Below are 56,951 nucleotides of genomic sequence, written 5' to 3' on the forward strand. Positions count from 1 at the left end.
CCCGGCGCCCTGGAGTGGTTCAAGCGGACCCGTCCCGAGGCGCGGACGGTCGGGCTCGCCGGGGTCGACCTCGGCGCGCAGAACGCCGCCATCAAGGCCGACCTGACGAAGAAGTTCGCCGCCGCCGGCCTGACCTTCAACGGCCTGTGGGAGACCGTCGCACCGACCTCCCAGGACTTCGCGAGCATGATCTCCAAGATCAAGAAGAACCCGCCGGACCTGCTCTGGGTGGCCTTCAGCGGCGCGTCGCCCGGCGCCTTCGCCGCCCAGGCCAAGAGCGCCGGCCTCAAGAGCCGGCTCGTCGGCATCGAGTTCACGCAGGAGGCCGTCAAGGCGTCCAAGGGCGTGCTCGACTCCGACGGCTTCACGTTCGCCATGGACTACTTCGACGCGTCGGCGCCGGCCAACCCGCTGGCCAGGCTCTTCGCCGACTCCTACCGGAAGGCCTACGGGCAGCCGGCGGACTTCTACGCCGCCAACGCCTACGAGGAGACGCTGATGGTCTGGGACCTCATCCGCCGCGTCAAGGCGGCCGGCGGCGACCCCGCCGACAGCGCCCAGCTCAAGGCCGCGCTGGAGAAGGAGCCGGTGTTCGCCTCCGTCTACGGCGGCGACGCCGCCACCGTCGGCACCCTCAAGATCGACCTCGCGACGCACGGCGTCGCGAGCCGCCCCATGGGGGTGTTCCAGTACAAGGACGGCAGGGTCGAGACGCTCGCCACCTACAACGTCGGCGGCCAGGAGTTCCGCCTCGCCGACTGACCGCCGCCTCCCGGGGACGGCCCGCGACGGGCCGTCCCCGGCCCTCGATCCGGGGAGGATCCATGCACGACCTTCTGGGCGGCGAACTCTGGCAGCTGACCGTCAACGGTCTCGTCCGGGGCGCCTTCTACGCCGCGCTCGGCGCCGGGCTCGCGCTCGTCATCGGGGTCACCGCCCGCTTCCACTTCGCCTACGCGCTCACCTACACCGTCGCCCCCTACGCCGCCTTCTGGGTGATGGACGGCCTCGGCGCGCCGTTCTGGCCGTCGGCGCTCGCCGGGCTCGCGGCGGCGGTCGCCGTCAGCGTGCTGCTCGAAGCCGGCGTCTACGAGCCCGTCGCCCGCCGCGCCGCCGACCGCGCCATGCTCGCCGTGCTGGTGACCTCCATCGGCGTCAGCACCGCCGGCATCGCGCTCCTGCAGTTGAGGTTCGGGACCAGCAGCCTGCCCTTCTACGGGCCGGACGTTGTGCAGCACCGGTTCGGGCCGGTGCGGATCTCCGACTTCGAGCTGGAGCAGACGGCCACCTGCCTGGTCCTCGTCGCGGGGCTCGCCGCCTTCCTGGCGTTCACCCCGATCGGCCGCTCGGTCAAGGCCGTCCGCAGCAACCCGGGCCTCGCGGCCGTGCTGGGGATCGGGGTCCGCCGCGTCAACCTCGTCTGCTTCGCCGTCGCCGGGCTCATCTCGGGCGCCTGCGCCCTCTGGTACGGCCTCCTCTACACGGTGCAGCCGAGCATGGGCGACTCGACCGTCGTCTACGGCTTCGTGGTCGCCTTCCTCGCGGGCACCCGCTCGTCCCCGCTGCGCGCCCTGCCCGTCGGCGTCGGGCTCGGCCTGCTGGAGCAGTGGGCGTCGAACTGGCTGCCGCTGCAGTGGACGCAGACCGCCGTCTTCATCGTCCTCACCGCCTACCTCGCGTTCCTGGCGGTGAAGGGCCGGCTTCCCCGCCCGCGCCTCGCCCGTCCCGCGCCGCTGAGGAAGGCCTGACGCCATGTGGATCAACTATCTGGACCAGGCGCTGCTGCTCGCGGCGCTCGCCGTCTGCGTCAACCTGCTCGTCGGCTACGCCGGGCAGGTCTCCGTCGCGCACGCCGCCTTCGCGGGCGTCGGCGGGTACACCGTCTGCTTCCTCGCCGGCGCGCACGGCTGGCCCTACCTCGCCTCCCTCGCCGCCGCCGTGCTGGTCGCCACCGCGCTCGGCGTGGTGATCGGGCTGATCGCGCTCGGTCTCGCCGAGGAGTTCCTCATCCTGATGACGCTGGCGTTCTCGCTCGGGCTCATCGGCGTCCTCGCCACCTTCGACTCCCTCGGCGGCGTCACCGGCATCACCGGCGTCGAGGGCCTGCGGCTGTTCGGGCTGGACCTGCGGACGCCGGAGGACTGGCTGGTCCCGTCGGCGGTGCTGCTCGTGCTGGTCTTCGCCGTCTGCCGGCGCATCGGCGAATCGCCCTACGGGCTGGTGCTCAAGGGCGTTCGCGAGGACGCCGTGGCGACCCGCGCGCTCGGCAAGAACACCTTCGGCTACAAGATCGGCATCTTCGCGATCACCAGCGGGCTGACCGGGCTGGTCGGCGGCCTCTACTCGGGCTGGCTGGGCCAGGCGACCCCGTCGGCGTTCGGGTTCCCGCTCGCCATGGCCGTGTTCGCGATGGTCGTCGTCGGCGGCAACGCCAACCTCGCGGGCTCGATCGCGGCCGCCGTCGCGCTGACGATGATCGAGCCGGTGCTGCGCGAGGTGCTCGGGGTGCAGAGCACCCAGGCCGCGCTGGTGCAGGTGGTGCTGTACGGCGCCCTGCTGCTGCTCGTCATGCTCGTCCGGCCTCAGGGCCTGTTCCCCGAACGCTCCCGGCGGGCCGCCGCGTCCGCCGTGCCGGAGGCGGCCGCCGCGTCGCCCGCGCCGCCGGTGAAGGCCGCGCTCAGGCCGGTCGACCCGGCCGCCCGCGCCGCGGCCGACGTCGTGCTGCGGGCGGAGGGCCTGTCCAAGCGGTTCGGCGGCATCGTCGCCGCCAAGGACATCGGCCTCGAACTGCGGCGCGGCACGATCACGGCGCTCGTCGGCCCGAACGGGGCCGGGAAGACGACGGCGTTCAACCTGCTCACCGGCACGGTCGTCCCCGACACCGGCTCGGTGACGCTGAACGGCGCGGAACTGGTCGGGATGCGCCCCGACCTGGTCGTCCGCGCCGGGCTCGCGAGGACCTTCCAGGACGTCCGGTTGCTGAACCGGCTGACCTGCCTGGAGAACGTCATGCTCGCCGTCCCCGGCCAGCCCGGGGAGCGGATCGGCCGCCTGTTCGCGCCCGGCCGCGGCGTCTCCCGGGCGGACCGCGAGGTCGCCGCGCAGGCGATGCGGTGGCTGGAGTTCGTCGGCATGGCCGACCAGGCGGCGACGCCGGCCGACGCGCTGTCCTACGGCCAGTCGAAGCTGGTCTCGCTGGCGCGGGCGCTGGCGACCCGGGCCGACGTGCTGCTGCTCGACGAGCCGGCCTCCGGCGTCGACGCGGCATGGGTGGAGACCATGCTCGCCATGGTCGCGGCCGTCCGGGACGAGGGCCGCACCGTCTGCCTGGTCGAGCACAACCTCGACGTGGTCCGGCAACTGGCCGACCACACCTGCTTCATGGAACTCGGCGAGATCACCGCGTCCGGCACGCTCGACGAGCTGACCGGCTCGGCCCGGCTGGCCGAGGCCTACTTCGGCGCCCAGTGACGGGCGCGCCCAGGGAGGACGGATGAGTCAGGACAGCGCGGTGCGGGACGCGCCGCTGCTCGACGTGAGCGGCCTGGTCGCCGGCTACGGCCGCAAGGAGGTGCTGCACGGGGTCGGCCTCCGCGTCGGGGCGGGGGAGATCGTGACCCTGATGGGGCACAACGGCGCGGGCAAGACGACCACGATCCGGTCCGTGCTCGGCGCGGTCCGCCCGCGCGCCGGGACCGTCCGGATCGCCGGCCGGGACACCGCGCGCCGGCCCGTCCGCAGGGCCGTCGCCGCGGGCGCCGCGATGATCCCGTCGGAGCGGTTCGTGTTCCCCGACCTGTCGGTGCACGACAACCTGCTGCTCGGCGCCGCGAACGCGCCGTCCGGGACGAGCACGGCGGAGCGCCTCGCGACCGTCGGGGAGCTGTTCCCGATCCTCGGCGAGCGCGCGAGGCAGGCGGCGGGCTCGATGTCCGGCGGCCAGCAGCGGATGGTCAGCCTCGGCATGGCGCTGATGGCCCGGCCCCGGTTGCTGCTGCTGGACGAGCCGTCGCTCGGCCTCGCCCCCTCGGTCGTGGAGGCCATCTTCGAACGCCTGCGGCGCCTCGCCGACGACGAGGGCCTCGGCATCCTGTTGCTGGAACAGAACGTCCGGCAGGCACTGAAGATCGCCGACCGCGCCTACGTCATGCGCTCGGGCCGCGTGATCCTGGAGGAGACCGCCGGGCGGATGCGCGACCGCGGCGACTTCTGGGACCTCTTCTGACGGGCTTGTTCTGACGGGCTTGGCCGGAGCGCCGGAAAGGCCTCTTCCGCGGTGACCGGTTCCTGTCAGGTGACTGTCGGGTTCCGGATCTCGCGTGGATGATGATCAAAAGCAGGGGAAGCCCGTGGTCATCGGAGGCAGGAATGCTCGCCAGGCGGTTCGGCTACGCGGTCTCTCCCGCGCCGGCGGCGATCGTCACCCCGTCCGTCCTCGGCCAGCTCGACAAGGCCGCACGCATGAACCGCGTGCTTTCGATCATCTTCTCGGTGTGCGGTGCGGCGGGGTCGGTCGCCATGATCTTGACGCTCGGGGACGAACTGTCCCTCTCCGGCCTTGTGGGCGGGGTGCTCGCAGGGTGGGTGGTCCTGCTGGTCGTATGGCTGTTCGCGAGGAGCCAGGAGCGGGTGCGCGGCCCCTACGGCGAGGGCCTGTCGGGGCCGGAGGCGCACCGGCTCAGACGAGTTCTGACCGAGCAGCCATGGCAGGTCTGGCCATGCCGGGTGGAGCTCGTCCGCGACTTTGTTAACCCCGCGGCGCTGGTTCACGTGTTCCTTCTGGATCCAGACCAGAACGTGGCGGGGGTGATGAAGACCCGCCTCCAGCGCGGCACCTGGAACTCCATCACCGACGGCTACGGGGTGCTGTGGTTCGCCGGAGATCTGAGGTTCGGTGGCGCGCTCGCCCATCCGGCGGATCCCGCCGACCCGACGGTGTCGTACGCCGACGCCGTCCCGCAGCGATCCGCCAGTGCGTCACCTGGCGATTCCGTCCTCGTCGAGGAACTCCAGCGGCAGGCGATCGGCTGGACGTTCGGCCAGCTCTGACTCCGCCACCCGGCGAAGCGGTCCCGGTGGATCCGGCCGCGGTACCGACCGGAGCCCCGGCCCTTGTGGGGCCGGGGCTCTCGTGTGCGGCTCACTGGAAGGTGTGCTCCATCTCGCCGATTCCCTCGACCCAGGTGCGCAGGGTTTCCCCGGGGCGCAGGAAGCGCTGCGGGGTGCGGCCGAGGCCGACGCCGTCGGGGGTGCCGGTGAAGATCACGTCGCCGGGGCGCAGGGTGACGACCCGCGACAGGTCCGCGATCGTGCGGGGGATCGAGAAGATCAGCTTGGACGTGCGGCCGTCCTGGACGGTCTCGCCGTCGATCGAGCAGCCGAGCGCGAGGTCGTCGCGGTCGGGGATCTCGTCGAGGGTCACCAGCCAGGGGCCGATCGGCGCGAAGCCCGGATGGGACTTGGCGAGGCCGAACTGCGGGGCCTCGCCAGTGAACTGGAGGATCCGCTCCGAGAGGTCCTGGCCGACCGACAGGCCGGCGACGTGATCCCACGCCTCGTCGGCCGCGACGCGGTGGGCCGCCCGGCCGATGACCGCGACGACCTCGACCTCCCAGTCCGTGTGGCCGCCCTCGGGCAGGGCGATCTGCCCGTACGGGCCGGTGAGGGACGAGGCGAACTTGGTGAAGACCGGCGGCAGGTCCTTCGGCGGCTCGAAGCCGGTCTCCGCGGCGTGGTCGGCGTAGTTCAGCCCGATCGCGATCACCTGGGACGGCGCCGGCGACGGCGGGCCGAGACGGGCCGCGTCGATCTCGACGTCCGGGACGGGAGCGGCGGTGGCCGCCCAGGCCGTGAAGGCGTCCCAGCGGTCGTAGAGGCTCTGCGGGTCGGGGCCGAAGCGGCCGTCCGAGGCGGTCGCGACGTCCGCTGCCTTGCCGTCGGCGACGACCAGCACCGCTCGGCCCGCGTGGTTGGCGATGCGCATGCGCGTCTCCTCAGAGGTGGCCGTCGACGAGGCCCGTCAGGAGCCGCTCGAAGGTCCGGGGGTGCTCGATCTGGGTCCAGTGGCCGCACCGCCCGAGGACGTACAGGTGCGCGTTCGGGATCGCGGCGGCGAAGTACCTGCTCGCCTCGACGGGGATGATCCGGTCGTCGCGGCCGTGGACGCACAGCACCTCGTGGGTGAGGGTCGCGAGTTCCTCGGGGGTGAAGAAGCGGCGGGCGCCGTCCGGGTCGAAGGACGCCTCGTGCGAGCGCCGGACGTCCTCGCGGTTCACGTAGGCCATCCGCTCGGCCACGACCCGGTCGACGGTGTCGCGCATGGGTTCGAGGTCGTACACGAACTCGCCGAGCAGCTCCTTGAGGGACTCCGCGCTCGGGTTCGCGTAGAACTCGCGCAGGTGCCGCAGACCGGGGCTGACCGGCATGTCCGGCGCGCCGCCGCTGCCCATCAGGAGGATCCTGCCGATCAGGTGCGGCCGGGCCAGCGTCATCAGGAGGGCGAGCTGGCCGCCCATGGAGTTGCCGACGAGGTGGACCTTGCCCAGGCCGAGGGCGTCGACGAGCGCCAGCAGCGCCTCGGCCCGCAGTTCGTTGAACGGGCCCATGCCGCGCGGCGCGTCGGCGGGATGCGAGGAGTCGCCGAACCCGATCTGGTCGGGCGCCAGGCACCAGTACCGGTGCCCGAGGTCGGTGATGATCCGCTCCCAGTTCGACAGCCCGGTCGCGCCGGGCCCCGAGCCGTGCAGGAACAGCACGGCCTCCGGGCCGCGCTCCCCGGTCTCGTGCAGCCGGAACGTCAGGTCGCCGCCGCGGACCTGGACGGCGACGTCGGACGAGGTGATCACAGGTGGACCTCCGCGGGCTTCGCCGCGCCGAGGTGCCGGCCGCCCCACGCCTTGGCCAGCGGATCGCCGAACAGGAAGGCGTGGCCGCCGGCGGCCATGGCGTCCTGGAACCTGGTCTGGAGCGGGTGGTCGACGAAGGCGGAACGGCCCGACGAGACCCGCATCAGCGCCTGGACGGTGTCGACCGCCGCGTTCGCCGACCGGGCGACGTCCCAGCGCCAGAAGGCGCGCTGCTCCAGGGAGGGGACCTCCTCGCGCTCGGCGTGCTCCATCAGCTCCTCGGCCGCGCGCCTGACCTTCAGGACGGCGGCGTCGAGCTGCCAGGCCGCTTCGGCTAGGTGGTGCTGCACGACCGGCTCCTCGCGCAGCGACTGGCCGTAGTTGGTGCGCCGGGCGCGGGTCTCGGCGACCCACCGGTCGTAGAAGCCGAGGCAGGCGCCGAGGGCCCCGGCGGCGATGATCAGGTTGAAGGTGACCGCCCACGGCGTCCGGTACAGCGGCCCGTCGTTGAGCTCCTGGCCGGGCAGCGGGGTGCCGAGGCCGTGCGTGTAGTACACGTGCGACTGGCCGCGGTGCTCGGGGACGAACACGCCGTCCACGACGATGTCGTCGGAGCCGGTGCCGCGCAGGCCCGCGACGTTCCAGGTCTGCTCGATCCGGTAGTCGGCGGCGTCGAGGATGACGGAGGTGAAGTCGGGGTGCTCGACGCCGTTCACCTCGCGGCGTCCGGCGATCCCGCCGAGGATGACGCCGTCGCAGATGCCGCTGCCGGAGGAGAAGCTCCACCGTCCCGACACCCGGTAGCCGCCGGGGACCTTCTCGATCTTCCCGGTCGGCGTGTAGGACGAGGCGATCCTGCGGGCCGGGTCGGCGCCCCAGATCTCCTTCTGCGTCTCCTCGGGGAACAGGGCGATCTGCCACGGGTGGACGCCGACGACGGAGGCCACCCAGCCGGCGGACGCCGAGGCGCGGCCGATCTCGACCACCGTCTCGGCGTACTCGGCGAGGTGGGCCTCGCCGCCGCCCCAGCGCGCGGGCTGCAGCGCCCGCAGGACGCCCGTCGATTCGAGCGCCGCGACGGCCTCCGCGGTGAGCCTGCCCTGCTCCGCGCTCGGGGCGTCGGCCGCGGCGAGCGCCGGCGCGGCCGCCCGCGCCTTCTCGATCATGCTCATGGTCATCGCGTCCCCGTTCCGACGAAGGTCCGCACGATCGCCTGGAATCGCGCGGCCTGCTCGATCTGCGTCCAGTGGCCGCACCCGCCGATGACGTAGAGGTCCGCCTGCGGCAGGTGTTCGGCGAGGTAGTAGCCGCACTCCAGCGGCACGATGGAGTCCTGGCGGCCGTGCACGACCAGGGCCGGGATGTCGATCTTCGCGAGGTCGTCGGGCCCGAAGCTGAGCATCTCGGGCGCGAACATGGCCCGGTGCCCCGCCTCGATCCAGGGGCGCCGCACGATCGGCATCCGCTCCGCCGCGACCGCCTCGACGGTGTCGCCGAAGGCTTTCTTGTCGTGCACGAACCTCATCAGCAGGTCCGCCATCGCCTCGACGGTCGGATCGTCGAAGTAGGTGATGAGCTTGATCAGGTCCGGGGTCGGCTCCAGGCCCGGCATGCCGCCCGAGCCCATCAGCACGATCCGGTCGACGAGGTCCGGCCGCAACTGGGCCATGCGCAGCGAGTACATCCCGCCCATGGAGTTGCCGACGAGGACGACCTTCTCCAGGCCGAGCGCGTCCACGAGGGCGAACAGCGCGTCGATGCGGACCTCGGCCTGCGCCGCGAAGCCCTGCGGCTGCGGGTCCGGGTGGCTGGAGTCGCCGAAGCCGAGGATGTCGGGGGCGACGCAGTGGTAGGTGTCGCCGAGCCCCTCGATCACCGCTCGCCAGTTGGACGCGGCGGTCACGCCGGGCCCGGAGCCGTGCAGGAAGAGCAGGGCGGGCGCGCCCGGGGCGCCGGTCTGGTTGACGCGCAGGTGGCGGCCGCCGCCGATCGCGACGTCCTCGGTGCGGATCGCGGCGGTCATCCGGCGGCCTCCTCGCCGCCCGCGGGGCGGAAGATGCCGGGAGGCCCGTCCAGGTACGCCTGGGAGCGGTGGTGGCCCCAGATCGACGGCAGGTCGTGGTTGCCCGCCACCCAGGTGAGGTCGTCGACGCTGATCCCGCCGTGCCCGTACTCGATCTGCATCGAGGACGGGGTCTGCACGTAGATCGAGGTCATCAGGTCGTTGGTGTGCCGGCCGAGGGACAGCAGGATCTCCCGCTCCGGGTCGGCCGTGAACAGGTCGATCGCGGTGCCGAGGTCGTCGAAGGACTCGACCTCCAGCATCAGGTGGTTGATCCCGGTCATGCCGGGGATCTCCGCGACGGCCAGCGAGTGGTGGCGGCCGTTGCAGTGGTAGAAGCGCAGGTTGAAGACGTCGCTCTTCACCCGGTCCGACAGCCGGAAGCCCAGCGTCTCGGCGTAGAAGGCGTTGGCGCGGTCGAGGTCCGGCACGATCAGCACCACGTGGCCGAGGCCGAGGTCGCCGGTGACGAAGCGGCCGCGCATGGGGCGTCCGGGGAAGAACGAGTTCGGCTGGGAGAACTGCCCCCAGACGATCTCGTGGCGGTTGCCGAACGGGTCGGTGAACCAGTACAGCTCGGCGACCTGGCGCTCCTTCAGCTCCTCGGCGCCGCCGGCGTGCACCTCGACGCCCTTGCCGCGCAGCTCGGCCGCGTAGGACCGCAGGTCGGTCTCGTTGCCGCAGTCCCACCCGACGTACCGGAGCTCGTCCTGCTCCGCCGGGTGGACGGCGACCCGGTAGCCCTTGTCGTCGACCTTCACCCGGACGGCGCCGTCCGGGCCGTCGCCGGCGATGGTCGCGCCGAGCAGGCGGGGGGCGTAGTCGCGCCACTCCGCGGAGTTCGGGGACGCGATGCCGAGGTAGGCGAGTTGCGTGATCACAGCATGACCTCCGGGGCGGAAGAGTCGAGGAGGGCGGCGCCGTAGTACTGGCCGACGCCGTCGGAGACGAGGAACGCGTGGCCGAGTTCGGCGATGACGTCCTGGTAGAGGCGGTGCAGCGGGTGGTCGACGAAGACGGTGCGGCCGGAGGCGGCCCGCATCAGGTCGTTGATCGCGAAGCCGGTCCGCTGGCAGGCGCGGGTGATGTTCCACCGCAGCCGGGCCCGCTGCCGCTTGTCCAGGAACACCCCGGCCTCGGCGGCCTCGGTGATCGTGTCGATCGCGTCGTACATCTTCATGACGGCGGCGTCGTGGACCCATTCGGCCTCGGCCAGGCGCATCTGCATCAGCGGGTCGTCGGCGTAGGTGCCGCCCCAGTTCGCCCTGCGGACGCGGGTGTCGGCCGTCCAGTCGTCGATGAGGCGGCGGGCGAGCCCGAGCATCGGCGCGACCAGGACGAGGTTGAACATGACCGCCCACGGCAGCTTGTAGAGGGCGCTCGGGTTGGTCTCCATGCCGGGCGCGGGGCGTTCCGGGTTGTACTCGTAGAGCGGGCTGGACAGGAAGCGCCGGGCCGGGATGAAGGCGTCCTCGACGACGATGTCCTTGCTGCCCGTGCCGCGGGAGCCGCGGACGTGCCAGGTGTCCTCGATGGAGTACTGGTCGCGGTGCAGTAGCGCGGACCCGTAGTTCGGCACCTCGACGCCGGGCGCCACCTCGACCTTCCCGGCGAAGCCGCCGAGGATCACGCCCTGGGCGTGGTCGCAGCCGGAGGAGAACGACCAGCGGCCGTGCACGCGGTAGCCGCCGTCGACCGGTTCGATCTTCCCGGTCGGGGCGTAGGAGGAGGAGGCGTTCCAGTCCGGGTCGGACGCCCAGATCTCGGCCTGCGTCTCCTCGGGGAACAGGGCCAGCTGCCAGGGGTGCGAGCCCATGACGCCGGCGACCCAGCCCGCGGACGGGGCGATCCGCCCGAGTTCGTAGACGCCGGTGAGGTGCTCGCGCAGCGACAGCTCGGCGCCGCCCCAGCGCTTGGGCTGGAGGCCGCGCATCAGCCCGGTCTCCTGCATGCGCGTGAAGGCCCGGCCGGTCAGCATGCGCTGGTCGGCCGAAAGGTCCTCCTCGGCGCGAAACTCCGGCTCCAGCCGGCGGATCTCGTCCAGGACGGTCATCGGTGACGTTCCTTCGGGTCGCGGAGAACGGGAGAGCGTGACCGGCATCTCTGTAGCAGTCACTACATGGACCGTAGAGCGATCGCTCCGGGGAAGGCAAGAGGTGGCCGCAGAATTCTGTGACTGCGACCACAGGTGCAGGGCGCTGGGACGAGCTCTCGTACATGGCTGATGTGCTGCGACAACTCGCGATGTCGACTCTGGTGGAGGGAGTCTGCGGGAAGGTGGGCCGGAACCGCGAGGGTTGCGCCGACCTGGTGACTGCTGTCACGGTAAGTGTCTGTAGTAATCGCTCCATGGAGGAGTTGACGTGCCCCACACCCCGCCCTGGGAGCCGGGCCTGCTCGCATCGCTGACCGGTGTCGGCCCCGGCCCGACCGCCCGCGACAAGCGGCTGGAGCTGCGCGCCGCGCTGGCCGCCGCCACGGCCGCGCCGGGCGCGCCGGTCGAGCCGCTGGTGCTGCCCGGCGCGACCGACGCGCTCGGCGCCCGGCTCGTCGAGGAGGCCGGCTTCGCCGCCGTCTACGCCACCGGCGCCGGGCTCGCCAACGCCGGCTTCGGGCTTCCCGACATCGGGCTGATCTCCCAGGCCGAGGTCGTCGACCACGCCGGACGGCTCGCCGAGGCGACCCGCGTGCCGCTGGTCTGCGACGCCGACACCGGCTACGGCGGACCGCTGGCGGCGATGCGCACGGTCCGCCTGCTGGAGCGCGCCGGTGTGGCCGGCCTCCAGCTGGAGGACCAGGAGATGCCGAAGCGGTGCGGCCACTTCGACTCGCACGCGCTGATCCCGTCCGGCCACATGCAGACCAAGATCGCGGCGGCGTGCGAGGCGCGCGCCGACGACGCGCTGGTGATCATCGCGCGGACGGACGCCCGGTCCGTGCACGGGATCGAGGAGGCGGTCGAACGCGGCCGCGCCTACGCCGAGGCCGGCGCCGACGCGCTGTTCGTCGAGGCGCCGCGGACGGTCGACGAACTCGCGCTGGTCGGGCGCGAGCTGGCGGGCGTGCCGCTGATCGTCAACGTCGTCGAAGGAGGCAGGACTCCGCAGCTGGACGTCGCGCGCTACGCCGAGCTGGGCTTCGGGGTCGTGCTGTTCGCCAACTACCTGATGCGCTCGATGCAGCTCGCCGGCCGCGAGGCGCTGGCGCACCTGCGCGAGCACGGCGAGACCGCGTCCCGCGCCGGCCGGATGGCGGACTGGGAGGAGCGGCAGAGCCTGTTCAACCTGCCGCGGTTCAGCGCCGCCGAGACCGCCCTGGACCGCGAGTTCGGGAGCCTCTCGTGAGCGCCCTGCCCGGCCTGCCGGTCGAGACCGACCTGCCCGGGCGCGTCGGCGTCCTGGTCCTCGGGGCCGGCCTCGCCGGATGCGCCGCGCTGCTCGCGGCGGCCGAGGCGGGACGGTACGCGCTGCTGCTGGAGAAGACCGGCGAGATCGGCGGGTCCACCGTGAAGTCGGCCGGGCTGTCCGCCTTCGCGGGTACCGACGAGCAGGCCGAGCAGGGGATCGCCGACTCCGTCGAGCTGCTCCGCGAGGACCTCGTCGAGGTCGGGCGGGGGCGCGGCGACCCGGCGCTCATCGACCTGTACTGCGAGCACCAGCTGGCGGCGTACCGCTGGCTGAAGGAGCACGGCGTCCGCTACGGCGAGATCCACGCCGCCTCGGGCCAGTCGGCGCCGCGCAGCCACCCCGCCGACACCACCCGCATGCTGCACCTGCTGCTCGCGGCGGCCGGCGCTCGCGGCGCCCGGGTCGTGCTCGGCGCCCCGGCGCACCGGCTGCTGCACGACGGCGCCCGCGTGACCGGCGTCCGGCTCGCCGACGGCCGCGAGGTGCTCGCGGACGCGGTCGTGCTCGCCACCGGCGGCTTCTCGATGAACCCGGAGCTGCTCGCCGCGTTCGCGCCGCAGATGGAGAACGCGCTCCGCCAGGGCGGCGCCGGGAACCAGGGCGACGGCCTCAAGATGGCCATGGCGCTCGGGGCGGGCCTGCGCGACACCCCCTACATCAAGGGCACGTACGGGCACTACCACGTCGAGCACCCCGACGAGGACGGCACCGGCATCCTCGCCGTCTACAAGGGCGCGATCGCGGTGAACCGCGAAGGCCGCCGCTTCGTGGACGAGTCGCGGAACTACAAGGAGATCGGGGACGCCGCGCTCGCCCAGCCCGGCGTGACGACCTGGCAGGTCTTCGACGCCCGCACGATGGCCCTGGCCAACGACGAGGTCCCGATCTACGAGTTCGCCGGGCGCGAGCGGGCCGGGATGCTGCTCAGCTCCGGGACGGTCGCCGGCCTGGAGGCCGCGATCGGCCTGCCGGGCGGCTCCCTGCAGCGCACCGTCGCCGAGTACAACGCCGCGCTCCGGGACGGGCGGGCCGACGCGTTCGGGCGGGCCCACCTGTCCGGCGGCGTCGGGGACCCCACGCCGATCGACCGCCCGCCGTTCTACGCCCACCCCTCGGGAACCGTCGTGCTCGCGACGTACTGCGGGCTCACCGTCGACACCCGGATGCGGGTCCTCGACTGGTGGGGCGAGCCGATCGGGCGCCTCTACGCCGCCGGCGAGATCACCGGCGGATTCCACGGGGCCGGCTACATGACCGGCACCTCCATCGGCAAGTCCGGCGTGTTCGGCCGGCTCGCCGGACGGAACGCCGCGGACGAGGAGAGCGAGCTCCAGTGGTGAACCCCGCGTTCGACCTGACCGGCCAGGTCGCCCTGGTGGTCGGCGCCGCCGCCGGCGGCCTCGGCGAGATCGCGGCGCGGGCGCTGGCGGGCGCCGGCGCGCGGGTCGCCGTCGCCGACCTGCCGTCGCGCGCCGCCGACCTCGCCGCCACGGCCCGCGACCCGGCCGCCGCGCAGGGCCGCGGCGCCAGCGCGCACGAGGTCGACGTGACCGACGAGGCGTCCGTCGCCGCGCTTCTCGGCAACGTCATCGCCGAGCACGGGCGGCTCGACGTCGTGGTGAACGCCGCGGGCGTCATGCTCCGCAAGCCCTACGACGAGACCTCGGTCGAGGAGTTCGAGCGGGTCGTGCGGGTCAACCTCACCGGCACCTGGCTGGTCGGCCGCGAGGCCGGGAAGGCGCTGACCCGGCAGGGCTCGGGCGGCCGCATCGTCAACCTCACCACCGTCTACGCCGAACGCGTCGGTCCCGTCCCCGAGTCGGCGTACTACTCGTCCAAGGCCGGCGTCGTGAACGTGACCCGGGCGCTGGCCGCCGAGCTCGGCCCGCACGGCGTCAACGTCAACTGCCTGGCGCCCGGCGTCTTCTACCCCACCCAGATGACGGCCGCGCTCGGCGCGGACCCCGACCGGCTCAGGTGGTTCGGCGAGCGCACCATGCTCGGCCGGCTCGGCGACCCGGCCACCGACTTCGCCGGCCCCCTCCTGCTGCTCGCCGGACCCGCCGCCTCGTACATGACCGGCCAGGTCGTGTACGTCGACGGCGGCTGGTCCGCCTGGTAGCCCGACCCCTCCGAGGAGACTCCGAATGACCAGCACCAAGGCCCTGCTCATGCTCGACTACCAGGTCGCGCTCTGCGAGGAGGGCCCGCACCTGCGCATGCCGCCGCTCGCCGCGCAGATCGCCGAACGCGGCGTCCTCGCGACGGCCGGGCGCGTCCTGGACGCCGCCCGCGCCGCCGGAACGCTCGTCGTCCACGTCCGGCTCGCCTTCGACCCGTCCTACCGCCTCCGCACCAACCGGCTGCCCCGCTTCGCCCCCTACGAGGAGCAGCGCGCGATGCTCGCCGACTCCCCGGAGGCGCGGATCGTCGAGGCGCTGGCGCCGGTCGCGGGGGAGCCCGTCGTCGACAAGGGCTGCGTCGACCCGTTCGTCGGGACCCCGCTGCGGGACGTCCTCGCCGCCGAGGGCGTCACCGAGGTCGTGCTCGGCGGCGTCGCGACCAACCTGGTCGTCGAGTCCGCGGCCCGGCACGCCTCCGACTCCGGCCTCCAGGTCACCGTGGTCGAGGACATGTGCGCCTCCTTCCGCCCGGACTTCCACGAGTTCTCCGTGACGAACATGCTGCCGCTGTTCGGGTCAGTGATCGGCTCCGCCGAGCTCGCCTTCTGAGAGGAACGCCGTCATGACCGAACAGACGCACCGCTACGACGTCGTGGTGGTCGGGGGCGGGGTCGCGGGCCTGTCGGCCGCAGTCTCGGCGGCCGAGAACGGCGCCCGCGTCGCGCTCCTGGAACGCTCCCCGGAGGCCGAGACCGGCGGGAACACCCGCTACACCGAGGCCTTCCTGCGCATGAAGTCGCTCGACGAGGTCGCGGACGGCTTCGAGGACGCCCTCGTCGACGACTTCATGGGGCACCCCGACCCGTCCATCGTCAACGACGCGGCCCTCCCGCCGCGGCGGCAGGGCGCCCTGTACCGCGCCACCCACACCGTCGACCCGGACTACGTCGCCGCGCTGGCCGAGAACGCGCCGCCGACCCTGCGCTGGATGACCCGCCACGGCGTCCGGTTCGACTTCGTGCCGACCCCGTTCCTCACCCGGTCGACCACCCGGATGGCGCCGGTCGGCGGCGGCCTGGCCATCGTCGAGACGATGGGGGAGGCCGCGCGCGGGCTCGGCGTGGAGTTCCACTTCGCGACCACGGCCCGCCGCCTCGTCCCCTCCGGCCGCGGCGTCGGCGGCGTGGTCGCGCACACCCCGGACGGCCCCGCCGTGTTCGAGGGCGCGGTCGTCCTCGCCAGCGGCGGCTACCAGGGCAACTTCGAGCTGATGGCCCGCTACCACGGCGACCGGGCGCTGACCTGCCGGCCCGTCGCCAAGGGCGGCAACTACAACAAGGGAGAAGGCCTGGAGATGGCGCTCGCGCTCGGCGCCGCCACCGCCGGGAACTTCGCCCTGTTCCACGCCGAGCCGGTCGACCCGCGCAGCGGCGAGCCGGAGGCCGCGATCTTCTGCTTCCCCTACGGCGTCCTGATCAACAAGGAGGGGCGGCGGTTCGTCGACGAGGCCCGCGGCACCGTCGACGCCTGGTACGAGCGGACGACCCGCGCCGTCCAGGCCCAGACCGGCGGCGTCGCCTGGGTCGTCCTCGACCAGCGGAGCCTCGCGGTGCCGAACCTGATGGCGGGCGTCCGCACCGATGTCCCGCCGGTGACGGCCGACACCGTCGGTGACCTCGCGCGGCGGCTGGACCTGCCCGCCGCGGCCGTCGAGGCGACCATCGACGCCTACAACGCGGCCTGCCCTCCCTCCGACGGCTTCGACCACGCCCGGCCCGACGGACTCGCGACGGCGGGGCTGGACGTCCCGAAGTCGAACTGGAGCCGGCCCGTCGCCGAGGGGCCGTTCGCCGCCTACCCGATCATGGCGGCGAACGTCTTCAGCTTCGGCGGCCTCAAGACCACCTCCGCCGCCGAGGTCGTCGACCGCGACGGCCGCCCCATGGACGGCCTCTACGCGGCGGGCGAGCTGACCGGGCTGTACTACTCGAACTACACCGGCTCGACATCGGTGCTGCGGGGCGCGACGTTCGGCCGGATCGCCGGGGCGAACGCCGCCGCCCGCGCCGCGGCGGTGGTGTGAACATGCGGATCTGGCACCAGTCCTTCACCGTCCTCGACGACGTCCCGCACTACCGCGACGCGCTGGCCCGCCACCTGCGGTCGCAGGCGGCGCCCGGCACCGAGATCGACCTCCACGGCATGAGGCCCGGCACCTACCCCTCCGACTATCCCGGGACGCACATCGGCTACGCCTACCTCGCCGGCCTGCACAGGGAGCAGTTCGTGCACGCGGCGCTGCGCGCCCAGGACGAGGGTTACGACGCCTTCCTGATCGCGACCATCCCGGACACCGCGTACGAGGAGGTCCGCACGGTCGTCGACATCCCCGTGGTCGCCTTCGGCCAGACCTCGGTGCTGATGGCGGCGGCGCTCGGGGACCGCGTCGGGATCGTCAACTTCATCGCCGCCCTGGAACCGCAGCTCCGGCGCAACCTGCGCAACTACCGGCTGGACGGGCTCGTCGGCCCGATCGTGCAGGTCGAGGCGGAGTTCACCGACGTCATGGCGGCGTACGCCGACCCGGAGCCGCTGCTGGACGCGTTCGTCCGCGCCGCGCGCGAGGCGATCGAAGCCGGCGCGAACGTCGTCGTCCCGGGGGAGGGGCCGCTGAACGTGTTCCTCGCCGACCAGGGCCTGTCCCGCGTGGACGAGGTCCCGGTCCTCGACTCCCTCGGCACCTGCGTCCGCGTCGCGGAGCTGCGCGCCGCGCAGTACCGCGCCACCGGACTGGCCCCGGCGCGGACCGGCTTCTACGGCGCGCGCCCGCCGCGCCCGCTGATCGACGCCGCGCGCCGCTTCTACGGCACGGACGGGACCCTCGCGTGACCTGGGACATCGAGGTGGACGTCGCCGTCGTCGGCGGCGGGGCCTGCGGCGTGATGACCGCCCTGCGCGCCGCCGGCGACCCCGGCCTCGTCGTCGCCGTCTTCTAGAGGTCCGCCCGCGAGGGGTGCAACGCCGCCATCTCGTCCGGTTCCCTCGCCGCGGGAGGCACCCGCTTCCAGGCGGCCGCGGGCATCGACGACTCGCCGCGACGGCACGCCGAGGACATCCTGCGCGCCAGCGGGGACGAGGAGTGGCGCCCGGTGGTCGAGGCCCTTTGCGCCGCCGCCCCGCGGATCGTGGAGTGGCTCGCCGACACGGGCTACCCGATCGAGATCGGCACCGACATGCCCCGCGCCGGGATGACCGCCCCGCGCCTGCACACCGACACCGGGCGCCTCGGCGGCGCCCGGCTCATGCGGCACCTGCGCGCCCTGCTCGCGGCCCGCGACAACGCCGCCTTCGTCGACGAGGCCCGCGCCGTCGACCTCGTCTCGCGGGACGGCGAGGTCACCGGCGTCGTCGTCGCCCAGAACGGCGCCCTGCAACGCGTCCGGGCCGGTGCCGTCGTCCTCGCCGCCGACGGCTTCGCGGCCGACGAGGCCCTGGTCGAGCAGCATCTGCCGCACCTCGGCACGCCCTTCTACGGCGGTGTCTCCACCTCCACCGGCGACGCCCTGCCCTGGGCCCTGCGGCTGGGCGCCCGGCTGCGGAACATGGGCGCCGGCCTGCGGTCCGGGCTCGTCGTCGTCGACCACGGCACCCGCGTGTCGCCGGCCCTGCCGTTCAACGGCGCCGTTCTGGTCAACCTCGACGGCGAGCGCTTCGTCGACGAGGAGTCCAAGGGCTACTCGTCCATGGCGGGCGTCCTGCGGCGGCAGCCCGGCGAACGAGCCGCGATGATCTGGGACGCCGCCGCGATGGCCGCCACCCGCGAGTCGGAGATGATGCGCGAGTGCCTCGCCGCCGGCGCCGTCCAGGACCGCGCCACCCTCGGCGACCTCGCCGCCTCCCTGCACCTGACGACCGGCCAGGCCGATCGCGCCCTGGCCCCGCTGCCCGGCCGGCGGCGGCTCACCGCCCCGTACCATCTCGCCTGGGTGACCCACGGCCTGCTCGCCACCCAGGGCGGGCTGGTCATCGACCCGTCCGGGCGCGTCCTGGACGAGGCGGGCGCGCCGATCCCCGGCCTGTACGCGGGCGGCGGCACCGCCTGCGGCCTGGCGGGCCCCCACTCCGACGGCTACCTGTCCGGGAACGGGCTGCTCTCCGCCTTCGGCATGGGCTGGATCATCGGGAACCACCTCGCCGAGAGGACCACACGGGCACAGGTGCAGTGAACGAGCCACCCCGGAGCGGCCAAAGACGATGCGGGGTGACCAGGAAGTGACCGGGGCGATAGCGCCCTGGGGGAGCGTGGCAGCGTCTGGATCGAACCCGAATCACGACGGAGACCATGATGCGCAGAGCCAACCGTGACCTCACCGCACGCTCCGAGCTCGTCACCAGTTCCCCCGCCCGCGGTGCAGGAAGCCGCCGGTACACCGCTCCGGCGGCCCTGGCCGGGGCCGTGCTGGTCCTGGCGGCCGTCCCGGCAGGCGCGACGACCGCCGCCGGCCCGCCCAGCCGCACACCCGCCCGCGTGACCGCCGCAACGGCCGGAGCAGCGGATCCCTGCATCAGGACGGTCCGCGTGTACCGAGACGATGAGGGCTTCTGGCACGGGGTCGGCTACAACTGCTCCCTGTACGGGGGAAATCGCTCTCTACGGTATGCCGACGGCATGAACTACAGCCAGTGCGCCTTCGTGGAAGGAAAGTCCTTCCACGACTGGATCATTCCTGACTGGGCGGCCCAAGGCCCGATCACGATGGTCTCTTACTGCGTCTAGCGTGAATTCACAGCCCAAGGGGGTTGCCTGATCTCACCACCACAGGTCAGTACAGTCGGCAACCCCGTCACCGGGTGTTCAGTCCGAGTTGGGCCACACCAGCACCCCGGGGCCGTCCGGGGTGATGACCGGGACCCACGCCTCGTCGACCTCGCGCATCCGGCTCTCGTCCAACCTCAGGCCGTGCGGCTGCTCGGTGTTGCCGTCGCAGGCCCAGTAGCGGACGGCCTCGATGATCTCCTCCAGCCTGCCTCGCGCATCGGCTGGCCAGGCGTGGTTCCAGGTGCCGGCACCGCGGAAGTCCTTCTCGAACAGCGTGCGCAGTGCGCTCAGTCCGTCACGGCTCGCCAGCGGCACCAGGAAGCCCTCCACCTGCCCCTGCCGGTTCACGTTGCCGCCGTACTGCTGCTGGTAGACCACTCCGGTCCCGGCCTCCACCACCACGTACAGCCAGCCGCCGCCGATGGTGCCGTCAGGGTCGAGGCAGACGAAGCGCGGAGCGTCCATGGCGGCCATCTTCCGCGCCGTCGATCATGTGGTCAACGGCGTGCCGCGAGACGGCCGTCGCGTCGACCCTGCGCTGGAAGGACGAGGTCGCCCGCCCGCTGCCGCACGGCCGTTGTGGCGATTTGCTGGGAACGGTGTCGGACGACCCATTTCGGGGCGGTCCGCCGTCATAGGATCGGGGGACGGGGCGGACGGGGAGAGGGTCGTTCTTTGGGGCTGGGCGGCGTTACCGGGGATGCCGGTGACTTTCCGGTGGCATTGCGGGAGAGATTCCGGCCGATCCGGATCGAGGCGGTCGGCGCCGAGTCGGTCGTCCATCTGGCGGAGCCGCTCCACGGCGGGTGCGGGGGCGCCGACCTGGTCGTCGTCAAAGTGCACCGGGACTCCCGGCTGGAGACCGACCAGCTCGTTGTGCTGGGGCGGCTGGAGGCCACCAGGCACGTCCCCCGGATCCACGATTACGGGAATCTCGTCGTGGAGGGCGCCGAGGTCGGCTGGATGGCGCAGGAGTACTGCGCGCACGGTTCGCTGGAGGCGCTGATCGGCGACGCCCTTCCGCTCGGCGACGCGGAACTGAGGGCGATCGTCGCCGAACTCGCCGAATGCCTCAACTTCTGGCTGGGCGCGATGGGGTTGACGCACACGGACGTGAAACCGGCCAACATCCTGGTGCGGTCCCGGAATCCCTACGAACTGCTGATCGGTGACTTCGGGGGAATAGCCCGCAACGTCAGGGTCCATGGGCGGGATCCGGGCGGGCTGCTGACCACCTGGGCCTACGCCGCGCCCGAGACCGCGCGGGGCCGCCGCGGCGCTCCGGCCGCCTGGTGGGCTCTCGGGATCATCGCCTACCAGCTCCTCCTCGGGCGGACGCCCTACGAGGGGACGCCGTCCGCGCGGGTGCGGGAGCTGCTGCGCGCCGGGCGGCGGCCCGCGCTGGACGCCGTGACCGACCCGGAGTGGCGGCGGCTCATCGACGGGCTGCTCGTCGTCGACCCGGCGCGGCGCTGGACGTACGAGCACGTGGTGGCGTGGGTCGCGGACGAGCACCGGCCGCCGCGGTTCAACGGCCGCACCTACCGGGACGTCCGCGGCCTCGCCGACGACCTGGAGCGGAACTGGCGGGACGGCGCCGCCTGGCTGGCCGGCAACGGCGGGCGGCTGGCCGACTGGCTCGTCCGGCAGGGCGCCGACCCCGCCGACGTGCGGTACCTGCGCGGGCTGGGCGGCGACCGGGCACGGCGGGCGCTGATCAGGCTGACCGCGCAGGTCATCCCGGACGTGACGCCGCGCTACGAGGGCCGTCCGATCGATGCGCCGGGGCTGCTCGGACTCGCCCGGGGCGGGCCCGCCGACCGGGAGCTGCTGCGGGAGGTCGTGGACGGCGGCGTGCTGGCCGACGCGGCCCGGCACCGCTGCGGGCATCCCGGCTGCCGGGGGCGCTGCGCCGTCCTGGACCGGGTGCACGCGGACGTCCCGGAGATCGTCGCGCGGGCGGAGGGGAAGCTGAGCTGGCTGCGCGGCCGGGTGGTGCGCGGCCGTCCCGGCCGGCCGCCGGCGGAGCTGCCGTCCGAGCGGGAGTGGCCGATGCTGTGGGCGTGGGCGGCGGAGCTCACGCTGCTCGCCGACGCCGCGGAGCGGGTTCGCGCTCTCGCCGCGGCCGTGCCGCGCGAGGTCCCGTGGTGGCCGGACCGGCTGCGGCTCGCGGAGGCGGCCGACCCCGCCACCGTGGAGGGACGCGCCGACCTCGTGGTGGCGCAGCTCCTGGCGCCGCACGCCTGGCGCGCCGCGAGCGGGCCCGGCCCGCACCGGCGCTGACCGCCCCCGGCGGGCGCCGGGGCGGCTCACAGGTACTGGCCTGGCTCCTCGGTGTCGATCCGGGGGACCAGCCCGGTGGCGCTGAAAAGCGACAGCAGCGGGCGCAGCACCCGGGTCGGGCGGAAGTTGCGGTGGGGGAACACGCCCTCCTCCGTGATCGGCGGCACGCCCGACGCCGACGCGAAGTGGAGCGTGGTGGGCGAGCCGGAGTGGAACGGCGCCAGCCACAGTTCGGCGCCGTGCCGGTCCAGGAACGCGTAGGCGGCCTCGTTCTCGTCCTCGACGGTGCGCAGGTCGCCGAGCACCGTCTCGTCGTCCCGCGCGAGCCAGTGCGCGACGGTGCCGTCGACTCCGGCCAGCATGTCGGACTTGGCGACGACGATGGCGCCGGGCGGCAGCAGGCCGTCGCGGGACTGCCGGGTGTGCAGGAGCTGGGTGATCGCGTGAGTGAAGCCGGGGTCGGGCACCCACGGGTTCCAGTCGTCGCCGGTGCGGAGCTGCTGGCCGTCCGCGACGTAGAGGATCGCGTCGGCGAGGCTGAGGAACGGGGTGTCCTCGTACTCGTACCGGTGGTAGTGCTCGCCGGGGACGTCGAAGAACCCGACCGCGTGGGTGCGCCCGGTGTACTCGCTGGACACGCGCAGCGCGTACACGAACTCGGCCCGCGCGGTGCGGCGGGTGGCGGGCAGGACGCGGCGCTGCTCCAGGAACGGCCGGATCCGCTCCTCGTAGAACCGCTGCCGCAGGTGCCCGTCGAGCGGCTCGATGCGCAGCTCCGGCGCGAGCATGGCCTTGCGCCGTTCGAGCTGGGCGATCATCGCGGTGAGCAGGTGGGTCTTGCCGGCCGCGCTGGCGCCGACCAGCCCGATGATGAGCGGGTCCAGGTCGCCGTAGTCGGCCGGGAGGGCGTGCGGGTCGCCGTCGCCGTGGCACTGCCGCATCGCGCCGAGCGTCCGGTGCCGCCAGCGGACCTCCGGCTCGTCCGGCGCCCGCGTCAGCACCTCCGGCCCGTCCGGGGTGTTCTTGACGAGCGGGACCTCGCCGTAGTCGGACCAGTCGATGTGGTTCAGGCAGTACGGGCAGAGCGTGCGGGCGCGCGGCTCCGGGCCGGGGTACGCGGCGGGGCCGGGCTGCCAGGGCGGGGCGATCATGTCACAACACCACCAGGAGAATTAGGACGACCAGGACGAACACCACGGGCCACACCAGCAGGGGGTGCGGTCTGCGCCTGCCGTCGTCGCCGACGCGGAACGGGAAGTCGCGGGGCAGCGAGGGGACGCCGACCCCCGGAGGCGCGCCCGGCCGTCCGGTTCCCGGTCCCGTGCCAGGTGCCCGATGGAAGGACGGCGCCGACCCGCTGGACGCGTGCGCGGGCGCGCCGTTCCTCCGCTGGCCCAGCCACTGCTTCTCCCTCCGGTAGTTCTCGATGGCGCGCGCGCCGGCGTCCGTCGCCGGGGGCGCCGGCGGAGGCGGCGGCTTCGGTTCGGCCCGCTCCGGCGGCCCGGCCTGCGCGGTGCGCCTCGTCTGCCCGGGCCGCGCGGGACGGGCGCCGGGGTGGATCTCCACAGTCCGCGTGTCGTCGTCCTCGGGGGCGTCCTGCTCGGTGGGGGAGTCGTGCCCGGCGGGCACGTCCCGCTCCGTCGTGTCGCCGGAGGGCGGCCATCCCTCCATGCGGGCCAGCACCTCCGCGGCCGTCGGGACCTCCTCGTCGAAGACGGGCCGGAGCACCATGCCGAGGTCGGGGTGGTGCCGGATCAGCCAGCGCAGCTCGCCCTCGTCGGCGGGCCCCGCGCCGTCCGGCCCGAACGACGACTCCTCGCCCGACGCGAGCCAGAACAGCAGCCCGGCCGCCGCGCGCACGTCCCGCGCCGCCCGCAGGTCGTCCGGCTGGCCGACCGCGTTGCCCAGGTCGGCGATCTGCAGCCCCCTGCCGTCCCACAGGAGCATCCCGGGGGACAGCTCGCCCAGCGCGTAGGCGTTGTCCGCGAGCACCCGGAGCGCGGTGAACAGGTCGTGGGCCGGCCGCCGCAGCCGCTCGGAGGGAAGGGGAGACGTCCCGGCGAGCGGACGGCCGCGCCGCGTCTGCACCAGCCGGGCCGGGGCGTCGGGGGAGTCGACGTCGAAGCCGAGCAGCGTCCCGAACTGGTCGGCGCGCACGTCCTCCATGCGGAGGCCGCCCCAGACGGCCACCTCGTTGCTGAGCACGCGCTTCCCCATGGCGCCGGTGGCGACCTTGTAGACGCACTCGACCTCGGCGCCGCCGCCGGCGGGCCGGACCGTGCCGTAGTGGCTCTTGTAGCGGGCGCCGACGCGGCTCCCCTGGTCGAGGGTCAGCGCGAACTCCGCGCGCCCCCCGCCGGACGGCGTTTCGAGCAGTGCGATTTCGGTGGTCACCCCGTCACGTCCCTGTGTCGATCAGTTCTGGTAGAAGAAGACGACGAGCTGGACGGAGCCGTCGCCCTCCCCGCCCGTCCACGCGGCCCGGTAGATCGCCTCGCGGAACCGGGGGTTGCCGGACCTGACGGCCTTGGCGGCGTTCTTGCCGAGGGCGACTCCGCTGCCGGTGTCGTTCCGCGCCCCGTAGGCCAGGAAGAAGCCGACCTGGAGCTTCTGTTCGAGCTGCCGGAGGCAGGCGCGGCGGGCGTCCTCGCGCCGCATCTCGTCGCCGTACAGCCAGGACGGGTGCTCGCCGCGCAGCGCCTCGTCGACCTTCTTCAGCAGGTCGGCGCGGGCCCCGCCGGAGCCGGACAGGAGCCCTTCGGCCTGCACCGGGATCAGGAAGTCGCAGAAGTCCTGGCCGAGGACGCGCGGCCCGGACGGCCGCGGCTTCTTCTGCTCCGGCAGGCCGGTGGTGAGCTCCGCGCGGGGCTGCACCGCCATGGCGACGAGGAACAGCACGAGCATCAGGTCGGCGAACAGCCAGCCGGCGAGGTGCACCGCGCCGAACCGGGAGGTCCGCCGTCCCCGCCGGGACGCGCGCCCCCGCGCGGGCCCCGTCACCGGTGCGCACCGCCGTCGTGCCGCACGTAGGCGACGAACTCGCGGGTGTCGTCGACGAGGTACTCCAGCTGTTCGAGCGCCTTCGACAGCCGGTCGGTGCCGGCGGAGAGGCGGGCGACCGCGTCGGCGAGCACCGCGTTGCCGGCGTCCTGGTAGTGCTGTGCGGCCTCGGCGTGGTCGGTGGTCGCGAGCGTCGCCCGCTCCACCTGCGTCACCATGGCGGCCAGTTCGGCGCGCAGCTCGCGCTGCCCGGCCGCGATGTCGTCCTGCAGCTTCCGGAAGCGCTCCAGCGTCTCGGCGGGGGCCTGCATGGCCGCGATCGCCCGTTCCAGCGACTCGGCCTTGTCGATCCAGGTCTGGACGGCGTCCTCGATCCGCTTGCCCGTGCTGCCCTCCAGGGCCGCGCGGACGTCCTCGGCGGTGCCCGCGAGGCGGCCGATGAGCCCGCCCACGCTGGTCTCCATCCGCTGCACCAGGGACTGCAGGTCCCGGTAGGTGACCTGGCCGTCCCGGGAGCCGGACAGCAGGTGCGAGGCGAGCGCGACGTCCTGCGCGATCTGCACGCGCTCGGCCTCGTAGCGCGGACGGTCGAGGAGGTTCTCGCAGGTGGTCACGAGGGCGGTGAACGCGATGACGACGAGGACGGTGAGGACGACCCACCACGCGGTCTCCGACAGCGGCGCGAAGTCCTGGACGCCGCGCCGGATGTGGTCGGGGTCGAACGAGCCGGCCTGCCAGCCGAGCAGGAACGAGCCCTCGCTGTGGGCCCGCCCGTAGGCGTTCAGGGCGTCGTGCAGCTTCCACCAGGTGACGACGATCGGCGCGAAGACGAGCACGTTCTGGAAGAACCGGCCCCAGAACAGCGTGGTCTCCAGCCACCGGCGCGGCGCCGGGTCGGGCAGCAGCGCGTCCGCCGGGTAGGCGGCGACGAGGTCGACGCCGGTCGGCGGCGGCCCGCCCGCCGGGTCGAGGTCGTCGGCGAGGCGCTTCAGCAGGGCCGGGCCGCTGGCGGCCTCCCCGGGGGAGTCCCGCAGCGCCCGGTCGGCGTACCGGTGGAACCGCGCGCTGATGCCGCTCAGGATGTCGTCGGAGGTGAGGGGTTCGGTGGGGCTGATCGTCGCTCCAGGCGCCATCAGGGGGTCTTTTCTGTCGTCGGTTGCGGGGACCGGCCGTCGCCGGACGGCGTCCCGCCCTCGCCGGACGGCTTCTCGGGGCCGGTCGTCCGGGCGGCCGTCGGGGCGGCGGACGGCGCGACGGTGACGGTCACGGTCGGGGCGGCCGGCCGCGGCGGCGGGGTCTCGTCCGAGCCGCCGAACAGCAGGAGGCAGAGCAGGACGACGATCCCGAGGCCGGCCACCGCGATCGCCCACTCCTGGACGGTGCGGTCGGCGATCCAGGCGACGATCGGGTGCCGGTCGTCGTACGGCGCCTCCTGCTCCGGGCCGGACGCGAAATGGTCCGGGGGCGCGGGCGGCGGGTCGAACGAGAAGTGCTGCGGCGGGATCGGCGGCTCGGGGAGCGGGGGCGCGGTGCGGGCCGGGCCGTCCCCGACCGGCCGCGTCGGGTGCGGGTGCTGCGCGTGCCCCGCCTGCGGCCCGCCGGCGGGCGCCGGCGGGGCGGACGTCCTCCTCGCGGTCCGCGTCTCGGCGGCCCGGTGCGGCCCCCGCAGCGTGTACGCGGTGATGTCGGACGAGAGGCCGAGGTCGGCCGCCTGCCCGCGGGCCGCGTGCAGCAGGGCGGGCACGACCGCGTCCTGCGCCGCGTGGGCGACCACGGTCAGCAGGAACGGCGCCGTGCCGCCGGCCCGCACCAGCTCGTCCACCTCCGCGGGCGTGAGCCCGCCGCCCTTCGAGCGGTCACCGGCCTTGTAGACGGCCCGGAGCAGGAGGGTGTACGCCTTGAACCGCAGGTCGGGCTCGTCGGGCCACGCCTTCTCCACCAGGTCGGCGAGGAACCGCCTGGCCAGCGCCGCGTCGCAGGCCGCGCGCTTCTCGGCGGGCGTGGGGCTGCGCTTGGCCACCACCTGGCACACGGGTTCGAGGAGGCCCGGCTGCCCGGGCTGCTCGGCCAGCCCCTGGATCAGGTCGGTGCCGGACAGGACGCCCAGCATCTCCTCGAGCACCGGCGGCGGGGCCTTCCGGCGGCGTGCCTGCGCGGTCAGCTGGAAGACGTGGGCGCGGTCGCCTCCGAGCACGTCGGCGAGCGCCGCCCACGGCCGGAACTCCGTCGCCTCCGCGTCGGCGGGAAGCGCGCCGAGCACCGGGGCCAGGTCCGTGACGGGGTCGCCGTACGCCAGGTGCAGGACGGTCCGGTACAGCTCGACCTCGTCCTCCGTGCGCAGGCCGCAGCCCGAGACGATGGCGTGGATCGTCTCGTGGAACATCTCGGTCTCGCGCATCAGCGCGCGGACGTCCTCGTCGCCGCGCCGGTCGCCGCGGCTCCACTGCCGGTACGCGGCGCGCATGAAGTGCGGAGCGGCCTTGACGTGGTCGCTCGGCGCCAGCACCCTGCTCCAGTCCAGCAGGGTGACCGCCTTCATGCCGGAGAGGAGCCGCGCGAAGGTGTCGTCGGACGCGGGGTCGAGGCCCGCGCCGATCGCGAAGTACACGGCGCTGTACTGGTCCGCCGAGGTGGCCTTCGGCAGTCCGGCGTACCAGTTCGCGAGGACGCGCCTCGCCTCCGCCGCGGTGAGGCCCATCCGGCGGGCGGCCTGGAGCAGCCGTTCGGCGGTGTCGTGGTCCTCGCCGGCGTCGGCCAGGTACCGTTCGGCGGCGATCTGCCGCAGCGTCCGGGCGGCCTCGGACAGCCCGGTCGGCTTCGCCTCCGTCCAGCGCAGCAGCCGGTCGGTGAGCTGCGCCATGCCGGCGTTGCGCAGGTCGGCGCGCAGCCGCTCCTGCCCGTCCGGGCCGTTGAGGTAGCGGCGCGCGGGCTCGTCCAGCGTGCCCGCGATCGCCCGGTCGACGAGGTCGAGGACGCCGGTGGCCCGCTGGTGCTCCGCCTCCACCCAGTCCGCGAGGGCCGCGGTGGACGTCAGCGGAGCGCGCGGCCGGGTCAGCGACGTCGGCGGCAGGTCGGCGAGAAGCCCGGCCACCCGCGCGATGCCGGGGTCGGCGCCGCCCTTGGTCGTCAGCGGCGTCCGCCCGTTCCTGGCGTCCGGCAGGCCGACGGCCAGCAGCCGGGGCCGCAGTTCGGGACGGGTGACCTGGGCGCCCAGCAGCATCGTCAGCGGAGCCGTCCCGGCGATCCCGTCGAGCCGGCGCACGAGCCCGGCGACCAGGCCGACGTCGTCGGGGGAGATCTCGGCCAGGTACGAGTCGCACGGCGCGGAGAGCACCCCGGCGAGCAGGCCGGCCAGCGCGTCGCGGCGCGCCGACGGCTCGTCCAGCCCGGCCCGGGCGTGCGCCCACAGCGCGGTCGCGTCGAGCGCCTCCAGGTCCGGGGGCGTCGCGCCGAGGCGCTCCGGCGTGCTCCAGTCCGGCCAGCGGTGCAGGCCGAGCACCAGCGCCGCGTCCACCACCGACGCCGGGCCGACGAGCGCGTGCACGAGCTGGGAGGGACGGCCGTTCGGGTCGCGGGCCGGCACCAGCCGCAGCGCGGCGCCGTGCTCGCCCTGCCGGCCGAACCGCAGCGCGCCGAGCGCCGCGCACTCGGCCGCGCCGGACAGCCACTGCCCGACGGCGACGTCGCCGCCGGCCAGCCGCTCGTTCCAGACGCGCAGCCCGTCGGCGCCGAGCGACGTCGCGACCGGCCCGAGACCGCGGCCGCCGGCCAGCAGCCGGTCCGACCAGGCGAAGACGATCTGGTCGACGCGGCCGGACGGGGGAAGGGGACCGGTCGTCATGACGCCACGCCCTCCCGGTCCGCGGGCGCGCCGAGCACCTCGCGCGGCAGCACGCCCTTCATCGCCAGCAGCGACAGCAGCGGCCGCAGCACCCGCTGCCGCCGGAACGACTGCTCGGGGTACTCGCCGCTCTCCATGTCGACGCCGACGCCGGTCGCCGACGCGAAGTGCAGGGTCGCGTCCTCGCACTTCTGGACCGGGACGAGCCACGACCCCGCGCCGCGCGAGCGCAGCAGCGCGTAGGCGTCCTCGGACTCCTCCTCGACCGTGCCGAGTTCGAGGTCGTCCCGGCGGTCGAGCCACCGGTCGACCTCCTTGAACGCGCGCAGCGTGTCCGACTTGGCGATCACCAGCGCGGCGGGCAGCGGCAGGAACTCCCCGCCCCGCCCGGCGCGGACGTGGTCGATGTGGCTGAGCACCGCGGTGAACCCCGGGTCGCCGGTGTGCCGTCCGTGCCGGACGTCCAGCTCCGTGCCGTCCGCCACGAAGATCAGCCCGTCCGCGATGCTCATGAACGGGGTGTCGTCGCGGGTGTGGCCCTGGCTGAAGATCTCACCCGGCACATCGAAGATCAGCAGCGCGTACTGCCGGCCGGTGTGCCCGCTGGTGATGCGGTAGGCGCAGGTGAACTCCGGGCTCAGCGCCCGGCGGGTGACCGGCAGGGGCCTGCGGTCGCGCAGCAGGTCGAAGCGGTTCCTGGCGAACAGCTCCCGCTGCAGCCGCGGGTCGAGCGGCAGCACGTCCAGCCGGTGCGAGATCTTCAGCGCGGACTGGTCGAGCTCCTCGGTCATCGCCGCGAGCAGGTGCGACTTGCCCGACCCGGACGTGCCGACCATCCCGACGATCAGGACGGTCATGCCGCCGAGCGACGCGGGCACGAAGTGGTCCTTGCCGGTGGCCTCGCAGACCCGCCAGGCGTGCATCGTCCGGGTGCGCCAGCGGACGTCGCTCTCGCCGGACTCCCGGGTCAGCGCGATCTCCTCGCCGTCCACGGTGCGGTCGACGAGCGGCGCGCTGTTCCAGTCGAACTCGCTCAGGCAGTACGGGCACACCATGGTGCGGTCGGGGCCGTCCGGCGGGCCGGGCACCCGGGGCCGGTGCGGGGACTCCGCGCCGGTGTCCCGGCTCGTCCCCGCCTCGGGCGTGTCGTAGGGGGTGTCGTCGGCCGCGGTGCCGCCGGCCGCCGCGGCGCCGGCGGGCGCGTCGCCGGGCGCGGCGCCGCTCGGCCGGGCGTCCAGGCCCGGGGCCGTGACCGGGTCCAGGTCCAGATCCGGGTTCGCGGCGGGCAGCGGGTAGGCCGGGCCGTCGAGCTTCGGCGGAAGCTTGGGCCTGGGGGGTTCGGGGTCGCTCACGGTCACCTCACGAGCAGGACGGCAGTGACGATCAGGGCCACGGCGAGGACCCCGAGGACGAGGAGGAGCAGCAGGACGCCCGCGCCGCCGGGGGGCGTCCCGTCCGGGGCCGTTCCGGACGGCGCGACGGGGCTCGCCTGCACCCGCGCCCGCGGCGGCTCGGCCGCGGTCCGGCGGCTCCGGCGGAACTCGCGCTGCCGGCGGCGCAGCTCGCGGAACTCGGCCCGCCCGCTCTCCTCCGCGGCGTGCCGCAGGTCGCGGACGGCCGAACGCGGCCTGGTCTCGGGCAGCACCGCCTGGGGGGACGCCTGCGGAGTCGCGTGAGGGGGCGCCTGGCCAGGGGACGGGCGCCGGGGCGGAGCCGCCGGATCGCGCCGGTCCTCCGGGACGTGCCCGGGCGGCGGCGGTTTCGGGCGGCTCCGCCACAGCCGGTCCCTGATCTCGCCGGGGGAGACGGCATGGCCGCCGGTGGCGTGGAAGGCCGGTTCGAGCACCTGCGCGAGGTCGGCGTCGACCTCGGCGAGCTCGGCGACGAGGGCCGCGGGCGTGCCGCCGCCGGGCGAGCCGATGGCGAGCCGCAGCAGCAGGTGGGCGGCGGCCTGGACGTCCGGGACGTCGCCGGCCGGCAGCCCCGTCGGCGTGCCGAGCGCGGATCCGGCGAGCGCCTCGGGCGGGCCGAGCGGTTCCACGTGCCCGAAGCCGTGCAGCTCGACGCGCCGGCCGTCCCAGAACACCGTGTCCGCCGAGACGGCCCGGTGCGCGAAGCCGAGGTCGGCGAGGAACGCGAGCGCGCCGAACAGGTCGCGCGCCGCCCGGCCGAGCTGCACGTCGTCGAGCCGGGGCGCCGGGTCGCACCGGGAGACGGGCACGCCGCGGCGGGTGACCATCAGGCACACGGGGCTCTGCGCCGCCCGGAAGCCGATCATCCGCCCGGCGGACGCCTGCCGCCCGCCGATCCGGTCGTAGACCTCGGCCTCGCGGCGCAGCAACTTCGCGCCGGTGGGCGTGAGGGCCGTCTTGAGCAGGACGTCGCGGTCGTCGGCGCGGCCGTAGCGGTGGCTGAGGAGCGCGTCCTCGTGCCGCAGCCCGCCCTGCACGAAAGTGACCATGACCCGACCGGATTGCCCGAAAGATGACTTTTGGAGGGTGAATGTCTCTTCCGCTGGCGCTCCAGCCTGTTCCGTGTAGATAGCGCCCCCTCGGGTCATATTCACGTTGTGACGAATAAGTGGTGCTAAGGATCCGCTAGGTGTGACGCACGGAGTTGGGGGAAGGTTGCCGCCTTTTTTCGGCCGAGGTCGGCAGGGGTGAGGCGGGCACGGCCCCGCCGCCACGGCGCCGCCGGGCCGTCCGGCGCTGTGCACGAGGCCGCTCGGCCTCCGCCCCCGTCCCGCCGCCCCTGACGACGCGACCGGACATGGACGGATTTCTGGGAGTGTGCAAAACACAATGGACAACGTGCTAAGAAAATGCCGCTCACCGGCGACTCGGCAGCCGCGCCGGCTTGACGGGGAATGCGGACTCCGGCCGGGGGGTTCTTCTGGTGATGAGCGACAGGACGGATGCGGAAGCGGCGCGGACGCGCGAGGTGCTGGAGGCCGAGCGCGAGCGCACGCTGGCCGCCGTCCGCGCGCTCGACCGCGACCGCGAGGGCATCGTGGAGTCGGCCCGGCTGTCGGCCGTGGACGACGAGCACGATCCCGAGGGCGCGACCCTCGGGTTCGAGCGAGCCCACGTGGAGGCGCTGCTCGCGGCGGCGCGGGGCCGTCTCGACGACCTCGACCGCGCTCTGGACCGGCTCGCGGCGGGAACCTACGGCGTCTGCACGTCCTGCGGCCGCCCGATCGGCGCCGGACGGCTCGCGGCCCGGCCCGCCGCGGCACTTTGCATCTCCTGCGCCTGAACGTCCTGCGCGTCTCCTCCTCCGTCGACTGGCCCGGCGGCTACGCAGCACTGACCTTCCGGCACAGCAGGTTTGGTCACGCTCCGTATTGAAGTGAGCACCGTGCGGGAAGGAGAGAGGCGACCGCGACGTCCCAGGAAACACTCGGGAACAGGAAAAGCTCATGCGCCTCTCCACCATGGCCCTCGCCGGCACGACCGCCGCCCTCAGCCTCGCCTTCACCATCGCCCCAGCCATGGCCGGGACGGTGACCAAGCTCGCCGCCGAACCCGTCCAGCTCACTTCCCAGGGTTACGGTGCTCTGGTGATCGGCAGTTCCGAGCGGGCCGCGATTCGCACCGGGATGCTGGTCCGCAAGTCCACCGGACGGTGGTGCGACGGCTTCGACCTGAAGGGCCACCCCACAGGCCGCGACGACCTGTCGGTCTACGTCTCCAAGAAGTACGGGGTCGCGATGATCCAGCCGCCCCGCGGCGCCCGCACTCCGCGCGGCGTCCACGTCGGCTCCACGCTCCCCGAGCTCAGGCGCGCCTATCCGGGCGTCCGTCGCGACGTCCACGGCTTCTGGGACGTCACCGCGCCCCGCAACCACCGGGCGCTGTACCAGTTCGAGGCGGAGCGCGGGCACGTCACCATGATGGCGCTGAGCCTGAAGAACCAGGACTGCTTCAACTGATCGGCCCCGGGGCGCGCACCGTTCCGCCGACCTCCGAGTGAACGCGTCTGAGACGGCAATACCGGAGGACACGTCCCCCCGGAGGTGCGCATGGTCTGGCTCGGGCTTCTTCTCGTCGTCGCGGGCGCCGTCCCGGCTCTCACCGCGGACGGTGAGCTCGGCGGTGTCGACCTCACCGTGGCGGGGGCCGCCGTCATGGCCGTCGGCGCGGTCCTGCTGGTCGCGGGCATCCTGCGGCTGCGCGTCCGGCGCCGTGTCGGGTCGCCCGGCGCGGCCGCGCAGGCCTACTACCGGACCTCGACCGGCAAGATCGTCGCGATGGTGATCGCGGTGGTCTACATCGTCTCGCCGGTCGACCTGATCCCGGACGTCTTCCTGCCGTTCGGAATCGTCGACGACGCCACCGCCCTCACCTGGCTGCTCTTCGCCCTCGGCCAGGAGTACACGCGACGATCCCGCACGCGCCGCCGCGTCCCCTGACGCGGCGCGGGCCGGCGGTGCCGTCCGGAGTCTCGGCTGGGACTCTTCGGGCACCGCCGGCCCGCGCCGCCGGGTGTGGGGGGACGCCGGTTATCGCTGGACGACCCCCAGCTCGGGTTCGATGGTGACCGAGTCGAGGTTGACGTTGCCGTTGTCGTTCGGTCCGTAGACGAAGGTCAGCGGCGCGGACGGGGCGAGGTGGAGGCCGGCCCGGTGCTCCGACCACGCGTCCCAGGACCCCAGGTCGGGGAGCTGGAGCTGGACGGACCGCGTCCCGCCGGCGAGCGTCATGGTCCGCGTCGAGCCCATGCCGTTGGCGTAGCGGAGGCGGACCGTGTAGAGGCCCTCGGCGGTGACCGGGGCGTCGAACCGCACGCCGCTGTCCTTGGTCTTCAGGCAGGCCACGAAGCCGGTGCCGGTGTAGCCGGTGTGGTCGGTGCGCCGGCACGCGCCGCTCACGAGCTGCGCGGACTCCGCCTCGATCGTGCGCGGTTCGGCGGCGAGCGCCCGGCTCGTGGCGAGCAGGCCGGCCGCGACGTCCGGAGTGATCTGCGCGGCCTCCACCAGGGCGTCGAACCGGTCGAGGGCCTCCTTCATCCCCGCCGTGTCGCGTGCGGCCACGGCGTTCACCGCGGTCCTGACCTCGGCGGCGAGCCTGCCGGACAGGGCCGGGTCGACGGCCCCCTCGTCGGTCGCCACCCGCACCTTGCGCGCGAGGAAGAGGAGCCCCTCCGGTGCGCCGAGCCGGGCCGTGAGGCGGCCGTCGATCGCGGTGCGGGCCTCCGCGCTCACGTCGTCGAGGGAGAACCCGTAGAGGGCGAGCCGCACGCCCTGCAGCGCCAGGAGACGGCCGGTCGCGTCGCCGCGGCGGAGCAGGGCCTCACCCTTGACGATCGCGGGCTGGAGGTCGGCCGCCGCCGACGGCGTCATCTTGCCGGACCGCCGCAGGTCCTGGACGAGTCCGAGCAGCGAGCCCGGCTGCTCCACGCGGACCGGCCTGCCGGAATCGGGGCCGGACGTTCCCACCGCGACCCCGAAGTCCCCGTCGGGCACCTCGGAGGCGGGCAGCGTCCACTCGACGGTCCGGGTTCCGCCGCCCGCCACCCGGACGCGCTGGGCCTCGCCGGCGGCGCGGCCGTCGAGGAAGACCCGGGCCTGGAACTCGGCCACGGTGCTGCCCTCGTTGGTGAGCGGGGCCTTCACGGTGAGCCGCTGAGTGCCCTGGTCCAGGGAGGCTTCCACGGAGCCGTAGTCCGCGCGGGGCGCGGCGTACGGGGAGAGGTCGCGGAGGTCGCCGGCGGTGGCGGGCCTGAGCCTGACCGCCTGGCCGCCGCCGCCGACGAGCGACATCGACAGCCGGGTGGAGGACCTGACCAGCGTCCTGCGGATCTCGACGGGCAGCGGGTCGCCCTTCCAGGTGGTCTCCTGCGCGTCGGCGTACGTCTCCGCGACGAACGTGCCGGCCGGCAGGAACGACAGCGGCACCTGGAGGGTCCGGTCGTTCTCGTCGGTGATCGCTCCGAGGTACCAGGTCCGGCCGCTCCGCCGGGCGGTCGTGGTGTAGTCCCCGATCGCGCTGTCCAGGACGCGGGTCTCGTCCCACGTGGCCGGCATGTCCTTCAGGAAGGCGAACCCGGGGTGGGCGGCGTAGTTCTCCGGGGTGTCCGCGAGCATCTGCATTGGGCTGAAGAACGTCGGATACAGGGCGAGCTGCGCGGCCGAGGTGGTCTGGACGCGGGTCCCGAGGCGGGCCGGGTCCCAGGTGACGTTGAGGACGCCGGGCGTGTAGTCGGCGGGCCCTCCCATGAAGCGGGTGAACGGCAGGATCGTGGCCTGGGCGGGCGGGTTGCCGGCCGCGCCCATGTAGTTGTGCTGCTCCATGCCCGCGACGCCCTCGCCCGTCATCATGTTCGGGTAGGTGCGCGCGAGGCCGGTGGGCTTGATCGCCTCGTGGGCGTCGACGGTGATGCGGTGCCGGGCCGCCGCGTCCACCACCCGCTGGTAGTGCCGGACGGCCTCCTGGTCGTAGTGGCTGCGGTTGACGCCGCCGAGCAGGTACTTCGTGGCGTAGCCGGTCTTGATCGAGTGGATGCCGAGGGCCTCGTACCTGGAGAAGATCTTCTCCAGGTTCCGGTCGTAGTAGTCGACGTCGCCCCGGGTCTCGTTGTGCGCGATGAACCCGACGCCGTTGGCCTTGGCGTACCGCAGCACCTCGGGGAGGTCGAGGTCGGGCTGCGGGGTCAGGAAGTCCTGGCCCGACCACGAGCCGCCGGAGCCGGTGTTCCAGCCCTCGGCCAGCACGAACCCGGCGCCCGCCTGCTTGGCCAGGTCGATGTACTGCTTGACCCGCGCGGTGGTCGCGCCGTGGTTCGGCCCGGCGTTCCAGGTGGTGGCCCGCCGCTGCAGCTCCCACCAGACGCCGACGTACGTCGCGGGCTTGATCCAGGACGTGTCGCCGCAGACCGCGCAGGGGTCGTTGAGGTTCTCGATCAGGTGGGACTCGCCGAGGTCGCCGGGCCGCTCGCCCACGGTCAGGGTGCGCCAGGGCGTGGAGAACTCGCCGTTCAGCCTGGCCTTCGTGCCGTCGGGGAGGCTGATCAGGTCGCTGGAGAACGCGCCGGGCCGTCCCGGCACCGCCTTCAGGGTCATGCTGGGGTAGTCGGTCAGGTCGGCCTCGTGCACCACCACGTAGGAGTCGGCGGCGGGCGAGGCGGTGATGGGCGTCTGCGCGGTGGGGACGCTGGACAGGGGCAGGTCGCGGTAGTGCTTCTCGTCGGCGGTCCAGTTGGTGCCCGCGGCGATCGACCAGCTCCTCGCGCCGGGCTCGAAGGCGAACTCCGTCCGCTCCGCGGTGACGGTGTAGGCGTCGAGGCCGGGCTGTCCCGGGAAGTGGTAGCGGAATCCGACCCCGTCGTCGAAGACCCGGAACACCAGGTCGAGCTCGAAGCCGGTCCCGGCCTGCACCGCGTGGACGGTCAGCTCGTTCGCGTGGTTCCTGACCTTGCTGGACGTCCCCCAGACGGGCTTCCACGTCTCGTCGATCGTGCGCCGTTCGACCGACCGGATGGACATGTCCCGCGTGAGGCTGGGCCGTCCCGCGAGATCCATGCCGAGCCCGGACGCGCCGACCAGGACCTTGCCGCGCTCCTTCACGCTGTAGGTGAGCCGCCCGTCGTCGGCGGCGATCGCCACCCGCAGATCCCCGTCGGGGGACCGGACGACCTGGGCGTCCTCCCCGGCGGCCTCGGCGAGTCCGCCCGAGGGGGAGGGCTCGCCGGCCCGGGCCGGGGCCACCGCGATCCCTCCGGGGAGGAGGAGGGCCGCCATGACGAGCGACACCCCCCGTCTTCTTCGCCTCTTCGCGCCTGCACGGTCCATTTGCGTCTCCCTGGGGGGTGGTGGAGGCGATGGGAACGCTCCACAAACGGTCCGGTGATCGTAAGTTGGGCGAAACTCTATGGTCAACACTCTTAATGCGCGTTAATTAGAATATTCAGCGCTCTAATTCGCTATCCTCGTCCGGTGCCCAACCCACCGAACCCGAGGATCGAGCGCAGCAGGCGCGCGATCCTCGACGCGCTGAACGAGTCCTTCCCCGCGACCCGCCAGGAGCTGAGCCGCCGCACCGGGCTCGCGCCGAGCACCGTCGCCGGGATCGTCCGGGGGCTGCTGGCCGAGGGGCTGGTGGAGGAGCATCCGGCAGCCGAGCGCATGGGGCGCGGCAGGCCGTCCTCCCCGCTGTCGCCGCATCGCCCTCCGGGCCATCTCGTCGGCATCGACTTCGGGCACACCCACGTCTCCGCGGCCCTCGCCTCCACGTCGCAGGAAATCGTCGCCGAGGACCGGGCGCCCGTCGACGTGGACGGTTCGGCGGGCAACGCGCTCGACCGGGCGGGGGCCCTGGTCGCCGGCCTGCTCGACCGGTCGGGGGTCGCGGCCGGGTCGGTGCTGCGGACGGTGGCGGGGATCCCGGGGCCGATCAACCAGGCGACCGGCCGGATCCAGTCGGCCACGATCCTCGCGGGCTGGGCCGGCGTCCGGCCTCGGGAGGAGCTCACCGCCCGGCTCGGCGGCGAGGTGCTGATCGCGAACGACGCGGAGCTGGCCGCGCTGGCCGAGCACACGCACGGGGCCGCGCGGAACGTGTCCGACCTGATCTACGTCAAGGCGTCCCACGGCATCGGGGCCGGGCTGATCCTCGCGGGCCGCCGGTACACCGGGGCGTACGGGGCGTCCGGGGAGATCGGGCACACGCTGATCCAGGAGGGCGGGGCGCAGTGCCGGTGCGGGCAGCGCGGCTGCCTGGAGTCGGTGGTGTCGATCGGCGAGGTGTGGCGGCAGCTCATCGCGGCGGGTCTCCCGCTGCCCGAACGGCCCGACGACCTCTCCCTGGACGCCCTGGTCGGCAACCCGGTGGTGGCCCGGATCGTCGCCGACGCGGGGCGCCGGCTCGGGCGCGTCCTGTCCGACCTGTGCAACGCCCTGGACCCCGCGATGCTCGTCATCGGCGGGGAGCTCGCCACGGGAGGCGACGCCCTCCTGGAGGGGATCCGCGAGTCCCTGCGCCGCTTCGCCCAGCCCGCGATCAGCGACCGGGTCCAGGTCCGGTCCTCATCCCTCGGCGCCCGCGCGGCCCTGGTCGGCGCCCTGACCCTCGCCGCCGCGGAGTCCGTCCCCTGACGGCAGGAGACGCCCCGCGGCAATCGCCGCGGCGATCGCCGCCGCGGCGGTGGCCCAGCCGAGCGGATCGAGGGGGACGCAGCCGAAGAAGGTGCTGACACCGGGCGTCTGGACGATGACGGCCAGGAGGGCCGCCGAACCGAGCGTGCTGAGCAGGACGGCGCGGTCGTCGTGGCCCGCCTTGAGCGTCTGGGCGAGCTGGGTGCCGATGAGCGCGACCAGGCCGATGGTGCGAGCGCGGACGGCCGGGCCGGTGAGGCGCCCGGCCACCCAGGCGGCCAGGGCGCCGAGCGTGGTCACCACCGCGCGGTGGGCGATGTCGCGGGTCAGGGCGGAGCCGAGCGAGGTCTCCGGGCCCTCCGCCAGCAGGGCCGTGGTGGCGTCCCGGGTGGGGACGCGGACGGCGATGGCCAGGGCGGGGGCCAGGTCGGTGAGCATGTTCATCAGCAGCATCTGGCGGGCCGACAGCGGAGCGCGGCCGGTCGTCAGCGAGCCGAGCAGGGTGAAGGCGATCTCGCCGAGGTTGCCGCCGACCAGGATGGCGAGGGCCTCGCGGACCGACGCCCACATGGCGCGCCCCTCCACGAGCGCGGAGACGATCGTCTCCAGCCGGTCGTCGGCGACGATCATGTCCGCCGACGCCTGCGCCGCGGCCGTGCCGCGCTGACCGAGCGCGATGCCCACGTCGGCGAGGCGGATGCCGGCGGCGTCGTTGGCGCCGTCGCCCGTCATGGCGACGATGCGGCCGCGTCCGCGCAGGGCGCGCACGACGCGGACCTTGTGGACGGGGGTGCACCGGGCCACGACGTCCACGCCGACCAGGGCCTCCGACAGGGCGTGGTCGTCGAGCCGGTCGATCTCGTCCGCGGTGATGACGCGGTGCTCGACGCCCCCGCCGGCGACCTGGTCGGCGATCGCCGCGGCGGTCGCCGGATGGTCGCCGGTGAGCATGATGATCTGGACGCCGGCGGCGCGGAGGTCGGCGACCGCGGGCGCGGCGGTGGCGCGGACCGTGTCGGCGAGCCCGAGCAGCCCGAGGAAGGTCATGCCGGCCAGCTCGCTCTCGCCGACCGTCTCGCCGTCGTCCGGCATGCGGCGCTCGGCGACGGCGAGGACGCGGTGGCCGCCGGACGCGAGCCGCTCGACGTGCTTGCGCAGGCGCCGCCGGGTGCGGCGGTCCAGTTCGCCGTCCGGGGTGCGGGCGCAGAGCGGGAGCACGACCTCCGGGGCTCCCTTGACGAACACGGTGCGCTCGCCGCCGGAGGTTCCGAGAGTCGCGTGGAAGGCGCGCGACGGCTCGAACGGCAGGCTGTGGATGTGCTTCCACGGACCGCCGAAGTCGCGGTCCACGCCCGCCCGCGCGGCTCCCTCGTCCACGGCGGCGTCGGTGACGTGGCTGTGCCGTCCGTTGCCGGGGACGGGTGTGGCGCGCAGGGCGGCGGCCAGGACGCCGCGGAGAGAGTCGTCCGGCTGGGCGGCCTCCCCGTCGTGGCGGTGGTCGGCGATGCGGGCGAGCGTGATTCGGCCTTCGGTCAGGGTGCCGGTCTTGTCGAAGCACAGCACGTCGACCCGTCCGAGCGTCTCGATGGTCCGCGGGTCGCGGACGAAGATCCCCCGTTCGGCGAGCCGCCGGATCGCGGCCACCTGGGCGGCGCTGACCAGCAGCGGAAGCCCTTCCGGGACGGACGCGACGGCCAGGTTGACGCCTTCGGACAGCGCGCGGCGCAGCGGGCCGCCGCGCAGCAGGCCCGAGGTGACGACGCCGACGGCCGCTCCGACCGCCATCGGCGTCGTGGCCTCGGTGATCTGCTTGAGGCGGGCCTCCACGCCGCTGGACGGGGGGCCCGCGGCCAGCGCGGCGGCCATGGCCCGCCCGCTCTCGGTGGCGTCGCCGAGCGCGACCACCACGGCGGTGCAGTCTCCTGCGGCGATCGTGGTGCCCTCGTAGAGCATGCAGCCGCGCTCGGCGACGTGCCGGGCCAGAGTCGGCGCCGTGTCCTTGGCCACCGGAAGGGACTCGCCGGTGAGCGAGGACTCGTCGGCCTCCAGCCCGTTCGCGGTGACGATCCGGCAGTCGGCCGGGACCGCGTCCCCGGCGGCGAGCACCAGGACGTCGCCGCGGACGAGCCGCTTCGCCGGCACCCGCGTCTCCTCGCCGTCCCGCAGGACGCCGACCGGCTCGCCGGACCTGGCCGAGATCCTCGCGATGATCTCGTCCGCGGAGACCCGCTTCCGGCCGCCGACCAGGCCCGACAGGCCGATCGTCGCGGCGACGAGTGCGGCGTCGACCGGCGAGCCGACCGCCGCCGCGCCGGCCGCGCCCGCGGCCAGCACCGCCGTCAGCGGGTTGGCCAGCTCCTGGACGACGGCCCGCGGCAGCGCCCGGCGGCCCCCTCCGGGGCGCGCGCGGTCCGCGCCGTGCTCGCCCCGGTCGCGCGCCTCGGCTTCGGACAGGCCCCCGGCGCGGCTGTCGAGGCGCTCCAGCACCGCCTCCACGGGCATGGCATGCCACGGCGTGGACGGCAGCGCCGGCGCGGGAACCCGCCGCATCACCTCGCGGGCCGTCCAGGCGCCGTAGGCCATGCCCAGGGCCGCCGCGCCGTTGACGGCGGCCAGAGCGCGGTCGGCCGCCTTTCCGGACGGCCCGGTGAGGGCGAGGAGAGCGGCCACGCCCGTGCCCGACCATGCGAGCGTGACGCCCCGCTCGCTGACGCGGCGCGCGGCGGCGACGGCATCGACGACGTGCGCGGCCGCCGCCGGATCCCGCAGGACCAGCAGGTGCGCGCCCCAGGGCGGCGCCCCGCCCGCTCCGTCCGCCCAGTCCGCCACACCGACGTCGGCCGCGGCGAGCGCCGCCGGATCGCGGGAGATCAGCAGGACGCCCGCGCCGCCCTCCTGAAGTGCGCGGACGGTGGCGGCCAGGTCCGGGCCGCCGGGGGCGGTCTCGTCGGGAGGGAGCGGCAGTTCGACGCCGGAACCGGCCAGGACGATCTTCGTGCCGGCCTCCCGCGCGGCGGTCACCAGGGCGTTCGTCTCCTCCCGCAGGGAGCGGCGCATGCGGATCAGGGCGCGCGGCCGGCCGCCCTCGGCCAGGGCCAGCACCGGACCCGAACCGGGGAGGTCCCGGCCCTCGGCCGGAGTCTCCCCGCCGGGCAGGACGCGCGCGACGGGACCGAGGGACCACCCGTCCGCCTCCCTGACCTCGTCCAGCGCCTCGGGCGCCAGCAGCGCGTGGACGCGCCGGGCCACCTCGGCCTCCGGCGTGTCCGCGAGCACGGCGACCTCGTCCACCACCAGGTCCGCGGCCCGCAGGACGTCGGCGTCCAGCACCACCGTGTCGATCCGGTCCAGATGGCGCAGCGCCGCCGGATCGAGGGGCAGCACTCCCCGGCCGGCCAGCCGGGCGGCGAGCTCGGCCGCGAAGACCTCGCGGGCGGCGCGGGGCGCCTTCGACGCCGCCGCGACCCCGACGTCCAGCGCGCGGCGCGCGCTGCCGGTCAGGAGCCCCCCGAGGACGAGACCGCCGAGGCCGACGGAGAGCATCCGGGCCGCGTGGCGTTCCGGCGGCCCGTCGCGCAGGTCGTGGGAACGACCGCCGGAGACGGGGGCGCATCCGGCCCGCTCGGGCGCGCCGGTCAGTTCGGCTTCGGCGATCCGCCACAGCCGGCCGGTGGCGGCGGCCTCGCGGCGCTGCCAGAGCCGCTGCGCCACGTCGACGACGAGCCCCGTCCCGCCGGGCGCGAACGCCTGCGCGGCGGCCTGCGTCAGCGGCAGCCACCGCTCCACCGGCGCACCCGGAACCAGCCGGGCCAGAACGCCGCGCAGGACGGGCACCACGTCCGCGAAGGCCACCAGGCCCGCGACCTCGGACGGCAGCACGGCCCGCCCCAGCACCCGTTGCGCCGCCGTGATCGCGAGCCCCACCAGGTCGGCGCCGAGGACCAGCTCCGTCGGGAGCGCCGCGGATCCCCCGGCCTCCTCGCCCCCCAGGACCGCGTCCAGCGCCTCCACGATCTCCAGGACGGACTCCGGTGAGACTTCCTCCGGCACGTGGACGATCAATCGCCCGAGGGCCGAGTTGACCCGCGCCCAGCGCACGGCGGGAAGCCTTTCGACGGCGTGCTCCAAGGCCTGCGCCTCGGACAGCCTCTCCGCCTTGTGCAGGTGACGCAGCTCGATGTGCAACCGCTCCGGGTAGGCGTGGACGGTCCGCGCCGGGCGGAGGGCCTGCGCCGCCATGCCTCCGACTCCGCCGAGGGCGCGTCTCGTCTGCCGGATCGGCACGGCCGCCGCCCGGACGCCCAGGGCTCCCGCGTGGTCCGCGGCGCGGACGACGGTTCCCCCGCCCGGGAGACCACCGGCCGCCGCCGCGCCGCGCCGCGCCGCAGGAGTTCAAGGACCATGACGCTGCCCTAACCCCGCGAGCAGGGCCTAAGCGCGTATCAGACCCTGTTTGCGGAAGTCGGCCGCTCGCATGACCTGGCCGGCGGGTCGCCGGGCCCGATCAGCCGCCGTCGAGCAGGCGGACGATCCAGACGTGGCCGAACGGGTCGCGGAACCGGCCCATGCGGCCGTACGGGTGGTCCTCGATGGGGTAGACCACGGTCGCCCCGCCCGCCTCCATGCGGGAGCCGACCGCGTCGGGGTCGGGCACGTCGAGATTGATGATCACGGGTGAGCGGTCGAGGCCCAGAGCGGCCGGCCCGGCGTCGACGGCGTCCTCGTCCTTGAGCGTGAGCTGGACGTCCCCGAGGACCAGCCGGACGTGGACGATCTTCCCGTCCGGTGTCTCGAAGCGTTCGGTCTCCTTGAGGCCGAGCGCCGTCGTGTAGAACTCGACGGCACGGCCCGCGTCGTCGACGACGAGTTTCGGGAAAAGGTTCATGGCCCCATCGTGCGGGCCGCCCGCGTTCCCCGTATTGGACGAATTTCCCTCAGAGCGGCACGTGGTTGGGCTGGTCGGGGGAGCGGGGCCGGTACTCGGTCGGCCGCAGCCCGGCGATGTCGCGGAAGTCGCGGATCAGATGTGACTGGTCGGCGTAACCGCAGGTGAACGCGAGCTCCGCCCAGTCGACCGGCCGGTCGTACGGGATCCGCCGGAGCGTGCGCTGGAACCGCCGCACGCGGGCGAAGCGCTTGGGCGTCAGGCCGACGCGGTCGTGGAAGAGCCCGATGAGGCGCTTTCGGGTGAAGCCGAGCCGGTCGGTCACCTCGCCGACGGCGGCGCCCCGGTCGAGCGCCGAGATCGCGGCCTCCAGGGCGGGATCGCGGTCCAGGTCGCCCGCCTCGAGAAGGACCGACTCCAGGGCGTCCAGGATCTCGGCGGGACCGCCGGCCTCCAGGAGCCGTTCCCGCACCACCGCCCCGGCGCGGCCCCAGAGATCCTCCAGGACGACCAGACCGGGCTCGGGCGGGAAGAAGGGGAACGCGCCGCCGGGCTTGAACGCGACCCACGCGATGGCCCGCTGGTCCTCCGTGTCGATGACGGAGGGCCGGGACGTCGCGCCGAGGACCGCGGCTCCGCCGGCCCCGCCGGTGAACGCGTCGGCGTGCAGGTTGACGAACAGCTGGGCGCAGCCGGTCGGGATGGATTGCTCGCGGACGGCGGGGCCGTGCGACTCGGAATAGCCGAGGCCCGCCACGAACGGATCGAGGGCCGGGTGGAGAGGCCCGCGATGGAACAGCACACCCCCAGCCTAAAGGCGCGCTCCGCGGCGTCCCAACTCGTCCGGCCGGCCGTCCGCGGGCGTCACAGCATGACCGCTCCCGCGACGGCCGCCGACGCGACGGCGAGAAGGCCCACGACGTTGACGGCGATGTCCGTTCTCAGGGAACGCTGGTCGGCCACGCGGTTCAGGGTGAAGACCGCCGGGTCGGCCGGGGTGTAGTGCACCGTGACCTCCCGGCCCCGCGCGCCGCCCGGGTCCGGGATCTGCTGGGTGCAGTGGGCGGTGACGGCCGCGCCCTCCCGCGTGGTGAACGCCACGACCGGCGTGATGGTGGTGAGGGTGCCGCCGTCCCCGTCGCTGCTGACGTCCTTGAGCACCGCGATGACCCGGCCCTGGACGGCGATCATGGAGGCCAGCGCTTCGCGGCGGCGGCGCGTGTCGCGGATGTTCCCGGGCAGGTGGAAGGCGCCGACGACGGCCCACGGCCCGCAGAAGCCGAGCAGCGCCCACGGCCAGCCCCGGTCGATCGCGGCGACGACCACCGCCCCGGCGTAGACCAGGAAGAGCGCGAGGTTCGGCACGACCAGGCCGCGGCCGCCTCGCCGGGGCCGGTCGGTGAACCGGTACGCGTGCGGCCTTCCGCGCGGGTAGTGGACTCCGACCTCGCGGCCCGTCCACGCGGCGGTGATCATCTCGCCCCGGTCACCGTCGTTCGTCACGACGACCTCCCGTCCGCTGGACGGGTCGCGGTAGGAGACGACCACGGGTATCCCGCCCTTCCGGGAGCCGCCGTGCCGGGGCTCCCGCACCTGCTCGATCCCGCCCGTGACCCGGACCGTCCGCTGCGCCCGGGTCATCCCGGCCAGCGACAGCCCGTAGCCGACCAGCGCGACCGTCCCCAGAACCGCGCACCACAGCACCAGGTATCCGTGCCAGCCCATACGTCTTCCTCCTGCCAGTTCAGGAACGGTCTGCCGGACACGCCGCCGCGGGTGTCACCGCACCGGGCTGCGCCGCACCACTTCGCCGCGTCCGTCCGCCTCCATCGAGGCCGTGCCTTCGGAGCCGGTCACGGTGATCCTGATGGTGAGGGAGCCGGTGACGCGGTCGGCGGTGAGCTGCCAGCTCCGCGGCGATTCGACGCCGAGGGTCGTCCTGGCCGCCGTGACCAGGGACGGGATGCGGTCGTAGGGCACGGAACGCAAGTCGAAGTGCGGGGCCTCTTTCCCAGTGGGGAGAAAGACGATCGACAGCAGGCGGTTCTGCACGACGAGGGTGACCGCTCGGCGCCTGTCCTTGCCCTGGGTGAGCGAGTCGACGGCCCGGCGCAGCTCTCCGTCGTCGAGCAGCGACCGGCCCGGACCGAGGACCATGGTGCTGGACGCCGACGTCACGATGGTGGTCGACGGCGTGGGCGTGGAGAAGACGGACGGCTTCGGGGAGGGCTGCCGCGCGGCGCCGCCCTGGGGGAACATGTCGGCACGGAAGAGCAGGACCACCGCGGCGGCGCCGAGCAGCAGGCCGAAGAGCGTGGCGAAACCGGCGGCGGCGCCCTCCGGGGGGTCGCTCACCATGGCGGGCCCGGGCGCGGAGTCGATGCGCGCGCCCGCCGCCCGTTCCTCCCACTCGGGCGTGGGCCGCTTGACGATCCTCACCTGCCATGGCCGGTCCGGCGCGTACTCGACCACCACGACGCTCTGCGGCCGGTAGTCGGGGAGGTCGGCTATGTGGACGTCCTGCCTGATCTCGACGCGGTACGCCGGCGCACCGTCCGGCGCGACCGTGAGATCGAAGCGCACCGGGACGTCGGTCTCCTCGCCCTTGACGGCCTCCCGACTCTCGATCACCGCCAGCGCCGTGCAGGGCGCGACGGACGCCTCCCGGAGGCGCCGCGGCGCCCCGGCGAGGAAGACGAGCAGGCCGTAGACCGCGGGCACCGCCAGACCCGTGACGAACAGCGGCACCCTCTCGATGACGATGCCGGCGACGAGGGCGGCCAGCGACGTCCCCAGCACGCCGCCCGTCAGGAACCCCCGGGCGAGGTCGACGGGAGCCCGGTGCGCGGGCGGCGTCGCCGCCGTGATCGTCATACGGGCGATTCTGTCGGTTTCGGGCGCCGCCCGACAGGTCCTTCTTCACTTGGCGGGAATTTGAGGGATTCCGCGCCCGGTCCATAGTCCCGGGGGCGGCGCTCCGCCGCCGGGACTATGGACAATTCCTATTGCCGTCCCGGCGTGGCAGCCGTCCGGCCGGGCCGCTCCGGAGGGACGCGCACCCCGGCTCGGGGACAGGCGGTACCTGCGACATGGAGGAATCCGAATGCCGGACCAAGGCGACCTTCCGGCGCCGAGCCAGGGGCTCGTGCTCACGCATTTCCTGACCGTCCGGGACGTGGCGGTCTCCAGGCGGTTCTACGCGGACGTCCTCGGCGGTGAGGTGGTGCTCCCGGAGAACCCGGCCATCGTGAAGGTGGCCAACACCTGGATCATCATGAACCCCGGCGGCGGCCCGACGCCGGACAAGCCCGACGTCGTCCTGAGGCCGCCCGAGCCCGGGGACCCCGTGTCGGCCTTCATGAACGTCCGGGTCGCCGACATCGAAGCGTTCCACGCGGCGGCCACCGCCCGGGGGGCGCGGTTCCTGACCGAGCCCCTGGACCGCAAGGCGGAGATCCGCTGCTACATGCGCGACCCGGACGGCTATCTCATCGAGGTCGGGCAGGCCACGGGCATGCTCCACGGCGTCTTCGCCGACCGTCCCGCGCCCGGCTAGGACGCCGGCCGAGGCCTCACGGCGCGGAGGCGCCGCCGTCTCGCGCGGGGGCCAGCAGGCCGCGGACGCGCTCGTACTCGGCGGCCATCTCCGGCGTGGCGAGGAAGTCGTCGAGATCGGCGGAGACCTCGTGGTCGACATCCTCGATGGAGCGGATGGCGAGTTCGTAGAGCTCGCCGCGCCGGCCCTTCTCCAGGTAGCTCTGCCAGTGCCCGAGCGCGCTGATGGCGGTGAGGACTCCGATGTCCAGATCGTCGTCGACGAGGATGCCGTCATGGATCGTCGTCAGCGCCTCCAGCAGCTCCGCGGCGCTGATCGTCCGGACGTTCGCGCAGGCGGCGGCGAGTGCCGCCCGGGCGTCGTCGTCGAGTTCGTCCTCGGCCGCCCCGCTGAGCAGCTCCGGCCGCACCAGACGGGTGACCGTCTCCTCTCCGAAAGCGCGAACGTCCTCCTCGGCGGCTTCGATGACCAGTCGGAGAATGGAGGCCTCAAGCTCGCTGTAGTTCACGCCCGCAGCCTAGGGCTGCCGGAGGTCGAGGAGGGGCCGATGCCGCCAGAGAACGAGGCGCGGCGGCACGAGTGGCGGATCGAGGCCCGGGAGTACGCCCGCCACGAACGCCGCCGCGGTCGCCGGTTCGCGTTCACGCACCTCGTTCCCGCCCGTACGGCGCTAGTGGTGCTCGACATGGTGCCGTTCTTCGTGTCCGCCAACCCTTACTGCCAGGGGATCGTGCCCGACATCCGTCGGCTCGCCGACGCTCTGCGGGCCGCAGGCGGCACGGTCGCCTGGGTCCTGCCCGCGGTGGGCGAACGCACGGCGGTGGGCGACGAGTTCTTCGGACCGGAAGCGGCCGAGGCGTACCGTACCGCCGGCGGCACCGGGCCGATGGCCGAGCGCCTGTGGCGCGGCCTCGCGGTCCGTGCCGACGATCTGCTGGTGGAGAAGTCGGCGGCCAGCGCCTTCTTTCCGGGGCGGTGCCCCCTTCCAGGTCTGCTGGAGGAGCGCGGGGTCGACACGGTCCTGATCACCGGCACCGTCACCAACGTGTGCTGCGAGTCCTCCGCGCGCGATGCGAGCACCCTCGGGTTCCGGGTCATCATGGTCGCCGACGCCAACGCGGCACGCCGCGACCAGGACCACAACGCCACCCTGCACACCGTCTACCGGTCCTTCGGCGACGTGCGCCCGACGTCCGAGGTGCTCGACATGATCGAAGCGAACTCCTAGCGCGCCACCCGTCCGTTCGGAGCGTCGGCCCGGGCGGTGGAGAGGGGGCGTATTCCCGCGGTCCTGCGGCCCCGAAGCGCGCGTTGCCCTTCTCGTTCCTTTACGGACAGTACGTAGTGTCCAGATCAATCTTGTTCTCGGACCGTTCGTGGCCAGGTCACGGACGAACACAAACGGAGGAAAGATGAGTACTGACGAATTTGGTCAGGCGTCCCATGTGGGCTCGCACATTAATCTGCTGAGAGATTTATCGGGGGTCGGCGGTGTAGGCCCTGGCACGGTGGACGCCATTGTGGTTCCCACGGTCGCTCCACACCGCGTGGGGCCTGTGATCGCCTTGGCGGAGGCGTTGAAGTGCACGATCGTCCTGTTGTGCAGCACATCCGTGCAGTCGCGGGAGATCAAGACGAGGTACGCGCTGCCCTCGAACGCACTTTGCCTGACGGTCCCGCCATGGCACAGTCACCCGCTGCTCGACTTCGAGCGGCGAGTGATGGAGAAGCATACGGACATCGCGTTGAAGAGGAACATCGGCCTTCTCCTGGCCCGCCTGTGCGGCTGGCGGACGATCCTCTTCTTGGATGATGACATACGAGGCATGGAGCCTTCGCTGATCCGGAGGGCCGCCGCTCTGACCGAGCAGTATCGGGTGGTGGGATTTCAAGTTCCCGATTTTCCGGATAATTCAGTTGTATGTCACGCCAACCGGGTTTCCGGGGGAGCGCAGTCGACCTTCATGGGAGGCAACGCGCTCCTCGTCGACACGCGTCGCGCGGACACGTACTTCCCCGCGATCTACAACGAGGACTGGCTGTTCATGTACGACGCGGTCGCCGATCGCTCCGCGGGCGTCGCGGGGAAGCTGCGGCAGCTGCCGTACGATCCGTTCAGCCGGAACGCCGCAACGGAGGAGTTCGGCGAGCTCATCGCCGAAGGCCTGGTCCGGGCCCTGCACTCCGGCGCGGACGTGACCACGCTCTACTTCTGGATGGACGCGATCAAGAAGCGCTCGCGTTTCATCGAGGAAGTGGGGGACCGCCTGCGCGGGGCTTCTTCCGTGGGGGACGAGCGATCTCCGGATCGCGACCGGATCCTGCGGCGCCTCGACGAGGCCAAGAAGCGTCTCCTGGAGATCTCCCCGCTCGGCTGCCTGTCGTTCTACCGCACCTGGCGGGGGAACGTGGGCATCTGGCAGCGGCAGCTCCTGGACCTTCCCACCTCCCTCACCTCCCAGCAGGCGGTTCGCTACCTGCGGCTGTCGAGCGAGTAGGGCTCGCTGGCGGGGGAGGGGTGAGACAGCAAGTGTCCGACGAGCCTGGCCACCCGCGGCCGGTCTGACCCAGCACGACCGGTCCCGGGGCCTGAAGCCCCGGGACCACCGGCTTCGAGGAAGGGTTGAGCCTTCCCCTAGGGCACGATCGTTCCGTCCCCCGCCACCGCTGCCTGCCGGTAGTCGCTGGGGGAGGTGTCGTAGGCGGCGCGGAAGGCCCGGGTGAAGGCCGAATGGTGGGTGAAACCCCAGCGGGCGGCGATCTCGTGGACCGGCACCCCGTGCTGAGCCGGGTCGGCCAGGTCCCGGCGGGCGCGTTCCAGGCGTTCGCGGCGGATCAGTGCGCCGACGGTGACGTCCTCGTCCTGGAAGAGACGGTACAGATGGCTGGTCGAGATATGGTGCGCGGCCGCGACGACCGACGGGGTCAGCTCGGCATCGTGCAGGTTCCGAGCGACGAAGGAGCGGATGCTCAGAGTCAGGGTCCGCCGGTGGGCCTCGGGAGAGAGGTCGCGGTCGGCGTCGAGGGTGTGGGCGAACAGGGCCGAGACCAGATCGGTCAGGACGGCGCCGAGCCGGGGGCCGTCGGTGGCCAGGTAGGCGGCGGTGTCGGTGCTGAGGCGGGTGAGGAAGCCGCCCAGTAACGCTCCGACGCCCTCCCGTGCCGACAACGGCCGGCCGATCGCGCGATCGGCGCTCCTGCGCGGGAGCGCCAGGACGTCCCGGGGAATCTCCACGCCCACGCACCTGACGGACTGGTCACGCCGCCCGACCTGGACCGTGCAGGGTCGCCAGGAGTTCTGGCCGTGCAGGTCGTAGGGACGGTATTCCGCCTCCCGGTCGTCCCAGCTGGCGCGTGCCACCCCTTCGACGACGAGGGTGAGGTTGTACGTCCCGGGGTCGGAGTGCCTGATGAGTTTCGCCGTCCGCCGGGACAGCAGCGGCTGGACGGTGGACGGCCACACGGTCACCGCGCCGAGTTGCAGGATGCGCTGGTGAGCGCGGAAATCCGCGGCATATTCGCTGCTCAGGTCCACGGGGGCGTGCGTACGCCCCATCCATTCCCGCCAGCGGTCGAATCGTTCGGCCGGGGGGAAGTCCTCGGTTCTGTACACCGTTTCGATCACTGGCTTCCCCAAGTCCGCTCGTTATGGCCATGAGGTTACTGGTCGCTTCTCGGGCGGGCGCCCTTCGAAGCCGTGGACGCCGCGCCCATGCCCCGCCGCGCGGGCCGGTCGAGAGCGGCGCGGATCCGCGAACAGTGTCAAAGAATCGTGGAGGCATCGTCAAAGACGAGCGGAAGCAATTCAGGCATGATGGCGGGAACATGAGTGGGCCGCCCGCGCTCCCCGCGACTCACCTGCTTCGAAAGAGCCACTGGCAGAAACCGCACCGGTTCGCTTCAGTAGGGAGACGTCCCATGGTCGAGTGCGGATGGCGAACGACGGAAGATGAGGACTGCGGTGGACGCTCTACGGCCCGGGGACCCTCGTGCGATCGGCCGGTACGCGCTGTCGGCCCGCCTCGGCGCCGGGGGAATGGGGCAGGTGTTCCTCGGTTCGTCTCCCGGAGGCCGGCCGGTCGCCGTGAAGCTGGTCCATCCGGGTCTCGCCGCTGACGCCGAGTTCCGCCGGCGGTTCAAGCGCGAGGTGGAGGCCGCGCGCCAGGTAGGCGGCTTCCACACCGCCCCCGTCGTCGACGCGGATCCCGACGCGGAGATCCCATGGCTGGTCACGGCGTACGTGCCCGGGCCCTCGCTCGCCGCCGCGGTCGCCGACCACGGTCCGTTCCCGCCGGTCTCGGTACTCGCCCTGGGGGCGGGGTTGGCGGAGGCCCTGGAGGCCGTCCACCGCGCCGGCGTCGTCCACCGCGACCTCAAGCCCTCGAACGTCCTGCTCGCCGCCGACGGGCCGCGGGTCATCGACTTCGGCATCGCTAGGGCGGTCGACGCCTCCGGCGTCACCGCCCTAGCGGGGACCCCCGGCTTCATGGCGCCGGAGCTGATCTCGGAGGGCACGCTCACCCCGGCGTGCGACGTGTTCGCCCTCGGCGCCGTTCTCGCCTACGCCCTGGGAGTCCGCCCGTTCGGGGAAGGACCGGTGGAGGCGCTGACCTATCGGGTGGTGCACAAGGCGCCCGCTCTGGACGCTCTGCCCGCTCCGCTGAAGGGCGTCGTGGCGGACTGCCTCGCCAAGGACCCCGCCGCCCGCCCGAACCCGGCGGACCTGGTGGGAGTCCTCTCCTCGGCCGGTGAGGGCGGTGCGTGGCTTCCCGCTCCCGTGCAGGACATGCTGACGCGGTATCACGTCACCGGCGCCACCACCCTCCCGCCGGTGAACGCCGCGACGGACGCCTTCGAGGACGACCGATCCCGGACCACTCCGCTGCCCGACCGCCACGGGTCCGTGCGGTTCGAGGCCAGTGTCGCTCCCGTGATCCTCGCGCTCGTCGGACACGCGCTCCGCCTCGTCGCGGGGATCGCTCTCGGCCTGTTGACCGTGACCACCGCGGCCGGCTCGGTCGGCTCGGCCGGCGTGTTCTTCGCGCTGATGCTCGCGATCATGTCCGTGCTGACCTTCTGGCTCGTGCGCGAGCCCGCGGTGTGGACGCTCCCCCTCCTGAACGCGCTCTGGAGGCCCGGTGAACTGACGGTCGGCGCCGAGGGCCTCGAACTCCGGTACGGCGGCCGCCGGGTCCATTACGGGTGGCACGAGATCGGCCGGGTCGTGGTGCGGCGCGCGAAGCCGGCCGGGTGGGCGGTCTGCGTCTTCCCGCTGCCGGGGACGCCCTTGCCGGCGGCTCGGGGGCCGCGGACGCCGTTGTGCTACCTGGACAAGGGAAGCGGCTGGATCGTGGTCGTACCCGTCCACCGGCTCAAGGGCTCCCGCAAGGAGATCGAGATGACTCTCGCCAGGTACGCGGGCTCCCGGTGGGGAGGCAACGCCTGACCCCTCCGGCGCCGGCGCGCCGCCGGCCGGCCTCGGGCCACCCGCCCGGCGAGGGCCCGGGCGGGCGGCCTGCCCGTGAGATGGCGGTCCGCGAGCCGCCGGGTCCCGCCCAGCCCGATGCCGTCCGCACATCCGGTTCCGTCCCGCCCGCCGTTCCCGGACGGTCAGGCGATCAGTCTCAGGCCGGGGACCGCCAGCGTCAGGGGGCCGTCGTAGGACTCGCGAGCCTCCCGCAAGGCGGCCATGGGGTCCGCCCAGGGCCGCAGGTGGGTGAGGACGAGGTGGGCGGCGCCCGCCTCCCTGGCCAGGCGTGCCGCCTGCGCCGGGGTGAGGTGGGCGGCGGCGGAGCCGGGGGTGCCGACGGCCGCCGCCGCCTCGCAGAGCAGGACGTCCGTTCCCCGGGCCAGTTCCAGGAGCTTGGCGCATTCGCCGGAGTCGCCGGAGTAGGTGAGGCTCGCGGATCCGGCGGTGACCCGGACGGCCTGCGCCGGCACCGAGTGCCGCACCGGAGCCGTCTCGATCGTCAGCGGCCCGAGCCCGTACGGCCCCGCGGGCGGCTTTCGCCAGTCGAGGGCCCGCGCGTAGCCGGACGGGGCGGCGACGTGCGCCTCGGTGCCCGCCGGGGCGATCACCGGCAGCCGGGCCGTGGTGCCCCTGCGGTCCCGCAGGTAGGCGAGGGGCACCAGGTCCGAGCAGTGGTCGCGGTGCCGGTGGCTGATGACCACGGCGTCGATCGCGCACGGGTCGGCGAAGCGCTGCAGCGGTCCGAGCGCGCCCGTCCCGGCGTCCAGCAGGAGCCGGAAGCCGTCGTGTTCCAGCAGATAGCAGGAGCAGGCGGCCTCCGGCCCCGGGACGGTGCCCGCGCAGCCGACGACGGTCAGGATCACGGCAGGACGCGGGCCACGAGGTCGGCGACGGCGCCCTCGGCGCAGGGGCCCACCACCACGTCGGCGGCGGCCCGGACGGTCTCGGCGCCGTCCCCGACGGCGGCGCCGAGACCGGCGGCCTGGATCATGTCCAGGTCGTTCGGGTTGTCGCCGATCGCCGCGACGGCGCTGAGGGCCACGCCGCGGGAGGCGGCCAGCTCGCGCAGCGCCGTGCCCTTGGTCGCGCCCGCGGGCAGCGCCTCCAGGTAGGTGCTCTCGGACCGGACGAGGGTGACGCCGGACACGGCCGCCGAAACCGCCTCCTCGGCCGGATCCATCAGCTCGGGGCGGTCGCAGATGAGCATGACCTTGACGATGTCGTCGAACGGCAGGTCGCCCCACGAGCCGATCCGCTTGAGCTCGATCCCGTCGCGGCGGGCGTACTCCAGCAGGGCGGGCGAGGAGCCCGTGGTGTGTGCGCGCCCCTGGGTGAAGGCGACCGGCCAGACCCCGGCGGGCAGCTCGGCGAACAGCAGCGTGAGCTTCGCCCAGGCGGCGACGGCGAGGGCGCGCCGGTGCAGGACGGCGCCGGTGCTGAGGTCCACCACGCGCGCCCCGTTGTAGAGGATCGCGGGGGTCGTCAGGCCGAGCGTCCGGTAGTACGGCAGCGCGGCCTCCTCGCTGCGCCCGGTGGCGATGACGACGGTGCCGCCGGAGGCGACGAAGCGGCGCAGCGCCGCCAGGCTCGGCTCGACGATCCGCAGGTCGCGCCCGACGAGGGTCCCGTCCAGGTCGGTGACGATCCAGTCGACGGTCCGCAGTCCGGTGGCGCTCAAGCGGGCTCACCGGCCTTCACGAGGCCCGCGACCTCGGCGATGACGGAGCCGTCCAGGTCGAAGCCGGCCACGCACGCCAGGTAGCCGGGGGCCTCCCAGTCGCGGCCGCCGGGCTCCCCGTTCAGCGGCAGGTAGGTGCCGCCGGCCTGCCTGACCAGTAGGACGGCCGCCGCGACGTCCCACGCGTTGACGGACGTGCCGTAGGCCACGTCCGCCCATCCGGCGGCGACGTGGGCGAGGGTGAGGGCGGCGCTGCCCGGGCGGCGGACGGTGGCGAACGCGTCCACCAGCGAACCGAAGCTCCGCAGCGACTCCTCACCTCGGCGGTGCATCTCCCGCGCGTTGGGGTAGCCGGTGACGAGCACCGCGGTCTCGTCGCGGGTGGCGCCGCGGCTGCGGATCGGTTCGCCGTTGCAGGTGGCGCCGTCGAGCGTGGCGGTGAACATGTCGTCGCGCACCGGGTCGTAGACGACGCCGGCCACCAGCTCGCCGCCCATGGCCGCGCCGATGGACACGCAGAAGAACGGCAGGCCGACGGCGAAGTTGGCCGTCCCGTCGATGGGGTCGACGAACCAGCGCAGGTCGCCGTCGCCGCCGCCCACGCCGCCCTCCTCGCCGACGACGACGCTGCCGGGGGTGTGCTCGGCGAGCACCTGGCGGATCGTCTCCTCCGCCGCCCGGTCGTGCTCGGTGACCGGGTCGTGGATGTCGCGCTTGAGATCGACCTCGGGACGCGACCGGAACGCCGTCCGCAGACGGTCCCCGGTGGCGCGGGCGGCGAGTTCGGCGATCCCGGCGAGCTCCCGCGAGGCGGGGACGTCGACGCTCATCGTTCTCCTTCTGTCGTGGCGGTGAGCAGGTCCAGCAGTCCGTGCCCGTCGTCGACGACGGCGTCGGGGCGGCAGCGGACCTCGTACGGGACGTCATGGGTGCCCTTGGCCACCATCAGCACGTTCCCGCCGACGCCGGCGCGGTGCCCGCACAGGACGTCGCGGTCGAAGTTGTCGCCGACGTACCAGGCGTCCGACGGCTCGACGCCGAGGGCGCGGGTCGCGATCCAGATCATCTCCGGGTTGGGTTTGCGGATGCCGACCTCGTCGCTGTACACCTCCAGGGCGAGCTTGCCCGCCAGCCCCGTCGACGCCGTGTAGTCGCGGTGCACCGCGCCGGACAGCGCGTTGCTGACGACCGCGCAGGGGATGCCGAGCCCGGCGGCGGCGTCGAGCAGTTCGGGGATGCCGGGACGGGTGCGGCGGTCCTGCCGCAGTTCGCCCATTCGCTTGCACAGCGGGGTGGCGTGCGCGACGACGAGCTGCCGCGCGGGCGCGGGCCAGTCGGCCGCCACGTAGTCGCCCCAGAACGCGGCGTGGGTCGTCTCGCGCGGCGCGTACGGGCGGGACATGGCGTCCTTCCAGCACTTGTCCGCGGCCGCGCCCGCCCTGATGTCGGTCTCGATCGCGGCGGCGTCGAGCTCGCGGGAGCCGGCGCCGGTGAGAAGGGCGTGGACCTCCTTGGCCAGAGCGGCCTGCCAGCCGTCCCGCTTGGAGGTCTCGACCAGCACGCCGCCGAAGTCCAGTAGCAGCGCCCGCGGCCGGCGCAGGGGCGCGGTCACAGGGCGGCCTTCTTGACGGGCGCGACGGCGTCGTCCCAGGCGCCCATCCGGGAACCGTCCTCGGCGAACACGTGGAGTCGCCCGGGTCGCGTCCAGCAGTGGAGCCGGTCGCCCGGGGCCGCCTCGGGGTCCTCGTGGGTGACGGCGAACAGGTCGGTGTCCAGGACGCGCAGCTGCACGGTCCAGCTCGACCCGGTCGGCAGGACGGTCTCGACGACCGCCTCGTCCCACAAGGCCGCGTCGGGCACCTCGTCCCGCGACTTCGCCAGCTTCAGCGCCTCGGGACGGACGCCCGCGCACGCGGGCCCGCTCAGCCCGGCGTGCTTCTCCACGAAGCGCAGCAGCGACCCGGCCAGCCCGTCGGGCTCGTCGCCGAGGGGGACGATGTTCATCGGCGGGCTTCCCACGAACTCGGCGACGAACCGGTTGGCGGGCCGCTCGTACATCTCCATCGGCGGCGCCACCTGCTGGAGCTCCCCCTCCGCCATGACGGCGATGTGCGTGGCCATCGTCATGGCCTCCATCTGGTCGTGGGTGACGAACACGACCGTCGCGCCCGTCTCCTCGTGGATGCGCTTCAGCTCCGTCCGCATCTCCAGGCGCAGCCGCGCGTCGAGGTTGGACAGCGGCTCGTCCAGCAGCAGGACGTCGGGGTCGACGGCGAGCATCCGCGCCAGCGCGACGCGCTGCTGCTGGCCGCCGGACAGCTGGGACGGGTACCGGTCCATGCAGTCGGCGACGCGGACCTTCTCCAGGGCCTCCCGCGCGCGGGCCTTGCGGCGCTCCGCCGGGACCCGGCGCATCCGGAGCCCGAACTCGGTGTTGCCGCGGACGGTGAGGTGCGGCCAGAGCGCGTAGTTCTGGAACACCAGTCCCATGTCCCGCTTCTCCGGCGGGACGTAGACGCCGCGCTCGACCGAGTCCAGGACCCGGTCGCCCACGCTGATCTCGCCCAGGGTCGGCTGCTCCAACCCGGCGATCATGCGCAGGGTGGTGGTCTTGCCGCAGCCGGACGGCCCGAGCAGGCAGGTGAAGGACCCGTCCGGAATGACGAGGTCGAGGTCCTTCACCGCGGCGCGGTCGCCGCCGACGTAGTTCTTGACCACTCCGCTGAGGGTGATGGCCGGCATGGTCAACCTCCGATGCCCGAGGCCAGGCTGCTCTTGGTGAGCCGCTGGGCCAGGTAGGTCATGGTGAACGAGAGCAGGGCGATGACGAGCACGACGCCGTTGGCGAGCTGGGTGTAGCCGTAGTCGACGAGCCCGATGGACAGGGTGGTGAGCAGCTGCGTGCCGGACGTGGTCAGCATGATGACGATGCTGAGCTCCTTCAGCCCGGAGATGAACGGCAGGACGACGCCGGTGACGAGCGCGCCCCGCTGGATCGGGATGATGATGCGGACCATCCGGGTCGGCCAGCGCGCCCCGCTGATCTGCGCGGCCTCCTCCGGCTCCCGGCCGAGCTGCATCATCGCCGAGATCCCCGACCGGGACGAGTACGGCAGGTGCGTCACCACCATCACCAGGACGAGCAGCGTGATCGTCCCGTAGAGGGCGGGCACGGGGCCGCGCCGGACGGCGAACAGCGACAGGCACGCGGCGGCGAACGCGATGCCGGGCACCAGGTACGGCAGGAACGACACCTGCCGCAGGAAGGCCGAGACGCGGCTCCCGGCGCCGCGCACCACCACGTAGCCGATGAGGAGCCCGACGAAGCCGCAGACCAGCGCGGCCAGCCCGACGATCCGCACGCTGTTCCAGGCCGCCTCCCACAGCTCGTTTCCGCGCAGCACGCCGTGCGGGAACCCGACCGCGCCCTCGATGTCGGATCCGAACCAGTACTTCAGCGTGAAGTTGCCGGGGCTGAACACGCCGGGCGTCTTGGTGATGGTGGACAGCAGCAGCGTCAGCACCGGGATGACGACGCTCGCGGCGAACACCGCCATCGCCAGCCCGAACGCGGGCCACCGCCAGCGGCGCAGGTCGCCGCGGCGGTCCATGGCGCCCTTCCCGCCGACGGTGACGAACTTGCGCTGCTCGCGCACCAGCCGGGTGTCGACCACGACGACGAGCACTCCGATGAGCACGATCACGCTGGCGATCGTCGAGGCGACGCCGGTGCTGCGGTCGCGGATCGCGTGGTACAGGCTCGTCGACAGGACGTTGTAGTCGCTCGGCAGCCCGAGGATGTAGGGGGTGCCGAACGTGCCGAGGACGCGCCCGAGGACGAGCAGCACCGCCGACGACAGCGCCGGCAGCATCAGCGGCAGCGTGACGCGG

The 56,951-nt window shown here is 73.6% G+C and carries 49 protein-coding genes and 1 pseudogene (2 of these 50 only partly in view); 22 read left to right on the plus strand and 28 right to left on the minus strand.

The features are described from left to right. From AB0C87_RS15400 to AB0C87_RS15420, 5 genes are all read left to right on the plus strand, one after another. A protein-coding gene (locus AB0C87_RS15400) for an ABC transporter substrate-binding protein (protein ID WP_360578012.1) crosses the window boundary here: on the plus strand, window positions 1-762 show its 3' portion. 558 nt of this gene lie to the left of the window's left edge; the window shows 762 of its 1,320 coding nt (coding positions 559-1,320); its start codon lies off the left edge, out of view; the stop codon is at window positions 760-762. 62 nt (window positions 763-824) lie between these two features. Continuing rightward, window positions 825-1,748 carry a branched-chain amino acid ABC transporter permease gene (locus AB0C87_RS15405; protein WP_360578014.1) on the plus strand — a complete coding sequence of 308 codons (924 nt, stop codon included), beginning with the start codon at window positions 825-827 and terminating at the stop codon, window positions 1,746-1,748. Window positions 1,749-1,752: 4 nt separating this feature from the next. Continuing rightward, window positions 1,753-3,471: a branched-chain amino acid ABC transporter ATP-binding protein/permease gene (locus AB0C87_RS15410; RefSeq protein WP_360578016.1), complete on the plus strand. Its 1,719-nt coding sequence runs from the start codon at window positions 1,753-1,755 to the stop codon at window positions 3,469-3,471. A gap of 22 nt (window positions 3,472-3,493) precedes the next feature. Further along, a complete protein-coding gene (locus AB0C87_RS15415) occupies window positions 3,494-4,225 on the plus strand; it encodes an ATP-binding cassette domain-containing protein (protein ID WP_353831114.1) in 732 nt (243 codons plus the stop codon). Window positions 4,226-4,368: 143 nt separating this feature from the next. Beyond that, window positions 4,369-5,049: a hypothetical protein gene (locus AB0C87_RS15420; protein WP_360578019.1), complete on the plus strand. Its 681-nt coding sequence runs from the start codon at window positions 4,369-4,371 to the stop codon at window positions 5,047-5,049. A 91-nt stretch (window positions 5,050-5,140) separates the two neighbouring features. Here the strand turns inward: AB0C87_RS15420 and AB0C87_RS15425 are convergent, their stop codons facing one another. The 6 genes from AB0C87_RS15425 to AB0C87_RS15450 are packed head-to-tail and all read right to left on the minus strand — an operon-like array spanning window position 5,141 to window position 10,960. Further along, window positions 5,141-5,983, minus strand: coding sequence for a fumarylacetoacetate hydrolase family protein (locus tag AB0C87_RS15425; protein WP_360578021.1), 843 nt, complete (start codon window positions 5,981-5,983; stop codon window positions 5,141-5,143). A 10-nt stretch (window positions 5,984-5,993) separates the two neighbouring features. Then, entirely contained in the window at window positions 5,994-6,845 is an 852-nt protein-coding gene (locus AB0C87_RS15430; RefSeq protein WP_360578023.1) for an alpha/beta hydrolase, read from the minus strand. Beyond that, window positions 6,842-8,023: an acyl-CoA dehydrogenase family protein gene (locus tag AB0C87_RS15435; RefSeq protein ID WP_345173741.1), complete on the minus strand. Its 1,182-nt coding sequence runs from the start codon at window positions 8,021-8,023 to the stop codon at window positions 6,842-6,844. Before AB0C87_RS15435 ends, AB0C87_RS15430 begins: the two co-directional genes overlap by 4 nt. Continuing rightward, window positions 8,020-8,868 (minus strand): alpha/beta hydrolase, encoded by an 849-nt coding sequence (locus AB0C87_RS15440; RefSeq protein WP_345173738.1) that lies wholly within the window; start codon window positions 8,866-8,868, stop codon window positions 8,020-8,022. The genes AB0C87_RS15435 and AB0C87_RS15440 overlap by 4 nt, the downstream gene beginning before the upstream one ends. After that, complete coding sequence (locus AB0C87_RS15445; protein ID WP_353831108.1) at window positions 8,865-9,788, minus strand: VOC family protein; 924 nt, start codon at window positions 9,786-9,788, stop codon at window positions 8,865-8,867. Before AB0C87_RS15445 ends, AB0C87_RS15440 begins: the two co-directional genes overlap by 4 nt. Continuing rightward, window positions 9,785-10,960 carry a hypothetical protein gene (locus tag AB0C87_RS15450; protein WP_345173734.1) on the minus strand — a complete coding sequence of 392 codons (1,176 nt, stop codon included), beginning with the start codon at window positions 10,958-10,960 and terminating at the stop codon, window positions 9,785-9,787. Before AB0C87_RS15450 ends, AB0C87_RS15445 begins: the two co-directional genes overlap by 4 nt. Before the next feature lie 310 nt (window positions 10,961-11,270). Here AB0C87_RS15450 and AB0C87_RS15455 point away from each other — a divergent pair, with 310 nt between their 5' ends. The 8 genes and pseudogenes from AB0C87_RS15455 to AB0C87_RS15490 all read left to right on the plus strand — a co-directional run bounded on the left by AB0C87_RS15455 (window position 11,271) and on the right by AB0C87_RS15490 (window position 19,214). After that, window positions 11,271-12,251, plus strand: a complete 981-nt coding sequence (locus AB0C87_RS15455; RefSeq protein WP_360578026.1) for an isocitrate lyase/PEP mutase family protein — start codon at window positions 11,271-11,273, stop codon at window positions 12,249-12,251. Further along, window positions 12,248-13,654: an FAD-dependent oxidoreductase gene (locus AB0C87_RS15460; protein ID WP_360578028.1), complete on the plus strand. Its 1,407-nt coding sequence runs from the start codon at window positions 12,248-12,250 to the stop codon at window positions 13,652-13,654. Before AB0C87_RS15455 ends, AB0C87_RS15460 begins: the two co-directional genes overlap by 4 nt. Then, window positions 13,648-14,436, plus strand: coding sequence for an SDR family oxidoreductase (locus AB0C87_RS15465; protein ID WP_360578030.1), 789 nt, complete (start codon window positions 13,648-13,650; stop codon window positions 14,434-14,436). The genes AB0C87_RS15460 and AB0C87_RS15465 overlap by 7 nt, the downstream gene beginning before the upstream one ends. Before the next feature lie 25 nt (window positions 14,437-14,461). Next, complete coding sequence (locus AB0C87_RS15470; RefSeq protein ID WP_345173726.1) at window positions 14,462-15,046, plus strand: isochorismatase family cysteine hydrolase; 585 nt, start codon at window positions 14,462-14,464, stop codon at window positions 15,044-15,046. A gap of 13 nt (window positions 15,047-15,059) precedes the next feature. Next, a complete protein-coding gene (locus AB0C87_RS15475) occupies window positions 15,060-16,520 on the plus strand; it encodes an FAD-dependent oxidoreductase (RefSeq protein ID WP_360578031.1) in 1,461 nt (486 codons plus the stop codon). A gap of 2 nt (window positions 16,521-16,522) precedes the next feature. Continuing rightward, complete coding sequence (locus AB0C87_RS15480; protein ID WP_360578033.1) at window positions 16,523-17,326, plus strand: aspartate/glutamate racemase family protein; 804 nt, start codon at window positions 16,523-16,525, stop codon at window positions 17,324-17,326. A 134-nt stretch (window positions 17,327-17,460) separates the two neighbouring features. Continuing rightward, window positions 17,461-18,663, plus strand: a pseudogene (locus AB0C87_RS15485) (FAD-binding protein); the annotation flags it as partial. Window positions 18,664-18,779: 116 nt separating this feature from the next. Beyond that, on the plus strand, window positions 18,780-19,214 hold the full coding sequence (locus tag AB0C87_RS15490; RefSeq protein WP_345173717.1) for a hypothetical protein: 435 nt from the start codon (window positions 18,780-18,782) through the stop codon (window positions 19,212-19,214). Between the two features lie 78 nt (window positions 19,215-19,292). On the opposite strand, the gene AB0C87_RS15495 is transcribed toward AB0C87_RS15490, so the two are convergent. After that, complete coding sequence (locus tag AB0C87_RS15495) at window positions 19,293-19,721, minus strand: DUF6210 family protein (RefSeq protein ID WP_353834829.1); 429 nt, start codon at window positions 19,719-19,721, stop codon at window positions 19,293-19,295. A 252-nt stretch (window positions 19,722-19,973) separates the two neighbouring features. Here AB0C87_RS15495 and AB0C87_RS15500 point away from each other — a divergent pair, with 252 nt between their 5' ends. Next, window positions 19,974-21,539 carry a protein kinase gene (locus AB0C87_RS15500; RefSeq protein ID WP_345173713.1) on the plus strand — a complete coding sequence of 522 codons (1,566 nt, stop codon included), beginning with the start codon at window positions 19,974-19,976 and terminating at the stop codon, window positions 21,537-21,539. A 26-nt stretch (window positions 21,540-21,565) separates the two neighbouring features. On the opposite strand, the gene AB0C87_RS15505 is transcribed toward AB0C87_RS15500, so the two are convergent. From AB0C87_RS15505 to AB0C87_RS15535, 7 genes are read right to left on the minus strand one after another with little or no spacing between them, the layout of a single operon-like run. Continuing rightward, window positions 21,566-22,690, minus strand: coding sequence for a hypothetical protein (locus AB0C87_RS15505; protein ID WP_360578036.1), 1,125 nt, complete (start codon window positions 22,688-22,690; stop codon window positions 21,566-21,568). Window position 22,691: 1 nt separating this feature from the next. Further along, window positions 22,692-23,933, minus strand: a complete 1,242-nt coding sequence (locus AB0C87_RS15510; protein ID WP_360578038.1) for a hypothetical protein — start codon at window positions 23,931-23,933, stop codon at window positions 22,692-22,694. 21 nt (window positions 23,934-23,954) lie between these two features. Then, window positions 23,955-24,539, minus strand: a complete 585-nt coding sequence (locus AB0C87_RS15515; protein ID WP_353834827.1) for a hypothetical protein — start codon at window positions 24,537-24,539, stop codon at window positions 23,955-23,957. Then, complete coding sequence (locus AB0C87_RS15520) at window positions 24,536-25,672, minus strand: hypothetical protein (RefSeq protein ID WP_345173707.1); 1,137 nt, start codon at window positions 25,670-25,672, stop codon at window positions 24,536-24,538. The genes AB0C87_RS15515 and AB0C87_RS15520 overlap by 4 nt, the downstream gene beginning before the upstream one ends. Next, window positions 25,672-28,380 (minus strand): hypothetical protein, encoded by a 2,709-nt coding sequence (locus AB0C87_RS15525; RefSeq protein ID WP_345173705.1) that lies wholly within the window; start codon window positions 28,378-28,380, stop codon window positions 25,672-25,674. Before AB0C87_RS15525 ends, AB0C87_RS15520 begins: the two co-directional genes overlap by 1 nt. Beyond that, the gene (locus AB0C87_RS15530; RefSeq protein ID WP_360578040.1) at window positions 28,377-29,732 is read right to left on the minus strand and encodes a hypothetical protein; all 1,356 of its coding nucleotides are present in this window, start codon (window positions 29,730-29,732) and stop codon (window positions 28,377-28,379) included. Before AB0C87_RS15530 ends, AB0C87_RS15525 begins: the two co-directional genes overlap by 4 nt. Before the next feature lie 2 nt (window positions 29,733-29,734). Next, window positions 29,735-30,841 (minus strand): hypothetical protein, encoded by a 1,107-nt coding sequence (locus AB0C87_RS15535; protein WP_345173701.1) that lies wholly within the window; start codon window positions 30,839-30,841, stop codon window positions 29,735-29,737. Window positions 30,842-31,278: 437 nt separating this feature from the next. On the opposite strand from AB0C87_RS15535, the gene AB0C87_RS15540 reads away from it, so the two are divergent. The 3 genes from AB0C87_RS15540 (at window position 31,279) to AB0C87_RS15550 (ending at window position 32,791) form a co-directional block, all read left to right on the plus strand. Beyond that, entirely contained in the window at window positions 31,279-31,635 is a 357-nt protein-coding gene (locus AB0C87_RS15540; RefSeq protein ID WP_345173699.1) for a TraR/DksA C4-type zinc finger protein, read from the plus strand. Window positions 31,636-31,798: 163 nt separating this feature from the next. Beyond that, on the plus strand, window positions 31,799-32,311 hold the full coding sequence (locus AB0C87_RS15545) for a hypothetical protein (protein ID WP_353834823.1): 513 nt from the start codon (window positions 31,799-31,801) through the stop codon (window positions 32,309-32,311). 90 nt (window positions 32,312-32,401) lie between these two features. Next, window positions 32,402-32,791, plus strand: a complete 390-nt coding sequence (locus AB0C87_RS15550) for a DUF1232 domain-containing protein (RefSeq protein ID WP_353834822.1) — start codon at window positions 32,402-32,404, stop codon at window positions 32,789-32,791. Between the two features lie 90 nt (window positions 32,792-32,881). On the opposite strand, the gene AB0C87_RS15555 is transcribed toward AB0C87_RS15550, so the two are convergent. Further along, window positions 32,882-36,130, minus strand: a complete 3,249-nt coding sequence (locus tag AB0C87_RS15555) for a glycoside hydrolase family 97 catalytic domain-containing protein (protein ID WP_360578043.1) — start codon at window positions 36,128-36,130, stop codon at window positions 32,882-32,884. Window positions 36,131-36,313: 183 nt separating this feature from the next. Between AB0C87_RS15555 and AB0C87_RS15560 the strand changes: the two genes are divergently transcribed. Then, window positions 36,314-37,471: an ROK family transcriptional regulator gene (locus tag AB0C87_RS15560; protein ID WP_345173691.1), complete on the plus strand. Its 1,158-nt coding sequence runs from the start codon at window positions 36,314-36,316 to the stop codon at window positions 37,469-37,471. Here the strand turns inward: AB0C87_RS15560 and AB0C87_RS15565 are convergent. The 5 genes from AB0C87_RS15565 to AB0C87_RS15585 all read right to left on the minus strand — a co-directional run bounded on the left by AB0C87_RS15565 (window position 37,403) and on the right by AB0C87_RS15585 (window position 45,230). Further along, a complete protein-coding gene (locus AB0C87_RS15565) occupies window positions 37,403-41,710 on the minus strand; it encodes an HAD-IC family P-type ATPase (protein ID WP_360578045.1) in 4,308 nt (1,435 codons plus the stop codon). The two genes, AB0C87_RS15560 and AB0C87_RS15565, sit on opposite strands and share 69 nt — an antisense overlap. Window positions 41,711-41,975: 265 nt before the next feature. Beyond that, entirely contained in the window at window positions 41,976-42,356 is a 381-nt protein-coding gene (locus tag AB0C87_RS15570) for a VOC family protein (protein WP_345173687.1), read from the minus strand. A gap of 49 nt (window positions 42,357-42,405) precedes the next feature. Further along, complete coding sequence (locus AB0C87_RS15575) at window positions 42,406-43,158, minus strand: helix-turn-helix domain-containing protein (protein ID WP_345173685.1); 753 nt, start codon at window positions 43,156-43,158, stop codon at window positions 42,406-42,408. 62 nt (window positions 43,159-43,220) lie between these two features. Then, window positions 43,221-44,081: a DUF3592 domain-containing protein gene (locus AB0C87_RS15580; RefSeq protein ID WP_360578047.1), complete on the minus strand. Its 861-nt coding sequence runs from the start codon at window positions 44,079-44,081 to the stop codon at window positions 43,221-43,223. Between the two features lie 54 nt (window positions 44,082-44,135). After that, entirely contained in the window at window positions 44,136-45,230 is a 1,095-nt protein-coding gene (locus AB0C87_RS15585) for a hypothetical protein (RefSeq protein ID WP_360578049.1), read from the minus strand. Window positions 45,231-45,459: 229 nt separating this feature from the next. Here AB0C87_RS15585 and AB0C87_RS15590 point away from each other — a divergent pair, with 229 nt between their 5' ends. Then, window positions 45,460-45,912: a VOC family protein gene (locus tag AB0C87_RS15590; RefSeq protein ID WP_345173679.1), complete on the plus strand. Its 453-nt coding sequence runs from the start codon at window positions 45,460-45,462 to the stop codon at window positions 45,910-45,912. 16 nt (window positions 45,913-45,928) lie between these two features. On the opposite strand, the gene AB0C87_RS15595 is transcribed toward AB0C87_RS15590, so the two are convergent. After that, entirely contained in the window at window positions 45,929-46,420 is a 492-nt protein-coding gene (locus tag AB0C87_RS15595; protein WP_345173677.1) for a hypothetical protein, read from the minus strand. Between the two features lie 39 nt (window positions 46,421-46,459). On the opposite strand from AB0C87_RS15595, the gene AB0C87_RS15600 reads away from it, so the two are divergent. Continuing rightward, window positions 46,460-47,140 (plus strand): isochorismatase family cysteine hydrolase, encoded by a 681-nt coding sequence (locus AB0C87_RS15600; protein ID WP_345173675.1) that lies wholly within the window; start codon window positions 46,460-46,462, stop codon window positions 47,138-47,140. A 184-nt stretch (window positions 47,141-47,324) separates the two neighbouring features. Next, entirely contained in the window at window positions 47,325-48,410 is a 1,086-nt protein-coding gene (locus AB0C87_RS15605; protein WP_360578051.1) for a hypothetical protein, read from the plus strand. A 137-nt stretch (window positions 48,411-48,547) separates the two neighbouring features. Here the strand turns inward: AB0C87_RS15605 and AB0C87_RS15610 are convergent, their stop codons facing one another. Beyond that, window positions 48,548-49,468 carry a helix-turn-helix domain-containing protein gene (locus AB0C87_RS15610; RefSeq protein WP_360578190.1) on the minus strand — a complete coding sequence of 307 codons (921 nt, stop codon included), beginning with the start codon at window positions 49,466-49,468 and terminating at the stop codon, window positions 48,548-48,550. A 405-nt stretch (window positions 49,469-49,873) separates the two neighbouring features. Here AB0C87_RS15610 and AB0C87_RS15615 point away from each other — a divergent pair, with 405 nt between their 5' ends. After that, window positions 49,874-51,358, plus strand: a complete 1,485-nt coding sequence (locus AB0C87_RS15615) for a serine/threonine-protein kinase (RefSeq protein WP_360578053.1) — start codon at window positions 49,874-49,876, stop codon at window positions 51,356-51,358. 164 nt (window positions 51,359-51,522) lie between these two features. On the opposite strand, the gene AB0C87_RS15620 is transcribed toward AB0C87_RS15615, so the two are convergent. The 6 genes in view from AB0C87_RS15620 to AB0C87_RS15645 are tightly spaced (at most 2 nt apart) and all read right to left on the minus strand, a layout consistent with a single transcriptional unit that may run on beyond the window. Continuing rightward, window positions 51,523-52,245 carry an MBL fold metallo-hydrolase gene (locus AB0C87_RS15620; protein ID WP_360578055.1) on the minus strand — a complete coding sequence of 241 codons (723 nt, stop codon included), beginning with the start codon at window positions 52,243-52,245 and terminating at the stop codon, window positions 51,523-51,525. Next, window positions 52,242-53,060 carry a Cof-type HAD-IIB family hydrolase gene (locus tag AB0C87_RS15625; RefSeq protein WP_345173665.1) on the minus strand — a complete coding sequence of 273 codons (819 nt, stop codon included), beginning with the start codon at window positions 53,058-53,060 and terminating at the stop codon, window positions 52,242-52,244. Before AB0C87_RS15625 ends, AB0C87_RS15620 begins: the two co-directional genes overlap by 4 nt. After that, on the minus strand, window positions 53,057-53,890 hold the full coding sequence (locus AB0C87_RS15630; RefSeq protein WP_360578057.1) for an inositol monophosphatase family protein: 834 nt from the start codon (window positions 53,888-53,890) through the stop codon (window positions 53,057-53,059). Before AB0C87_RS15630 ends, AB0C87_RS15625 begins: the two co-directional genes overlap by 4 nt. After that, a complete protein-coding gene (locus AB0C87_RS15635; protein WP_345173661.1) occupies window positions 53,887-54,672 on the minus strand; it encodes an HAD family hydrolase in 786 nt (261 codons plus the stop codon). Before AB0C87_RS15635 ends, AB0C87_RS15630 begins: the two co-directional genes overlap by 4 nt. Further along, on the minus strand, window positions 54,669-55,802 hold the full coding sequence (locus AB0C87_RS15640) for an ABC transporter ATP-binding protein (protein ID WP_360578058.1): 1,134 nt from the start codon (window positions 55,800-55,802) through the stop codon (window positions 54,669-54,671). Before AB0C87_RS15640 ends, AB0C87_RS15635 begins: the two co-directional genes overlap by 4 nt. A 2-nt stretch (window positions 55,803-55,804) precedes the next feature. Then, a protein-coding gene (locus tag AB0C87_RS15645) for an iron ABC transporter permease (protein ID WP_360578060.1) crosses the window boundary here: on the minus strand, window positions 55,805-56,951 show its 3' portion. The gene runs 677 nt beyond the window's last position; only the last 1,147 of its 1,824 coding nucleotides appear in the window; the start codon falls outside the window, past its right edge — the gene reads right to left on this strand; its stop codon occupies window positions 55,805-55,807.

Origin of the sequence: Actinomadura sp. NPDC048021 (genome assembly GCF_040653135.1) — a bacterium.
GTDB classification, from domain to species: Bacteria; Actinomycetota; Actinomycetes; order Streptosporangiales; family Streptosporangiaceae; genus Spirillospora; species Spirillospora verrucosospora.

Bases quoted from the DNA above. Each gene is read 5' to 3' on its own strand.
- AB0C87_RS15420 (WP_360578019.1), top strand. From the start codon at position 4,369: ATGCTCGCCAGGCGGTTCGGCTACGCGGTCTCTCCCGCGCCGGCGGCG.
- AB0C87_RS15470 (WP_345173726.1), top strand. From the start codon at position 14,462: ATGACCAGCACCAAGGCCCTGCTCATGCTCGACTACCAGGTCGCGCTC.
- AB0C87_RS15640 (WP_360578058.1), bottom strand. From the start codon at position 55,802: ATGCCGGCCATCACCCTCAGCGGAGTGGTCAAGAACTACGTCGGCGGC.
- AB0C87_RS15590 (WP_345173679.1), top strand. From the start codon at position 45,460: ATGCCGGACCAAGGCGACCTTCCGGCGCCGAGCCAGGGGCTCGTGCTC.
- AB0C87_RS15610 (WP_360578190.1), bottom strand. From the start codon at position 49,468: ATGGGGCGTACGCACGCCCCCGTGGACCTGAGCAGCGAATATGCCGCG.
- AB0C87_RS15405 (WP_360578014.1), top strand. From the start codon at position 825: ATGCACGACCTTCTGGGCGGCGAACTCTGGCAGCTGACCGTCAACGGT.
- AB0C87_RS15440 (WP_345173738.1), bottom strand. From the start codon at position 8,868: ATGACCGCCGCGATCCGCACCGAGGACGTCGCGATCGGCGGCGGCCGC.
- AB0C87_RS15535 (WP_345173701.1), bottom strand. From the start codon at position 30,841: ATGGTCACTTTCGTGCAGGGCGGGCTGCGGCACGAGGACGCGCTCCTC.
- AB0C87_RS15570 (WP_345173687.1), bottom strand. From the start codon at position 42,356: ATGAACCTTTTCCCGAAACTCGTCGTCGACGACGCGGGCCGTGCCGTC.
- AB0C87_RS15475 (WP_360578031.1), top strand. From the start codon at position 15,060: ATGACCGAACAGACGCACCGCTACGACGTCGTGGTGGTCGGGGGCGGG.
- AB0C87_RS15600 (WP_345173675.1), top strand. From the start codon at position 46,460: ATGCCGCCAGAGAACGAGGCGCGGCGGCACGAGTGGCGGATCGAGGCC.
- AB0C87_RS15425 (WP_360578021.1), bottom strand. From the start codon at position 5,983: ATGCGCATCGCCAACCACGCGGGCCGAGCGGTGCTGGTCGTCGCCGAC.
- AB0C87_RS15480 (WP_360578033.1), top strand. From the start codon at position 16,523: ATGCGGATCTGGCACCAGTCCTTCACCGTCCTCGACGACGTCCCGCAC.
- AB0C87_RS15540 (WP_345173699.1), top strand. From the start codon at position 31,279: ATGAGCGACAGGACGGATGCGGAAGCGGCGCGGACGCGCGAGGTGCTG.
- AB0C87_RS15545 (WP_353834823.1), top strand. From the start codon at position 31,799: ATGCGCCTCTCCACCATGGCCCTCGCCGGCACGACCGCCGCCCTCAGC.
- AB0C87_RS15505 (WP_360578036.1), bottom strand. From the start codon at position 22,690: ATGATCGCCCCGCCCTGGCAGCCCGGCCCCGCCGCGTACCCCGGCCCG.
- AB0C87_RS15550 (WP_353834822.1), top strand. From the start codon at position 32,402: ATGGTCTGGCTCGGGCTTCTTCTCGTCGTCGCGGGCGCCGTCCCGGCT.
- AB0C87_RS15495 (WP_353834829.1), bottom strand. From the start codon at position 19,721: ATGGACGCTCCGCGCTTCGTCTGCCTCGACCCTGACGGCACCATCGGC.
- AB0C87_RS15605 (WP_360578051.1), top strand. From the start codon at position 47,325: ATGAGTACTGACGAATTTGGTCAGGCGTCCCATGTGGGCTCGCACATT.
- AB0C87_RS15435 (WP_345173741.1), bottom strand. From the start codon at position 8,023: ATGACCATGAGCATGATCGAGAAGGCGCGGGCGGCCGCGCCGGCGCTC.
- AB0C87_RS15580 (WP_360578047.1), bottom strand. From the start codon at position 44,081: ATGGGCTGGCACGGATACCTGGTGCTGTGGTGCGCGGTTCTGGGGACG.
- AB0C87_RS15520 (WP_345173707.1), bottom strand. From the start codon at position 25,672: ATGGCGCCTGGAGCGACGATCAGCCCCACCGAACCCCTCACCTCCGAC.
- AB0C87_RS15565 (WP_360578045.1), bottom strand. From the start codon at position 41,710: ATGGCGGCGCAGGCCCTCCGCCCGGCGCGGACCGTCCACGCCTACCCG.
- AB0C87_RS15525 (WP_345173705.1), bottom strand. From the start codon at position 28,380: ATGACGACCGGTCCCCTTCCCCCGTCCGGCCGCGTCGACCAGATCGTC.
- AB0C87_RS15630 (WP_360578057.1), bottom strand. From the start codon at position 53,890: ATGAGCGTCGACGTCCCCGCCTCGCGGGAGCTCGCCGGGATCGCCGAA.
- AB0C87_RS15415 (WP_353831114.1), top strand. From the start codon at position 3,494: ATGAGTCAGGACAGCGCGGTGCGGGACGCGCCGCTGCTCGACGTGAGC.
- AB0C87_RS15450 (WP_345173734.1), bottom strand. From the start codon at position 10,960: ATGACCGTCCTGGACGAGATCCGCCGGCTGGAGCCGGAGTTTCGCGCC.
- AB0C87_RS15490 (WP_345173717.1), top strand. From the start codon at position 18,780: ATGATGCGCAGAGCCAACCGTGACCTCACCGCACGCTCCGAGCTCGTC.
- AB0C87_RS15410 (WP_360578016.1), top strand. From the start codon at position 1,753: ATGTGGATCAACTATCTGGACCAGGCGCTGCTGCTCGCGGCGCTCGCC.
- AB0C87_RS15585 (WP_360578049.1), bottom strand. From the start codon at position 45,230: ATGACGATCACGGCGGCGACGCCGCCCGCGCACCGGGCTCCCGTCGAC.